At 44.6% G+C, this 57,671-nt stretch carries 51 protein-coding genes (1 of these 51 running past the window's edge); 30 read left to right on the top strand and 21 right to left on the bottom strand.

The window, feature by feature from the left end:
• The 3 genes from ACOSVQ_RS09985 to ACOSVQ_RS09975 form a co-directional block, all read right to left on the bottom strand.
• Positions 1–587: the beginning of a methyl-accepting chemotaxis protein gene (locus ACOSVQ_RS09985; RefSeq protein WP_491982427.1), read on the bottom strand. 1,060 nt of this gene lie to the left of the window's left edge; the window shows 587 of its 1,647 coding nt (coding positions 1–587); it begins with the start codon at positions 585–587; its stop codon lies off the left edge, out of view.
• A 273-nt stretch (positions 588–860) separates the two neighbouring features.
• Entirely contained in the window at positions 861–2,339 is a 1,479-nt protein-coding gene (locus ACOSVQ_RS09980; RefSeq protein WP_491982426.1) for a putative bifunctional diguanylate cyclase/phosphodiesterase, read from the bottom strand.
• A gap of 87 nt (positions 2,340–2,426) precedes the next feature.
• The gene (locus tag ACOSVQ_RS09975; protein WP_491982425.1) at positions 2,427–2,984 is read right to left on the bottom strand and encodes a YceB family lipoprotein; all 558 of its coding nucleotides are present in this window, start codon (positions 2,982–2,984) and stop codon (positions 2,427–2,429) included.
• Positions 2,985–3,263: 279 nt separating this feature from the next.
• Between ACOSVQ_RS09975 and ACOSVQ_RS09970 the strand changes: the two genes are divergently transcribed.
• A complete protein-coding gene (locus ACOSVQ_RS09970; RefSeq protein ID WP_491982424.1) occupies positions 3,264–5,255 on the top strand; it encodes a peptidase U32 family protein in 1,992 nt (663 codons plus the stop codon).
• Between the two features lie 96 nt (positions 5,256–5,351).
• Here ACOSVQ_RS09970 and ACOSVQ_RS09965 read toward each other — a convergent pair whose 3' ends face one another.
• Together ACOSVQ_RS09965 and ACOSVQ_RS09960 are read right to left on the bottom strand one after the other, a co-directional pair.
• A complete protein-coding gene (locus ACOSVQ_RS09965) occupies positions 5,352–6,272 on the bottom strand; it encodes a response regulator (RefSeq protein WP_392477707.1) in 921 nt (306 codons plus the stop codon).
• Positions 6,269–9,616: a hybrid sensor histidine kinase/response regulator gene (locus ACOSVQ_RS09960; protein WP_491982423.1), complete on the bottom strand. Its 3,348-nt coding sequence runs from the start codon at positions 9,614–9,616 to the stop codon at positions 6,269–6,271. The genes ACOSVQ_RS09965 and ACOSVQ_RS09960 overlap by 4 nt, the downstream gene beginning before the upstream one ends.
• A gap of 371 nt (positions 9,617–9,987) precedes the next feature.
• On the opposite strand from ACOSVQ_RS09960, the gene urtA reads away from it, so the two are divergent.
• From urtA to ACOSVQ_RS09865, 19 genes are all read left to right on the top strand, one after another.
• Positions 9,988–11,262 (top strand): urea ABC transporter substrate-binding protein, encoded by a 1,275-nt coding sequence (gene urtA, locus ACOSVQ_RS09955; RefSeq protein WP_102942232.1) that lies wholly within the window; start codon positions 9,988–9,990, stop codon positions 11,260–11,262.
• A gap of 156 nt (positions 11,263–11,418) precedes the next feature.
• Positions 11,419–13,077: an urea ABC transporter permease subunit UrtB gene (urtB, locus tag ACOSVQ_RS09950; RefSeq protein ID WP_491982422.1), complete on the top strand. Its 1,659-nt coding sequence runs from the start codon at positions 11,419–11,421 to the stop codon at positions 13,075–13,077.
• 2 nt (positions 13,078–13,079) lie between these two features.
• A complete protein-coding gene (gene urtC / locus ACOSVQ_RS09945) occupies positions 13,080–14,165 on the top strand; it encodes an urea ABC transporter permease subunit UrtC (protein ID WP_491982421.1) in 1,086 nt (361 codons plus the stop codon).
• A complete protein-coding gene (gene urtD / locus ACOSVQ_RS09940; RefSeq protein ID WP_102942234.1) occupies positions 14,162–15,001 on the top strand; it encodes an urea ABC transporter ATP-binding protein UrtD in 840 nt (279 codons plus the stop codon). Before urtC ends, urtD begins: the two co-directional genes overlap by 4 nt.
• Positions 14,995–15,690, top strand: a complete 696-nt coding sequence (gene urtE, locus ACOSVQ_RS09935; RefSeq protein ID WP_102942235.1) for an urea ABC transporter ATP-binding subunit UrtE — start codon at positions 14,995–14,997, stop codon at positions 15,688–15,690. Before urtD ends, urtE begins: the two co-directional genes overlap by 7 nt.
• 4 nt (positions 15,691–15,694) lie before the next feature.
• The gene (locus tag ACOSVQ_RS09930) at positions 15,695–16,555 is read left to right on the top strand and encodes an urease accessory protein UreD (protein WP_491982420.1); all 861 of its coding nucleotides are present in this window, start codon (positions 15,695–15,697) and stop codon (positions 16,553–16,555) included.
• Positions 16,556–16,581: 26 nt separating this feature from the next.
• Positions 16,582–16,884 (top strand): urease subunit gamma, encoded by a 303-nt coding sequence (gene ureA / locus ACOSVQ_RS09925; RefSeq protein WP_102942237.1) that lies wholly within the window; start codon positions 16,582–16,584, stop codon positions 16,882–16,884.
• 8 nt (positions 16,885–16,892) lie between these two features.
• A complete protein-coding gene (locus ACOSVQ_RS09920) occupies positions 16,893–17,198 on the top strand; it encodes an urease subunit beta (RefSeq protein WP_042483041.1) in 306 nt (101 codons plus the stop codon).
• Between the two features lie 22 nt (positions 17,199–17,220).
• Positions 17,221–18,927, top strand: coding sequence for an urease subunit alpha (gene ureC, locus ACOSVQ_RS09915; protein ID WP_491982419.1), 1,707 nt, complete (start codon positions 17,221–17,223; stop codon positions 18,925–18,927).
• 23 nt (positions 18,928–18,950) lie between these two features.
• On the top strand, positions 18,951–19,574 hold the full coding sequence (gene ureE, locus ACOSVQ_RS09910; RefSeq protein WP_491982418.1) for an urease accessory protein UreE: 624 nt from the start codon (positions 18,951–18,953) through the stop codon (positions 19,572–19,574).
• Positions 19,574–20,236, top strand: a complete 663-nt coding sequence (locus tag ACOSVQ_RS09905) for an urease accessory protein UreF (RefSeq protein ID WP_042483048.1) — start codon at positions 19,574–19,576, stop codon at positions 20,234–20,236. The genes ureE and ACOSVQ_RS09905 overlap by 1 nt, the downstream gene beginning before the upstream one ends.
• A gap of 2 nt (positions 20,237–20,238) precedes the next feature.
• Positions 20,239–20,883, top strand: coding sequence for an urease accessory protein UreG (ureG, locus tag ACOSVQ_RS09900; protein WP_171138583.1), 645 nt, complete (start codon positions 20,239–20,241; stop codon positions 20,881–20,883).
• 43 nt (positions 20,884–20,926) lie between these two features.
• Positions 20,927–21,472 carry a HupE/UreJ family protein gene (locus ACOSVQ_RS09895; RefSeq protein ID WP_491982417.1) on the top strand — a complete coding sequence of 182 codons (546 nt, stop codon included), beginning with the start codon at positions 20,927–20,929 and terminating at the stop codon, positions 21,470–21,472.
• A 429-nt stretch (positions 21,473–21,901) separates the two neighbouring features.
• Complete coding sequence (locus ACOSVQ_RS09890) at positions 21,902–22,894, top strand: TRAP transporter substrate-binding protein (protein ID WP_171137108.1); 993 nt, start codon at positions 21,902–21,904, stop codon at positions 22,892–22,894.
• A 58-nt stretch (positions 22,895–22,952) separates the two neighbouring features.
• Entirely contained in the window at positions 22,953–23,477 is a 525-nt protein-coding gene (locus tag ACOSVQ_RS09885) for a TRAP transporter small permease (RefSeq protein ID WP_491982416.1), read from the top strand.
• Positions 23,470–24,777: a TRAP transporter large permease gene (locus tag ACOSVQ_RS09880; RefSeq protein WP_165312637.1), complete on the top strand. Its 1,308-nt coding sequence runs from the start codon at positions 23,470–23,472 to the stop codon at positions 24,775–24,777. The genes ACOSVQ_RS09885 and ACOSVQ_RS09880 overlap by 8 nt, the downstream gene beginning before the upstream one ends.
• A 24-nt stretch (positions 24,778–24,801) precedes the next feature.
• Positions 24,802–25,944 (top strand): beta-galactosidase BglB, encoded by a 1,143-nt coding sequence (gene bglB / locus ACOSVQ_RS09875; protein WP_020328035.1) that lies wholly within the window; start codon positions 24,802–24,804, stop codon positions 25,942–25,944.
• Between the two features lie 195 nt (positions 25,945–26,139).
• The gene (locus ACOSVQ_RS09870) at positions 26,140–26,946 is read left to right on the top strand and encodes a helix-turn-helix domain-containing protein (protein WP_491982415.1); all 807 of its coding nucleotides are present in this window, start codon (positions 26,140–26,142) and stop codon (positions 26,944–26,946) included.
• Positions 26,947–27,082: 136 nt separating this feature from the next.
• Entirely contained in the window at positions 27,083–28,030 is a 948-nt protein-coding gene (locus tag ACOSVQ_RS09865) for an AEC family transporter (RefSeq protein ID WP_491982414.1), read from the top strand.
• A gap of 85 nt (positions 28,031–28,115) precedes the next feature.
• Here ACOSVQ_RS09865 and ACOSVQ_RS09860 read toward each other — a convergent pair whose 3' ends face one another.
• The 8 genes from ACOSVQ_RS09860 to napF form a co-directional block, all read right to left on the bottom strand.
• On the bottom strand, positions 28,116–31,220 hold the full coding sequence (locus ACOSVQ_RS09860; RefSeq protein ID WP_491982413.1) for an efflux RND transporter permease subunit: 3,105 nt from the start codon (positions 31,218–31,220) through the stop codon (positions 28,116–28,118).
• The gene (locus ACOSVQ_RS09855) at positions 31,217–32,509 is read right to left on the bottom strand and encodes an efflux RND transporter periplasmic adaptor subunit (RefSeq protein WP_491982412.1); all 1,293 of its coding nucleotides are present in this window, start codon (positions 32,507–32,509) and stop codon (positions 31,217–31,219) included. Before ACOSVQ_RS09855 ends, ACOSVQ_RS09860 begins: the two co-directional genes overlap by 4 nt.
• Positions 32,510–32,691: 182 nt before the next feature.
• Positions 32,692–32,826, bottom strand: coding sequence for a TIGR02808 family protein (locus ACOSVQ_RS09850; protein WP_081878682.1), 135 nt, complete (start codon positions 32,824–32,826; stop codon positions 32,692–32,694).
• A gap of 14 nt (positions 32,827–32,840) precedes the next feature.
• Complete coding sequence (locus ACOSVQ_RS09845) at positions 32,841–33,419, bottom strand: NapC/NirT family cytochrome c (protein WP_165314068.1); 579 nt, start codon at positions 33,417–33,419, stop codon at positions 32,841–32,843.
• Positions 33,420–33,445: 26 nt separating this feature from the next.
• Positions 33,446–33,907, bottom strand: a complete 462-nt coding sequence (locus tag ACOSVQ_RS09840; RefSeq protein WP_491982411.1) for a nitrate reductase cytochrome c-type subunit — start codon at positions 33,905–33,907, stop codon at positions 33,446–33,448.
• An 84-nt stretch (positions 33,908–33,991) separates the two neighbouring features.
• Positions 33,992–36,481 carry a periplasmic nitrate reductase subunit alpha gene (gene napA, locus ACOSVQ_RS09835; protein ID WP_491982410.1) on the bottom strand — a complete coding sequence of 830 codons (2,490 nt, stop codon included), beginning with the start codon at positions 36,479–36,481 and terminating at the stop codon, positions 33,992–33,994.
• The gene (locus tag ACOSVQ_RS09830; protein ID WP_102942250.1) at positions 36,478–36,783 is read right to left on the bottom strand and encodes a chaperone NapD; all 306 of its coding nucleotides are present in this window, start codon (positions 36,781–36,783) and stop codon (positions 36,478–36,480) included. The genes napA and ACOSVQ_RS09830 overlap by 4 nt, the downstream gene beginning before the upstream one ends.
• 15 nt (positions 36,784–36,798) lie before the next feature.
• Positions 36,799–37,281, bottom strand: coding sequence for a ferredoxin-type protein NapF (napF, locus tag ACOSVQ_RS09825; RefSeq protein WP_491982409.1), 483 nt, complete (start codon positions 37,279–37,281; stop codon positions 36,799–36,801).
• Between the two features lie 253 nt (positions 37,282–37,534).
• Between napF and narQ the strand changes: the two genes are divergently transcribed.
• A complete protein-coding gene (gene narQ, locus ACOSVQ_RS09820) occupies positions 37,535–39,268 on the top strand; it encodes a nitrate/nitrite two-component system sensor histidine kinase NarQ (protein ID WP_491982408.1) in 1,734 nt (577 codons plus the stop codon).
• The gene (locus tag ACOSVQ_RS09815; protein ID WP_491982407.1) at positions 39,255–39,887 is read left to right on the top strand and encodes a response regulator; all 633 of its coding nucleotides are present in this window, start codon (positions 39,255–39,257) and stop codon (positions 39,885–39,887) included. The genes narQ and ACOSVQ_RS09815 overlap by 14 nt, the downstream gene beginning before the upstream one ends.
• Before the next feature lie 163 nt (positions 39,888–40,050).
• On the opposite strand, the gene napH is transcribed toward ACOSVQ_RS09815, so the two are convergent.
• The 4 genes from napH to ACOSVQ_RS09795 all read right to left on the bottom strand — a co-directional run bounded on the left by napH (position 40,051) and on the right by ACOSVQ_RS09795 (position 44,711).
• Positions 40,051–40,896 (bottom strand): quinol dehydrogenase ferredoxin subunit NapH, encoded by an 846-nt coding sequence (napH, locus tag ACOSVQ_RS09810; protein ID WP_491982406.1) that lies wholly within the window; start codon positions 40,894–40,896, stop codon positions 40,051–40,053.
• A 10-nt stretch (positions 40,897–40,906) separates the two neighbouring features.
• The gene (gene napG, locus ACOSVQ_RS09805; RefSeq protein ID WP_491982405.1) at positions 40,907–41,668 is read right to left on the bottom strand and encodes a ferredoxin-type protein NapG; all 762 of its coding nucleotides are present in this window, start codon (positions 41,666–41,668) and stop codon (positions 40,907–40,909) included.
• A 252-nt stretch (positions 41,669–41,920) separates the two neighbouring features.
• A complete protein-coding gene (gene dcuC, locus ACOSVQ_RS09800) occupies positions 41,921–43,288 on the bottom strand; it encodes an anaerobic C4-dicarboxylate transporter DcuC (RefSeq protein WP_491982404.1) in 1,368 nt (455 codons plus the stop codon).
• A 301-nt stretch (positions 43,289–43,589) separates the two neighbouring features.
• Positions 43,590–44,711, bottom strand: coding sequence for an acyl-CoA desaturase (locus ACOSVQ_RS09795; RefSeq protein ID WP_491982403.1), 1,122 nt, complete (start codon positions 44,709–44,711; stop codon positions 43,590–43,592).
• Positions 44,712–44,875: 164 nt separating this feature from the next.
• On the opposite strand from ACOSVQ_RS09795, the gene ACOSVQ_RS09790 reads away from it, so the two are divergent.
• On the top strand, positions 44,876–45,406 hold the full coding sequence (locus tag ACOSVQ_RS09790) for a GNAT family N-acetyltransferase (RefSeq protein ID WP_491982402.1): 531 nt from the start codon (positions 44,876–44,878) through the stop codon (positions 45,404–45,406).
• A gap of 106 nt (positions 45,407–45,512) precedes the next feature.
• On the opposite strand, the gene ACOSVQ_RS09785 is transcribed toward ACOSVQ_RS09790, so the two are convergent.
• The gene (locus tag ACOSVQ_RS09785; RefSeq protein ID WP_491982401.1) at positions 45,513–47,276 is read right to left on the bottom strand and encodes a methyl-accepting chemotaxis protein; all 1,764 of its coding nucleotides are present in this window, start codon (positions 47,274–47,276) and stop codon (positions 45,513–45,515) included.
• A 141-nt stretch (positions 47,277–47,417) separates the two neighbouring features.
• Here ACOSVQ_RS09785 and ACOSVQ_RS09780 point away from each other — a divergent pair, with 141 nt between their 5' ends.
• Entirely contained in the window at positions 47,418–48,020 is a 603-nt protein-coding gene (locus tag ACOSVQ_RS09780) for a beta-phosphoglucomutase family hydrolase (protein ID WP_491982400.1), read from the top strand.
• A 119-nt stretch (positions 48,021–48,139) separates the two neighbouring features.
• Here ACOSVQ_RS09780 and bamJ read toward each other — a convergent pair whose 3' ends face one another.
• The gene (gene bamJ / locus ACOSVQ_RS09775) at positions 48,140–48,613 is read right to left on the bottom strand and encodes a BamJ family beta-barrel-assembly machinery protein (protein WP_491982399.1); all 474 of its coding nucleotides are present in this window, start codon (positions 48,611–48,613) and stop codon (positions 48,140–48,142) included.
• Positions 48,614–48,624: 11 nt separating this feature from the next.
• Positions 48,625–49,251 carry a thioredoxin domain-containing protein gene (locus ACOSVQ_RS09770; protein ID WP_491982398.1) on the bottom strand — a complete coding sequence of 209 codons (627 nt, stop codon included), beginning with the start codon at positions 49,249–49,251 and terminating at the stop codon, positions 48,625–48,627.
• A 153-nt stretch (positions 49,252–49,404) separates the two neighbouring features.
• On the opposite strand from ACOSVQ_RS09770, the gene ACOSVQ_RS09765 reads away from it, so the two are divergent.
• A complete protein-coding gene (locus ACOSVQ_RS09765; protein WP_491982397.1) occupies positions 49,405–50,019 on the top strand; it encodes an OmpA family protein in 615 nt (204 codons plus the stop codon).
• Between the two features lie 204 nt (positions 50,020–50,223).
• Entirely contained in the window at positions 50,224–51,786 is a 1,563-nt protein-coding gene (locus tag ACOSVQ_RS09760) for a methyl-accepting chemotaxis protein (RefSeq protein ID WP_491982396.1), read from the top strand.
• A gap of 58 nt (positions 51,787–51,844) precedes the next feature.
• Here ACOSVQ_RS09760 and ACOSVQ_RS09755 read toward each other — a convergent pair whose 3' ends face one another.
• A complete protein-coding gene (locus tag ACOSVQ_RS09755) occupies positions 51,845–53,779 on the bottom strand; it encodes a TonB-dependent receptor domain-containing protein (RefSeq protein ID WP_491982395.1) in 1,935 nt (644 codons plus the stop codon).
• A gap of 125 nt (positions 53,780–53,904) precedes the next feature.
• Here ACOSVQ_RS09755 and ACOSVQ_RS09750 point away from each other — a divergent pair, with 125 nt between their 5' ends.
• The 4 genes from ACOSVQ_RS09750 to ACOSVQ_RS09735 all read left to right on the top strand — a co-directional run bounded on the left by ACOSVQ_RS09750 (position 53,905) and on the right by ACOSVQ_RS09735 (position 57,635).
• Positions 53,905–54,801 carry a LysR family transcriptional regulator gene (locus tag ACOSVQ_RS09750; protein WP_491982394.1) on the top strand — a complete coding sequence of 299 codons (897 nt, stop codon included), beginning with the start codon at positions 53,905–53,907 and terminating at the stop codon, positions 54,799–54,801.
• A gap of 353 nt (positions 54,802–55,154) precedes the next feature.
• Complete coding sequence (locus ACOSVQ_RS09745; protein ID WP_491982393.1) at positions 55,155–55,889, top strand: metal ABC transporter ATP-binding protein; 735 nt, start codon at positions 55,155–55,157, stop codon at positions 55,887–55,889.
• On the top strand, positions 55,870–56,736 hold the full coding sequence (locus ACOSVQ_RS09740; protein WP_491982392.1) for a metal ABC transporter permease: 867 nt from the start codon (positions 55,870–55,872) through the stop codon (positions 56,734–56,736). Before ACOSVQ_RS09745 ends, ACOSVQ_RS09740 begins: the two co-directional genes overlap by 20 nt.
• Positions 56,737–56,756: 20 nt before the next feature.
• A complete protein-coding gene (locus tag ACOSVQ_RS09735; RefSeq protein ID WP_491982391.1) occupies positions 56,757–57,635 on the top strand; it encodes a metal ABC transporter solute-binding protein, Zn/Mn family in 879 nt (292 codons plus the stop codon).
• Positions 57,636–57,671 lie beyond the last annotated feature (36 nt).

Raw genomic sequence — 57,671 nt, 5'->3', positions numbered from 1 at the left:
GTTCTGCCTGACATATAATTTGCGTAGCTCAGTTTGTTTTGAGATTCGGCTTGTTCCAGCAAGGTTTCCAAAAGGGTATTGGCATCTTTGCGCATGGTTCCGTAGCTGACAGCGTACTTGTCTTTATAGATCTGTTGAGCCGTTGCCATATCTTCTTTGTCTAGAGCCTGAAGCAGCGGGTTGAGTTCGTTGCTGACCATTTTCTCAAAGTCATTTAATAAGCTTTGTACTTTTGCTTTTAACTCTGGGTTAACTTGCGTTTTGACGGCCAAAGTCAGCGCGTCACGCATTTGTGGAATATCTTCTTCCCGGGTCTCTTTAACTCGGGTTTTAATGCCTTTGGCATCACGCAAGTCTGTTTCCTGAAGCAGCATCATGTCGATGCCCACGCGCATTCTGGGAATACGTGAAGCAGCTTCCGCAACCGCTCGCATTGGTGCAGCCGTATTGAGGTACATTTCTTCAGTTTTACTTGCCATTGCTGACATGGCATTTAGGCTCGCCAAACCAACAAATATCAATGCTAAACAAGGGATTGCTACCGTAATAATCAATCTGCTTTTGAGCGTTAGTTTATCTATTAACATTGGATGAATACCTTCCATTTCTGTTATTGAAACGAACCATCTGAGGATCAGTCTTTTCTGGCTAAAGAGACGGTCAGCAAAACGAAGCCGACAAAAGAGATGCAACTAATAATAAAGTTTATGTAGTAATTAATAGCTTAGGCTAAAACCGAACAAGCGCTATCCACAGCATAAGAAATAAATAACGACACAATTTAGAAAGGAAAGTGCACAGGTAAACTCTCAAGCAATACTGCCTGTATGACTGAATATGGCATAGTCAACTGAATTGAGTTAGGTGAGATGTTGAATCAGCTGTTTTACGGGCATAGGTCTACCCAAGTAGTACCCTTGTGCCTGTTGGCAGCCCATTTCTTGCAGAATTTTTAGTTGGGTTTCAGTCTCAACACCTTCGGCTACAAGGTCGATACCGAAGCTGTTGGTCATCGCAATAATTGCGCTGATGATAGTTCTCGAACGATCATCGTTTTCTACTTCTGCGATGAAACTGCGGTCAATTTTAATCTCATCGACCGTAAGATCTTTTAACATCGCCAGTGAGGTATAGCCAGTGCCGAAATCATCTATAGAAATAGCAATCCCGCTTTTTTGTAGAGATGAGATAACTGCAACACTGCTATTTAGATTGTCTAACGTAGCGGTTTCTGTGATTTCGATACTGACGTATGGCGAGATGACATCATGCTCTTTTATGAAGCGAACCAGCTCTTGCATTTCATTTGCATCATTGAATTCTGCCGCTGAAACGTTGACAGCAATACTGTGGATTTTGTTACCTAGCAAGCCAGTTGTTCTTAACTCCTGAGATACTTTGTTTATCACCAGCTTCGAGATAGCGCCTGTTAAACCATAGCTTTCCGCTAGTGGAATAAACACATCAGGTGCAATAAAGCCTTTGGTTGGGTGATTCCAGCGTACTAACACTTCAACGCCATTTACGATAAGCGTTTTCAAGTCGTATTTCGGTTGATACACCACAGTTAGCCCGTCGTGGTCGATAGCATTTCTTAAGTCCAACATCATTTGTCGGCGCTGCATCGCTTTCTCGGTTAAGGCCTTGTCGTGGTATTGGATCGCGTTTTTCTTCTCTTTTGCCACTGCGAGTGCTTCGGTTGCAGATACCATCAACTCTTTCGCAGTACTGCCATCTTGTGGGTAGATAGCGATGCTGATGCAGCAGGTTGATTCAATTCCGTAGTCTTTTGCAAGACGGTTGTACAAACCTTGGATGTCTTGCATGTGATCATCCATGTCGTATTCATTGGTAATTTTGGCGAAGCTGGCAAACTGATCCGCATGTAAGCGCGAGGCGAACGAGCCGGGCAATAAAGCGTCGTTAAGGACTTGAGCTAAGTCTCGTAGAAAGGCATCGGCTTTTTCAAAGCCAATTGCATCGTTGATTCGTTTGAAATCATCGATATCAAGGTAACCAAGAATGAGCTGCTCATTCGGTTTTAGCTGTCTGATAGTGAGATTAAGGGTTCGGACAAACATCGTCATACTGTGTAAGCCGGTGAGGCTGTCCATGTCGTTGGCTTTTTCCAACGCATTGTTGCCCTTTAACACCATGGCAAGCAGCAAGCCCGCAGTAATGATAACGAACGTTAAGCCTTTGTATGTCTGAGCAACGGCTTGTACTTGAGGGTTAGGAAGTAGGGTTTCTACAGCAAGATCGGAGAAAAGGATCCACAGCGTAGCAAACAAGGCATACAAAACGGCAACCTTTGCAGCTGAAGTGACATTCCTAGTCATATTCCTTCCCTCTAGTTCGTTTACAGACAGCTCGTTTATAGACAGTAACGAAACCTGCCTAGCACACCATGAACGTGTATGTTTTGTCTAGTCAAATAGTTCAATTACTAACTTATTGTCTTTAATGACAAGGTTTGGCTCCGCCGATTTCAATAGTGCCTGTTCCACTTTGCTGCTGTCCAGCTTGTAGACCGGATACTGTGATAGTGCTGTGCCTATCATAGACACTGCTGGTTTAAGCAGCTGCTTAATTTCAGGAGTTAGTAATTGGCTTTCCTCATCGAAGCGATCGAGCCGCAGCGATTTTAAAAATATCTCACCTGTCTCTTTGTCGTATTGCGGGACGGCGCTGAACTCCAGATCAAGTTCGAGTTTCTTCTCTGGCTGGTTCCAGATTTGCACTTTGGCTGTGGTGTTTGCTAGCACAGACACTCGGTCTGCATCGGCGCGCCCTATGTTTACGTCCAAATCGTGAATTGAAACTAAAGCATGCATGATGTTTTCAACACCAACGGATTGTTCAAAACTGACGTTATCATGCAGATATTTGGTCATGTCTTGTTCGGTTACGCTATAACTGGCACAGCCAGCAAAGGTGAGGGCTGCAAACGGAAGGAGAAGAGATTTCAAGGCTTTTTTTATCATGGCTCGGGCTCTTTTACATGCACAGTATGGAAAGCTATAAGGACATCATAACGAATCACTTTGCAGAACAATATGGGCGTTTTCTGATTCTGCATCATATTGTTTTTGCACTCATTAGAGCAAAGTCTCGATCATCGATGGTGTCAAGCTGGCGGGGTAAATAATCCTTACTTCTAAGCTTGTTTGACAAACTTCATCGACAACTGAGCTACATCAAGGGTTATGTGATCAATGCCGCTATAATTCCAAGCTCTGTTTGATGTGAGAGAGTAGCGCAGTTTGGGTTTTACAAAAGATCAGTTTGAATTACTTGCCCCCGGTGGTGATTTAGATTCAATCAAAGCAGCCATAGCAGCGGGTGCTGATGCCGTCTACTGTGGTTTGGACCGATTTAATGCACGTAATCGCGCAACCAACATTACGCTTGATGTGCTCGATGGCGTGGTTGAGCTCGCTCATAAGAACCATTGCAAAATTTTTCTCACACTTAACATTGTGGTGTTAGAGAGTGAAATCCCTTCGCTCATCCGATTGTTAAAGCAACTGTGCGATACCGATGTTGATGGTGTTATCGTTCAGGATCTCGGGCTTGCTTACCTTATCAAACACCATTTCCCTCAGTTGGACATGCACGCATCTACTCAGATGAATACCCACAACGACGGGCAAATTAAACTGCTGAGTAAACTCGGCGCTAGCCGCGTTAATTTATCTCGTGAGTTGAATATCGATGAGATAGCGCATTTGGCTCAATATGGTCGCGCGCACAATGTGTCGATGGAAGTGTTCGTTCACGGCTCTTACTGTATCGGTTTCTCCGGTTTGTGTTATTTCAGCTCGGAACTGAACGGAGCATCAGGAAACCGTGGGCGTTGTAGCCAACCTTGTCGCGATCAGTACCAAACGACTTCAACGGGGAATAATTATCCGCTGAATCTAAAAGACAACTCTGCTTACCAAGATATGGACGCGTTAGCCAAGGCGGGTGTCTATTCACTGAAAGTGGAAGGGCGAATTAAAAAATCCCACTACGTGTACACGGTTGTCGATAACTGGCGGAAGCAAATTGACCATTACTGCCAAACAGATGAAGCGCTAACAGATATGTCTGAGCTTTATACCGTCTTTAACCGCGACTTTACCAATGGTTATCTTAAAGGTGATATCCATCGAGGCATGTACATCGATAATCCGCGCAATTTTGCAGCCAAACACTTTGATATACAGTCCAAGAGTGATGGTGGCTTGCAAGCGAGAAAATTCGTCTATGATCGCAACACGGACATTATTCGCAAAGTGGATGCGATTACTCAGTCGATGCCAGTTACGTTTAACGCTAAACGAAGCCTAAAGGGAAGTGGTGAAAGCATTGATATCCCTTTGCCAAAATTTGAAGCTAGCGTACAACTAAACCGTGCACCGAAACTGTCCGTGTTGATCGACAACCTTGATGATGTATCACTTACTGAAACAAACAGCGATGTTGAGTTTTTCTATCTCATTCCAGATGCGCTGGCTCTTCAATATGACGAAGTGGTGGAAGTGTTTAGTCACTATCCAAGTCTCATTCCGTATTTCCCAGCTATTTTGATTGGTGAGCATTATCAAGCCGCATGCTCTTTACTTGAACACATCCAACCGAAATGCTTAGTCACTAACAATCTAGGTGTGGCTGAAATCGCACAAAGCATGGGATTACCTTGGGTGGCAGGGCCTCAACTTAACATCACTAACTCGCTGTCGTTGCAGTGTGTTGATCAAGAGTTGAAAGGTCATGGTGCGTTTGTCTCCAATGAGCTGAGCGCTAAGCAGATGAAGCGATTAGTCAGACCGGAAGGCTTTAGATTGTTTTACAGCCTCTATCATCCGATTCATTTGATGACCAGCAGACAGTGCCTACTTATTCAAAGCATTGGTTGCAAGAAGCAAAGAATGAACAAAGGCTGCATGAAACGATGTGAGAAAAGCGCATCAATCATCAGCCTAAAAGGGCAATCTCATGTTATTCACAAACAGCGAGGCAATCACAATTGCCTGTTTGGCAATGAGAACTTCCTAAACTTAGATTTGCTGACTGATGTACCGAATGTGTTCACCGACATCATGATTGACCTGCGTGACATCCCCACTCATACCCAGTTGTCCGTGAGCAAATCAGAACTTATTCGCCTGTTTAAACAAGCTTTAACTGGTGAAGAGGGTGCACAGCAAACATTGCGAACCCACATAAGTGGCACAACCAACAGGCAGTATCTCAAAGGTCTGAACTAGAACAAGTTAGCTAGAACGAGTTAGCTAGAACGAGTTAGAAAGCAAAAGGGCAAACTTATTTCAGTTTGCCCTTTGTTTTGCTAATTCAGTGATTGGCTAAGACTTCTCCAACACTCGTATTGACATACTGACTGCGGAAGTACGGTTATCGACTTCTAGCTTCTTATAAATCTGCTCAAGATGTTTGTTTACCGTGCGCGGGCTCATATCGAGTATCTGCGCAATCTCCCAGTTTGTTTTGCCGAAAGAGAGCCAATAGAGAACCTGAGATTCGCGTTTGGTGATGTTAAACACTTCGCGCAGATCATCCTCAGTTCCTGCTTGCTTCGGAACATTGACGCGAATCAGAACATGCGTGTTGCTGTCATTGCCTGCAAAAGTGGCTTCGAGTGGGGAGTCAAACTGGGTAATGGTTAACGGCGCAGCGGTGTCACCGCTGTTAAGCCATTTAGCAATATCTGTTTGGATTTGTGACCACGTGTGAGCAATGTCCTGCGTGCTGTCTGAGCGGCGGCTAATGTCACATAACAGCTCCTGAGCATGGGGTGTTGCCCACTCTAAATCGCCACTTTTGGAGACACAGAATATAAACTGCCCAGCGTAATCCAACGCGGCTTGCGCAGATTTAGCCATGCGTGCGTTGTGGCTGTGAACTCGAATACGGGCAAGCACTTCCGCAGGCACCACGGGTTTCGTGATGTAATCAACACCGCCCGCTTCAAAGCCTTTGATGACGTGCTTAGAGTCATTTAAACCGGTCATAAAAATGATAGGAATGGCTGGCAAGCGTTCCTTCAGTTTTAAACAGGTATCAAACCCGTCCAATACGGGCATGACGGCATCCAGTAAGATGACGTCTGGTTGTATCTTTTCCACTATCGAAAGCGCCTGATGACCGTCCAGAGCAACCAGAACAGTCAGTCCTGCATCATTGAGAGTTGCGTTCAGCATTCCCAATGATTCTGGTGAGTCATCGACCACTAACACTATGATGTTTTTCGCTGAGAAACCGTTCATGAATCTATTAATCCATTAATATGTTCGACGATGTTCGCGAAGCGACAATGGTGCGCTTCTTCTCGCATGGTATTGATAAATTTAGTGCCTTGATGCCCGTTATTTTCTAGCTGGTCGAGCAGGTCACTGAATGCAGACATAAAGCCTATCTCTGCATAACTTTTAAGTTTAGAAAGCTCTTTGCTATTTGGATAAAAATCAGGAGTTTCACGGTGACTTTTTTCTTCCTCTTCCTGATAAATCCAATCAATACCCAATAATTGACTGAGCTTACCAAGCAATAGCGGAAGAGAAACCGGCTTGGTCAGATACCCATTGTGGTAGCTGTGAAGCTGATTATTGGTTTCCAACTCCTGAATATTGGCAGAGAGCATAAGGATAGGTTGATAGTAATGCTTTTGACGCAGTTTTATCGCCAGCTGCCACCCATTCACTTGCGGCATAAAAATATCCAGCATGAAAAGGTCGATGGCTCTGCTTGCCGCGAGTTCTAAGGCAGCTTCCGCAGAGTTGGCTTGCAGGACATTAAAACCGAGTGGGCTTAGGATGTTGCTGATCAGTATGCGTTGGTCATCAATATCATCCACTACCAAAATGGTTTTCTTAGCGCCTTTATAGCCTGTCACATCAAGATTGGTCAGTTCTGGTTCATTGAGATAGTCATTTACCTCGGAAAGCATCATTTTCAGAGTAAAGGTACTGCCTTTGCCTTTTTCACTGATACATTCAATTTCACCACCCATCAAATCTGCCAATGCATTGGAGATAGTGAGACCTAACCCTGTGCCACTAATGTGCTTAGTAGTATCTGACTGAATACGTTCAAATGGGCGGAAAATCAGTTGTTGTTCGTCTTGTGAAATACCAATCCCCGTGTCTTCAACGCTAAAACGTGCCACCTGGTTTCGATATGTGACGGAGAAGTGTACATGCCCAGCTTCGGTGTATTTCACCGCATTATTGAGCATATTGATCAGGATCTGTCTTAGCCTCTGTTTATCGGCGGTGATAAAAATTGGCAGATGGCTGGCAACACTGTACTGGAAGGTAAGATTCTTTTGCTCCGCCTGCATACGAAACATTTCTACCAGTTGTTGCAGTAAAGAATGAAGATTAAAGGCGTCCCGATGCAGCTCTAGTCGTCCTGCTTCTATTTTTGAAATCTCCAACAGACTTTCCAGTAAATCACCAAGATGTTTACCATTTCGCTCCAATGTTTCTGCATATTGGCGCTTTTTCGGACTCAACTCTTTATCGTTACTGAGTAACTGGGCATACCCTAGCAACACATTAAGTGGTGTTCTCAGTTCATGACTTAGCCCCGCTAAATAGCGACTTTTCGCATCGTTAGCGTTTTCTGCTTTTTTCTTTGCCCGTTCAAGTTCGAGCGAGGTTTTTTCGTGCGCGGTAATCTCATCAGAAAGCAAGTTGGTGTGAGCCTGAAGCTCTTTCATTGCAAGGCTGCTGCTGCTTCTAGCTAATACAAATAGCCAGCTAATAATACCGATTGGGATCAGCAACAGAGCGAACGCTTTAAACAGACTGATAGAGAGCGCGTTCATCTTGGTCGGATCTAGGCTTGGCACCTGACTGTATGCCAGAGCCAAAATTGCACCTATGGATAAACTCATTAATCCCATTACCATGACAAATTGGCTGATAGAAGAGGAGAGTTTGTTTATCCAACTCAAAGGCAAATAAGGCTCTAAGGTGTGTTTGACTTGAGCATGGAAGGTCGCTTGCGGACGGCACTTATCATGGCAGCGAACATCAAGTGAGCAACAAAGCGAACAAATATGCCCTTGATAAGCGGGGCACATCGCCATGTCTTCTTCTTCAAAAGTGTGTTGGCAAACCACACACTCGTGCTCTTGATGTCCTTGGTGAACAATGATTTCATCGTTAACTAAGTAGTAGCGACTGCGTGTCGCGAGTGCAATTAATGGCGCTGTGATAAACGGCAATATGAACGATAGGTATGAGGCGAAGGCTTTGATCACATCATTAAACAGACCAAAGTGAGCCGCGAATCCAAACAAGGAGGCAAGGATCATTGAACCTAAGCCAACAGGGTTGATGTCATAGAGCTTAGAGCGTTTAAATTCGATGTGTTTTGGGCTAAGGCCGAGTGGTTTGTTGATGGCTAAATCGGCGACAATAGTACCAATCCAAGAAAGCACCAAAACCGAATAGATTTGCAGCGTTTGTTCGATGAGCTGATAGACACCAAGCTCCATCAAGAGCAGAGCAATCAGTACGTTGAAGATCATCCATACCACTCGACCGGGGTGGTGATGAGTTAAACGTGAGAAGAAATTCGACCAAGCCAGAGAGCCCGCATAGGCATTGGCAACGTTAATTTTCAGCTGGGAAATGATGACAAACAAACCCGCGCAGATAAGGGCAAGTTTGGTATTGTCCGTCATGTAACCAAACACATTCACATACATATGAGCTGGGTCACCAGCCAGATCTGGCGCAATACCGTGGCTGATAGCGAGCCACGCCAAGAAACTGCCTAAGGCAATTTTCAACGCGCCAAACAACATCCAACCGGGCCCACCAATCAGCATCGCTGCCCACCAACGCAGTTTAGTGGAAGGGGTCTGTGCGGGCAGAAAGCGCAGAAAATCGACCTGTTCACCAATTTGCGCCACAACCGAAAGCAGTACTGCCGATGCAGCGCCAAACAACATCCAGTCGAACTCAGGGCTGTGTCCAACTAAACCACCGTAGGAGAGCCATTGGTCAATTTGACTGTCTGGGTGAGTAAAAACGAAGAACAGGGGAATGAGCTGCATCGCAAGCCAAAGCGGCTGCGACCACATCTGAAACCGTCCGATATTGGAAATACCCAAAGCAACCAGAGGAATCACAATCACCGCGCTGATGATGTATCCCCAAAACAGTGGAATACCAAACAACAGTTCTATTGCCATCGACATAATGGCGGCTTCGAGGGCAAAAAAGATAAAGGTGAACGAAGCGTAGATGAGCGACACTATGGTTGAGCCAATATAGCCAAACCCCGCACCTCGACTGAGAAGATCCGCATCAACACCGTATTTGGCGGCGTAGTAACAGATAGGTATGCCACTTAGAACGACCACCAGAGAAACACCGACTATCGCCCAAAGTGAGTTGATAACGCCGTAGTTTAGGGTGATGGTTCCGCCGATGGCTTCAAGCACCAGAAACGAAACAATACCTAAAGCGGTATTGGCTATCCAGCTTGCTGACCATTTCCTTGCGCGTTTTGCAGTAAAACGCAGCGCAAAATCTTCCAGTAATTCGTTGCCGACGAGGGTGTTATAACGCCTGCGCGTTATTGGGACTTTCTGCATCTCATTGTCTCTTCATCCTTAAAGTTCTTACCTGCACTCCTTGCAAGTATCGAATTTTCGCAGTGTATTGCTTAGCTAACCTTACCTTCGAATGAAGTTTTTATCCTCCATTTTAGAGCGAAAGTAATTAGTTTTTTAAGCTATCGGTTTCTTGGGGTATGGCTTTCTTTATATCCTGCACGCGCGAGTATAGCCCGATTTTACTCATTGCTATATGCGTAGTTTAACGTAGTTAAAGTGCGCAATATGCGCATACCCCTAACTCTTTATCTCACTGATACTTTTCCGGAGCTTGTTCCTGATGTCGCGATTTTGAGCCTGCATCTGGGGGCGTAAGTTTGAACCATTTATTAATCAAGGGAAGATGAAAAATGAAACGGAAATTCCTCTCCACGGCAGTACTGGCGGCGTCACTACTCAGTGCACATGCACTAGCAGCAGACACGATTAAAGTCGGTGTGTTGCACTCATTGTCAGGCACTATGGCAATCAGTGAAACCACACTGAAAGATACAATGTTGATGCTGATTGAAGAGCAAAACAAAAAGGGTGGTTTGCTTGGTAAAAAGCTAGAGCCTGTGGTTGTTGACCCAGCGTCTAACTGGCCTCTATTTGCAGAAAAAGCGCGCGAATTGATTTCAAAAGACAAAGTTTCAGCAGTATTCGGTTGCTGGACTTCAGTATCTCGTAAATCTGTACTGCCAGTATTTGAAGAGTTGAACAGCATTCTGTTCTACCCAGTTCAGTATGAAGGTGAAGAGTCTTCGAAAAACGTGTTCTACACAGGCGCTGCGCCAAACCAACAGGCAATTCCAGCAGTTGATTACTTGATGGATCAAGGTGTGAAACGTTGGGTTCTTGCAGGTACGGACTATGTTTACCCACGTACTACCAACAAAATCCTTGAAGCCTATTTGAAAGACAAGGGTGTGGCAGCTTCTGACATCATGATCAACTACACGCCTTTCGGTCACTCAGATTGGCAGTCTATCGTATCTGATATTAAGAAATTTGGCTCAGCGGGTAAGAAAACCGCAGTGGTTTCTACCGTCAATGGCGACGCAAACGTACCTTTCTACAAAGAGTTGGGTAACCAAGGCGTAACAGCAGACCAAATTCCAGTGGTGGCATTCTCTGTGGGTGAAGAAGAACTTTCAGGTATGGATACTGCTCCACTTGTCGGTCACTTAGCAGCGTGGAACTACTTCGAAAGCGTGGATTCACAAGCGAACGAAGAGTTCATCGAAGCGTGGCACAAGTTTACTAAAGACGACAAACGCACCACGAACGACCCAATGGAAGCAACTTACATCGGTTTCAACATGTGGGTGAAAGCGGTTGAAGCGGCAGGCACAACAGATCCAACAGCCGTGCAAAATGCGCTCATTGGTACGTCTGTTCCTAACCTTTCAGGCGGTTACTCAACCATGATGCCTAACCACCACATCACTAAACCTGTTCTGATTGGCGAAATCCAAGATGACGGTCAGTTCCAAACTGTTTGGGAAACGGCTGGTTTGGTTGCGGGTGATGCATGGTCTGATTTCTTACCGGGTTCTAAAGACCTGATTTCAGATTGGCGCGCACCACTTAGCTGCGGTAACTACAACGTTAAAACAGGTAAATGTTCTGGTCAGAACTTCTAATTCGTAACACAGACCTTCCTGCTGTTTTACGACATTAGCCTGACGAACAGGCGTAACGAAATAAGTGGGTGCGAAAGCCCCACTTATCCTCTGCTTGATAAAGCAAGAAATGGATTTTAGAGGCTGGGCAAATTGCCGAGTCAGAAAGGGTTACTCATGGTCTTAATTAAGCGAATGTATTCCTTAGTACGCGATACCAAACGAATAGCTCTGGTGTGGTTGCTTGGGGTGACAGCCTTATGTGTGACTTCTGTGGCGCAAGCCGAGACAAGTGCTTCATTCGATGAAGGCTTACAAGCGATTTCGACACTCAAATTCAATCAAATCGAATCGGGTGTGGATAGCATTCTTCAAAGTGGCGACGAGCGAGCGGCTGACGTATTGAGTCTGCTACTGAATGGCGATTTATATGTTGAGAAATCAAGCTCAACATTGGTGGTCATTAAAGCCAAAGAGGGCAGTGACTTTACCATTCAGCCGCTTCTTTCGACCAATGATAGCGATATGTCGACAGTTAATTCCCGATCGATTAAAAAAATCGGTATCAACAACAGTTTGCGCGGCAAATTAAAATCGGCAATAGCCGCGTTAAGCATCTCTCATCCTAATCCGGACAAGCGTATTGATGCGATTAACCAGTTAATGGGTTCGATGGATGAAGAGAGTTATCAACTCCTCAAAGATCACTTAGCGAAAGAGTCAGATGCCAAAGTGAAAGACTTAGGGTCAACGGCGCTGGCTATCTATGATTTGAAAAACAGCAGCGATGACACTGTCCTTGCTCAAGCGATTGATACCCTCAAACCTAGCTACCAACCAACGGCTCGCAATGCGCTTAATCAGTTTATTAGTGAGAACCCTGAGAGTGCACTCATTGGTGCTGCGCGTATCGCGTTAAGCAGCATTGAACAACGTGAGAAAGTGGCGGACATGACGCAAACCCTGTTTTTCGGTTTAAGTCTTGGTTCTGTATTAGTGCTGGCGGCGATTGGTCTTGCGATTACCTTTGGCGTTATGGGCGTCATCAACATGGCACACGGCGAACTCATCATGTTGGGCGCGTACACCACTTATGTGGTTCAAACCTTAATGCCTGAACACATCGGTTTATCTGTATTTATCTCTATCCCTTTAGCGTTTGTGGTGTCTGCCGTTGCTGGTGTACTGATTGAACGTTGCGTGATTCGCTTTTTGTATGGTCGACCATTAGAAACACTGTTAGCAACATTCGGTATCAGCCTGATCCTGCAACAAGCGGTTCGCACAGTTTTCTCTCCGCTAAACCGATCGGTTTCAACACCGGATTCTATGCAAGGTGTGATTGAGATAAACCCTCTGCTTAGCCTGACATTAAACCGTTTATACATCATTGTTTTCTGTTTGATTGTGTTTGCACTTTTGTACCTGATTTTGAACTACACCCGTTTAGGTATTGAGGTTCGTGCTGTTTCGCAAAACCGCAGTATGGCACGTGCGATGGGTGTTCGCTCTGAATGGGTGGATGCCATGACCTTCGGTTTAGGTTCGGGCATTGCAGGCATTGCGGGCGTTGCGTTAAGTCAGCTAACCAACGTAGGACCGAACTTAGGTCAGGCTTACATTATCGACTCTTTCATGGTGGTGGTATTCGGTGGTGTGGGCAACTTGTGGGGAACGCTGGTCGCGGGCATGTCACTAGGCGTGGCAAACAAAGTTCTTGAACCTTGGGCTGGCGCCGTTCTGGCGAAAATCCTAGTGCTGGTATTCATCATTCTATTTATTCAGAAAAAGCCCCGAGGATTATTCCCTCAGAAAGGGCGTTCTGCGGAGGGATAATCATGGTGTATCAACCGAAGTTATTTGATCGCTCTACCATGACATTTCTATTGGTTTTGGCAGTGGCTCTGTGTGTGATTCCGGTGTTGAACATGCTGGTGGGTTCAGGAAGTGCACTGCATATTTCAACCTATACCGTCACTCTAATGGGCAAGTACCTTACCTATGCATTACTCGCTGTTGCTGTGGATTTGGTGTGGGGTTATTTGGGCATTCTGAGCTTAGGTCATGCGGCATTCTTTGCTTTGGGTGGCTATGCAATGGGTATGTATCTGATGCGTCAGATCGGAGAGCGTGGCATTTATGGTAACCCTGAACTGCCAGACTTTATGGTGTTCCTAAACTGGAAAGAGCTGCCTTGGTTCTGGCACGGTTTCGACCAGTTCTGGTTTGCAGCTTTAATGATCGTTCTCGCACCTGGTTTACTTGCGTTTGTCTTTGGTTGGTTGGCGTTTCGCTCTCGCGTAACAGGTGTATATCTATCAATCATCACTCAAGCGCTGACTTATGCATTAATGCTGGCATTTTTCCGCAACGAAATGGGCTTTGGTGGCAACAACGGTCTAACCGATTTCAAAGATCTATTGGGCTTTGATTTACAGGCTAACTCAACGCGAATCACGCTGTTTATCTTATCGGGTGTCGCACTTGGTCTTGGTTATCTGGCGTGTCGTTTTATTGTGGTGAGCCGTTTAGGGCGCGTAGCAATGGCTGTGCGCGATGCGGAATCTCGTACCCGCTTCACGGGTTACAAAGTGGAATACATCAAGTTAGCGATATTTTGTTTTTCTGCTGTGTTAGCAGGCATTGCCGGTGCTTTGTATGTACCGCAAGTGGGTATCATCAACCCTTCTGAATTTTCTCCTTTGAACTCGATTGAGCTGGTGGTTTGGGTCGCATTGGGTGGTCGTGCAACTCTGTATGGCGCGGTGGTTGGTGCATTAGCGGTCAACTATGCAAAAACCTATTTAACCGCTGCGCTACCAGAGGTATGGCTGTTTAGCCTTGGCGCTATGTTTGTGTTAGTGACGCTGTTCCTGCCAAAAGGTGTGGTTGGGCTTATCAAAACCAAGGAGGCAAACGCATGAGCTTGAGAGATTTTGCAAGGTCAATGACTGACCGTGAACATGTTTACGATTTCCTTGTGCCGAAAGTAAATCCGATGCTGACCGTTGGTCATGGCTGCTTGCTTTACCTTGAAGGATTGACCGTCAGTTTTGATGGTTTCAAAGCGATAAACGATCTCAATTTGTACATCAATGAAGGGGAGCTGCGCTGCATTATCGGCCCTAATGGCGCGGGCAAAACCACCATGATGGACATTATTACTGGCAAAACTCGCCCAGACAGTGGCAGTGCGTGGTTTGGACAGAATATTGATCTGCTTGAACTGAGCGAACCGGAAATCGCCCAAGCGGGAATCGGTCGTAAATTCCAAAAACCAACGGTATTTGAAAACCAAACCGTGTTTAACAACCTTGAATTGGCGATGGCTGGAGCGAAAACCGTTCGTTCCACCTTGTTTGCCAAACTGAGTTCTTCAGACATTGATTACATCGATTATGTGCTGAAACAAATTGGTTTAGAGCCTCAACGCTTTTTACTCGCTGGTGCTCTGTCTCACGGACAAAAACAGTGGTTAGAGATTGGCATGCTGCTGATGCAAAACCCGAAACTGTTGCTGGTGGATGAGCCTGTGGCGGGAATGACGCATCAGGAAATGGACAGAACCGGTGAGCTACTCACCAGTCTTGCTGGCGAACGCACCATTGTGTTGGTTGAACACGACATGGATTTTGTTCGCTCGATTGCCAAAAACGTTACGGTTCTTCATCAAGGCTCTGTACTTGCCGAAGGCACCATGGATCAGGTGCAAAGCAACCCCAAAGTGGTTGAAGTCTATTTGGGAGAAGAAGCATGTTAACGGTGAAAGGATTAAACCAGTTTTACGGACAAAGCCATACGCTGTGGGACTTAGACCTTAATGTTGAAGAGGGTAAATGCACCTGCCTGATGGGACGCAACGGAGTGGGCAAAACCACGTTATTACAATGTGTGATGGGGTTGCTCGCGACACAAAGTGGTCAAATTGAATATCTTGGGCAGGACATTGCTGGATTATCAGCGGAAAAACGTGCGCCTTTGGGTATCGGTTATGTCCCTCAAGGTCGCCAAATATTCCCTTTGCTCACGGTGGAGGAAAACCTGCGTATCGGTTTACCTGTGCGTGGCGATAAGAGCAAAAATGTACCGGATTTTATTTATGAGCTTTTCCCTGTGCTCAAAGAGATGCTGCATCGTCGTGGCGGCGACCTTTCAGGTGGTCAGCAGCAGCAACTTGCGATTGGTCGCGCACTGGTCATTAACCCAAAATTGCTGATTCTGGATGAGCCGACTGAGGGTATACAACCTAACGTAGTGGCTGAGATTGGCGATATCATCCGCCGTCTAAATCAGGAAATTGGTCTGACAGTATTGCTAGTCGAACAGAAGCTGCCTTTTGCCAGAAAAGTGGCTGACCGATTCTGCATTCTTGATCGTGGGCGCCAAGTGGCGGCAGGTGAGATGACAGAACTCAATGATGCACTGGTCAAAGAATATCTAACGGTGTAGCACTATGAATCTTATGTCTAAGTTCGATCTCATTAGTCAAACCGAGCGCCACTGGCCAGCGTTTCTCTCGCTGGGTTTTGATTTTGATGGCGAGAAGACTCGAATGCACCAAATGGCGTTTCAAGGGCCACTGCGTGTACAGCGTCCATTCTACCCAGAGCAGGAGGTTTGCCATGTTTATTTGCTGCATCCGCCGGGTGGGTTGGTTTCTGGCGATGACTTAAGCATTCAGGTGGAATGTGCGCAAGACAGCCACGCGCTGATCACCACACCTTCTGCGGGAAAAATCTATCGAGCTGACAGCCAAGGCGGCGCACAGCGTCAGCAGGTTCATATTGATGTGCACAGTGCTCGTTGTGAATGGATGCCTATGGAAACCATCGTGTTTGACGGTGCGCACGGCAAACTTTCTACACGAGTGAACTTGTATGGCGAGGCGAAATTCGTCGGCATTGACGTGTTCTGTTTAGGTCGGCCGAAAAGTCATCTGCCATTTGTTAGCGGCAGTGTTGAACAGCGTTTGGCGGTCTATTTGGAAGATAAGCCGATTCTGCTTGAGCGCCAATTTCTGTCTGCGGACGATCCGCTTCTCACCGCAATGAGTGGTTTCAACCATCATCTGGTTTCTGGAACTTTGGTGGTGTTTGGTATTGATGATGCAGATTCTGCGGTTACTGCATTAAGACATTCCCTAGATTCAAAACAAACCACACTGAGCGTTACCCATCGCCTAGGGGTAATAGTGGTTCGCTATTTGGGCGATTGCAGTGAACAGGCACAACAACAATTACGTGGATGTTGGCAACTTCTGCGACCGCTATTGATGGGCATCGATCCATGTCCACCAAGGATTTGGAACACCTGATTTAAACCATTTTTCAGAGGGACGATATGGAATTATCACCAAGAGACAAGGATAAACTGCTGCTGTTTACTGCGGCGTTATTGGCTGAGCGCCGATTGGCTAAAGGTATCAAGCTCAACTATCCAGAAGCCAGTGCTTATATCTCCGCAGCCATTATGGAAGGAGCGCGAGAAGGTAAAACTGTGGCTCAGTTAATGAGTGAAGGACGTACTTTATTAAGCAAAAGCGAAGTTATGGATGGCATTGCAGAGCTTTTAGAAGAAGTGCAGGTTGAAGCCACCTTTCCTGACGGGACTAAACTGGTCACCGTTCATAACCCGATTCAGTAGGAGGCGTTATGAAGCCTGGAGAATACCAACTGCAATCTGCACCCATTGAACTCAACGCGGGGCGTAAAACCTTGAGTATTTCAGTGGTGAATCACGGTGATCGACCTGTGCAGGTAGGCAGCCATTATCATTTTTTTGAAACCAACCCAGCACTCGATTTTGAGCGTGAGAAAACCAAAGGAATGCGTTTGAACATTGCTGCGGGAACGGCTGTTCGTTTTGAACCGGGACAAACTCGCAACGTAGAACTGGTTGAGTTAGATGGCGCGAGAGAAGTGTACGGTTTCCGCGCAGAAGTGATGGGTAAGGTCTGATTTCAAGGAATAGGAAATAAAAATGGCAGAGATATCTAGGGCTGCGTATGCCGATATGTACGGGCCAACAACCGGTGACAAAGTTCGTTTAGCGGACACTGAGCTGTGGATTCAGGTTGAAAAAGATTTTACGACTTATGGCGACGAAGTGAAATTCGGCGGCGGTAAGGTGATTCGCGATGGCATGGGACAAGGTCAGAAATGCCGCGACGAAGTGGTGGACTGCGTGATCACTAATGCTCTGATCCTTGATCACTGGGGCATTGTTAAAGCCGATATCGGCATTAAAGATGGCAAGATCCACGCAATCGGCAAAGCGGGTAACTCAGATATTCAGCCGAACGTGACTATTCATATCGGTGCCAGCACAGAAGTGATTGCTGGCGAAGGTCATATTGTGACAGCAGGTGCGATTGACGCGCACATTCACTTTATCTGTCCGCAGCAAATCGAAGAAGCGCTGATGTCAGGCACAACGACTATGTTGGGCGGTGGGACAGGTCCTGCAACGGGGACTAACGCCACTACCTGTACACCGGGCGCTTGGAACCTCGCTCAGATGCTGCGCAGTACAGACTTAATGCCGATGAACTTTGGCTTCCTTGGTAAAGGTAACGCCAGTTTGCCGCAAGCGTTAGAAGAACAACTTGAAGCGGGTGCGTGTGGCTTAAAACTGCATGAAGACTGGGGAACGACACCGGCTTCGATTGATAACTGCTTGGCAGTGGCTGAAAAGTACGACGTTCAGGTCGCTATTCATACCGACACATTAAATGAATCGGGCTTTGTGGAAGATACCCTTGCGGCATTCAAAGGTCGTACGATTCACACCTACCATACGGAAGGTGCTGGTGGTGGTCATGCTCCGGATATTATCGTCGCTTGTGGTCAGCCGAATGTGCTTCCATCTTCGACCAACCCGACTCGTCCTTACACAGTAAACACAGTGGATGAACACCTCGACATGTTGATGGTGTGCCACCACCTTGATCCCAATATTCCTGAAGATGTGGCGTTTGCTGATTCTCGTATCCGTAAAGAGACTATTGCGGCAGAAGATATTCTGCATGACTTAGGCGCTTTTTCGATGATTGCTTCTGACTCACAGGCAATGGGGCGAGTGGGTGAGGTGATTTGTCGTACTTGGCAAACCGCTCACAAGATGAAAGTGCAGCGCGGCTTACTGCCAGAAGATGAAGAGCGTCAGGCGGATAACTTCCGCGCCAAGCGTTACATCGCCAAATACACCATTAACCCAGCTATCGCGCATGGCATCTCTCATGTTGTGGGTTCGCTTGAAGTGGGTAAGTTGGCGGATATCGTACTTTGGAAACCGGCTTTCTTTGGCGTTAAACCAGCGTTAATCATTAAAGGCGGTTTTATTGCTGCTGCACCAATGGGAGATGCGAACGCATCCATTCCAACACCTCAACCTGTGCATTATCGCTATATGTTCGGCGGATTTGGCACTGCGGGCGCTGCAACGTCAGTAACTTTCACCAGCAAAGCGGCAATGGAGAACGGCTTGCAGCAAACGCTAGGACTGAAACGTGAGTTAGCTGCGTGTTTTAACAGTCGTAACGTAACCAAGAACGACATGATTCATAACGACTACATGCCGGTGATCAGTGTCGATCCGCAAACCTATGAAGTGAAAGCGGATGGACAGCTGTTAACTTGCGACCCAGCAACGGAACTGCCTCTGGCACAGCGTTATTCGTTGTTCTGAGAAACCGAACTAAGGAGAGTTGTATGTTGAAAGTTGTAGGACGTTCCGACCATTTCCATGGAGCAGTGTTGGATAAGGTGATTTTGCCATTTGCACTGCGTCAGAAAGGTCGATTCAGAACAATGAGTCAATCTGGTTTGGATGTAGGTGTGTTTTTACCGCGTGGAGATGTGCTTAAACACGGTGACTATCTGCACACCGAGTGTGGACAAGTATTGATTGTGGTTGCGGAAAAAGAAGCCGTTGTGACAGCGAAAACCGATGATTGGGAAACCTTTGCTAAGGCGTGTTACCACATGGGTAACCGTCATGTGCCTATGGCGATAGGTCAGTGTTGGCTGCGATTCCAACCCGACCATGTACTGCAAGAAATGGTAGAAATGATGGGGCTGGTCTGTGAAGCCCAATTGGCAGAATTCACGCCAGAAAATGGCGCTTATCATGGCAGTGGTAAAGGTCATCATCACGGGCATGAGCATGACCATTCACATGACCAATATTCACATGATCATCAGTCGCACGATCACGACCACGGTCATTCTCATGGACATAGCGATTCACATGGACACAGCCATTCTCATGGTCATTCCCATAATCATTTGCACACTGAATCGCACAACAAAAGCCATGGGGAGCACCATCACTAATGCAGATTTCAGCGTTGTTATCTTTGCTGCATTTAAGTAGCCCGAGTCTGCCAATAGGTGCGTTTGCCTATAGCCAAGGCTTGGAAGGTGCGGTGGAACTGCAATGGGTGAAGGATGAAGCGAGCTTAAAGGCATGGCTGTCGCCGCTGTTGAGAAGCGGGCAGGCAAATTTGGAACTACCGCTATTAAAGCGCTTTTATCAGGCATGGCAACTCAACGATGTAAACCAAATCGAATATTGGCAGCAGGTGTTACTGGCTAACCGTGAAACCGCAGAGCTGGTGATGGAGGAGCAGAAACTTGGGCAAACTCTTCATCGGTTATTGGCCAGTTTAAACGTTGAGCTAGACAGTAAAGCGCGCAGCATGAGTTACCTGCCTCTATACGCCAAAGCTTGTGTGCACTTTAACGTGCCACTCGAAGTCGCAGCGACGGGGTGGCTCTGGTCTTGGCTAGAAAATCAGGTCACGGTGGCGTGCAAAACCGTTCCGCTAGGACAGACCTCTGCGCAGAAAGTATTAATCGAAATGATGCCCGTAATTGAACAGGCGATCGAAACAGGTTTATCCGTCAGTGACGACAACATCGGACTGACATTACCCAATTTTGCCATGGTGAGTGCATGGCATGAGACTCAATATTCAAGATTATTTAGGAGTTAAATATGAGCACACAATGTTTACGAGTAGGCGTCGGTGGCCCGGTAGGCTCCGGTAAAACAGCGTTGTTACGTCAGTTATGTTCGGCAATGCGTGAACACTACAATCTTGCGGTGGTAACGAATGATATTTACACCAAGGAAGATGCTGAATTTCTGATGCGTCATGAGGCGCTGGATATTGACCGCATTATGGGGGTTGAAACCGGTGGTTGTCCCCATACTGCAATTCGCGAAGATGCTTCTATGAATCTCGCTGCTATCGATGAGTTGCAACATCGCCATCCGGGCTTGGAGTTGGTATTGGTAGAAAGTGGCGGTGACAACTTGAGCGCGACCTTCAGCCCAGAACTCTCTGATTTGACGCTGTACGTGATTGACGTTTGTGCGGGCGACAAAATTCCACGTAAAGGTGGGCCGGGCATCACTAAATCAGATCTTCTGATTATCAACAAAACCGATCTCGCGCCGATGGTTAACGCATCACTTGAAGTAATGGACCGAGATGCGAAGAAAATGCGCGGAGATAAACCGTTTGTTTTTACTAACTTAATTCGTGGTGACGGTTTGAAAACAGTCATCGATTTTATCGTTCAGCAAGGCATGTTAGCCGAGCGTGACGTGAATGTCGTCGTAACTGAACAGATCTAATAGAGCCGTATTAACGGGCTGTTGTAAGAAAAGGAAATTTTAAATGAAACTATCTCTTAGCAAAATCATCTCTGCCGCCGCTCCGCTGGCTGCAAGTTCACCAAGCTTTGCTCACACTGGGCACGCAATGCACGCGAGTTTCTCTGAAGGATTTTTGCACCCGTTAACGGGCATTGATCATCTTGCTGCGCTGGTCTTGATTGGTTTTTTTGCGGCAAGCTATAGCTACAAAAAATCGGCGCAAATTATTGCTTGTTTTGCTGCCGCGTTAATGGCCGGATTCTTTGTTGGCGTTGAATGGTCGAATGCATCAATGGTGGAATCGCTGGTTGCTGGCTCTTTGATTGCGTTGCCTGTTGCTTTGTATTCCTACCGTAAAACAGGGGCAATTAAGTGGCTTTCTATGATCAGTATTGCAGCGTTCAGCGCTTGTCATGGCTTAGTACAAGGCGCAGAAGCGATTGGCGCAGTGAGCGAATTTTGCCTTGGTTCACTGGCGGCAAGCGTAATGGTGATGGTTGGCGTTAATGTAATGGTTAAAGCTATCCGCAATGCTGTTGCTCAGCTCAATACTGCAAAGCAGCAGTAAGTAAAGAATAACCGTAAATAAAAACAACAATGTAAGTTGGTGCACTTTTAAGTGCTAATACCGTAGTTGAAAGGGAGCTTTAGGCTCCCTTTGTTTTTCTTCGTTTTTACGCTTCCTTTGTTTATATCCACCGTAATAAATAGTGAGCATGTGGCACGAAATTGCTGATGTTCTCTAGATAAACCCGCTTAACTATTGCCTGTCGTACCGATTCTCAAATTGATAAACCACCCGACTTAAATAAAAACCAAAAGTGTGACCCTTCACCTTGAGGGTATGACGAATTAGACGGTCAAAAATTAAAGGTGGCGAAATTTCAAAGGTGGCTCTTTTTTGAAAGCGCCATGATAGACCCAACAAATAACAACGCTGCCAAACAGTGTTATCGATAAACCAATAACAAGCATAACAATCAATTTGGAGGATATTATGTCCCGACTCTACAACCCGATTACTAAAGCGCTGCTCGCTTCTGCTATGTTGCTACCATTCGGTGCACACGCTGCAACCGTGCTAAAAATGGCATACGCAGACAACAGTCAGCCTGTAAAAGATGCACTTCAGTACATCGGTGAAGCAGTGGCTAAAAAAACTAATGGTGAAGTAACGATTCAATACTTCCCTGATAGTCAACTAGGTGGCGAACGCGAGTTGGTTGAAATGACTCAAGTTGGCGCAATCGATATGACTAAAGTCTCTTCTGGTCTACTTGAGAGCTTCTCTCCACTTTACGGTGTTTTCTCACTACCTTACCTTTTCGAAAACCAAGACAGCTTCTACCGCGTGATGGATAACAAAGACATCATGAAAACGGTATACCAATCAACAGAAGCTCAAGGTTTTGCTGGTGTGGGTTGGTACGATTCAGGTGCGCGTAGCTTCTACATGAGCAAAGGCCCTGTGAAAACTCTTGCTGACCTTAAAGGTAAGAAAATCCGTGTAATGCAGAGCGAAACGTCGATTGAAACTATGAAGCTTTTAGGTGCTTCTCCAATCGCAATGAGCCAAGCAGAAGTGTATACCTCACTTCAACAAGGCATTCTTGATGGTGCAGAAAACAATGAATTCGCTATCACTATCGCGCGTCACGGTGAAGTCGCGAAATTCTACAGCTACGACATGCACACTCGCATTCCAGACGTAGTGATCATGAGTAACGTAACTAAGAGCAAGCTAACACCAGATCAACTAACCGCACTTCAAGAAGCAATCGATGAGTCAATCGAACTTGAGAAGAAACTATGGAAAGAAGAGATGGTTAAGACTCAAGAGCTAGCGAAGAAAGAGTTCGGTGTTGAGTTCTTTGATATCGACCAAGCACCGTTCAAAGCTGCAGTTCAACCAATTTATGAAAAGCTGAAAGGCAAACCTCAAGTGTACGCACTGTATGAGCAAATCAATAAAGTTGAACAAGCAAAATAGTAGTAACAAAGGATAGAAGCCCTCGGGCTTCTATCTCGATTGATTGGTCGAGGTTCCCATGAAAATTATAAGAAAGTGGCTTGATAGAACCATTGAAGTGTTTGCCTGCGCGGTAACGACGATGATGGTATTGGTGGCTTGCTGGCAGGTAATTAGCCGCTATGTTTTTAACGACCCGAGTACCTTCTCTGAAGAGCTACTTCGATTTTCGTTAGTATGGTTGTCTGTGATTGGCTTGGCTTATGTAGCCGGTAAATCAGAACACATCGCCCTCACACTGTTCTTAGATAAGTTTCCTAAAAACTTAGTGAAATACTGGAATATGTTAATCCAGGTCGTATTCATCCTTTTTGCCATCTACATCATGATCATTGGTGGCTGGAAGGTTTCAAGCAACGCCATGATGCAAGTTTCCCCAGTTCTACAACTGTCCATGGGCAAGGTTTACTACGCACTGCCTCTGTCAGGCGTGCTCATTATTGTCTACAGCGTAATGAACATCGTTGATCTGTTTAAAGCGCAACCGGTTAAAGCCAGTGACAACGAGAAAGGTTCTTTAGTAGGAGATAAACAGTATGACTGATCCAATTACTGCTGCCAGTATCATGATCGGGGTGTTCGTACTTTTACTGGTGTTAGGTACCCCAATTGGTTTGTGTATCGTTATCGCATCAGGCGCAACAGTCATGTTGGTGCTGCCATTTGACATTGCGATGTTCACAACCGCTCAGAAAATGTTTTCAAGTTTAGATAGCTTTGCACTGCTTGCTGTACCGTTTTTCGTTCTCTCAGGTGTGATAATGAATAATGGTGGCATAGCGACCCGTTTGGTGAACTTCGCCAAGCTGTTTACTGGACGAATTCCAGGCTCACTTTCTTACACTAACATCGCGGGCAATATGCTTTTCGGCGCGGTTTCGGGTTCTGCGATAGCAGCGTCGACCTCTATCGGCGGCGTGATGATCCCAATGAGTGCGAAAGAAGGTTACAACCGCAGTTTCGCTTCCGCGGTAAACATTGCATCGGCACCGACGGGTATGTTGATTCCACCAACGACGGCATTCATTCTTTATGCGCTGGCGAGTGGCGGTACATCCATTGCGGCACTGTTTGCTGGTGGTTTGGTCGCGGGTAGCTTGTGGGGCGTAGGCTGTATGGTTATTACCTACATCGTCGCTAAGCGTAACAACTACACCAACTTCTTTACGCTGCAAAAAGGCATGGCGTTAAAAGTGACTCGCGAAGCTCTGCCAAGTTTGCTACTGGTAGTGATTATCGTGGGCGGTATCGTTAAAGGTATTTTCACGGCGATTGAAGCATCAGCCATTGCGGTTGTGTACACCGCGTACTTGACGCTTATTCTCTACAAAACAATCTCAGTACGTGACATGCCAAAAATCATCATTCAGACATTTGTTATGACTGGTGTGATTATGTTCCTACTGGCAACGTCATCAGCTATGTCATTTGCGATGTCGATGACAGGTATTCCAGCGGCACTGAGCAAGTTGATTCTTGGTATATCTGATAGCCCTGCCGTCATTATGTTAGTTATCACGCTGTTTATCTTGATTGTTGGTGCCTTCATGGATATCGGCCCTGCAATTCTGATTTTTACTCCAATTCTTCTACCTATCGTTCAGAAAATTGGTGTGGACCCAGTACACTTCGGCATCTTAATCGTATTCAACTTAGCGATTGGTACGATAACTCCACCTGTAGGCAGTGGTCTTTACGTGGGGGCGAGTGTAGGGCAAGTGAAGGTGGAAGATGTGATTAAACCGCTGATTCCGTTCTATATCGCTATTATTTTTGTATTGTTATTAATTACTTATATCCCAGAACTGACTTTATTTTTACCAAGACTACTTGGTGTTATGTAATCGAATTTAAGGACTCTTATTATTATGAAAATCTTTCCTGTAAAACATAGCGCTTTGCTTCGTCGCGTAGAACGCACACACCCACGCAACGTTGTGGTCGATAAAATTGAAAGCCTAATCAATAACCTCATCAACATTCACGATGAAACCGGTGAGTTCCTTCTTCACCTTGATGATGGTCGTACTATCGATACTAAAGGCTGGGCTGGCTGGGAATGGACGCACGGTATTGGCCTTTACGGTATGTACAAGTACTACCAACAAACCAATGATCAGAGTGTAGTTAACATCATTGATGAGTGGTTTGAAGACCGTTTCTCTGAAGAGCAAGCAACTAAAAACGTGAACACGGTATGTCCGTTTTTAACGTTGGCTTACCGCTATGAAGAAACTAAAGACCAATCTCTAGTTCCTTACTTAGAAACATGGGCTGATTACGTAATGTACCAAATGCCAAAAACTAAGAGCGGCGGTATTCAGCACATTGTTTATAACAGCGAAAACCACGAGCAAATGTGGGATGACACACTGATGATGAGTGTGATGCCGCTAACTAAGATTGGTTTGTTGTTGAACCGCCCTGAATACATTGAAGAAGCGAAATACCAGTTCCTAACGCACATTCAATACTTAACAGATCGCGAAACAGGTGCATGGTTCCATGGTTGGACATTCGATGGTAACCACAACTTTGCGAACGCTCGTTGGGCTCGCGGTAACAGCTGGGTAACGATTGTTATTCCTGATTTCCTTGAGCTTTTAGATCTACCAGAGCACGATGCATTCCGTCGTCACTTGGTTCACATCCTAGAGCGTCAAATTGAGGTCCTTGCGAAATACCAACAAGCTAACGGCTTGTGGTGCACACTGTTGGATGATGAATCTTCATATGTTGAAGCATCCGCAACCGCTGGTTTCGCATACGGCATTTTGAAAGCGGTACGTAAGCGCTATATCGATCCAAAATACGCAGAAATGGCTTACAAAGCAGTGGATGCGTTAATCACTGATTACATCAATGAATCCGGCGAGCTAGTGAATGTTTCGTTCGGTACTGCGATGGGGCAGGACTTGGATTACTACCGTACAATTCCATTGACATCAATGCCTTATGGTCAGTCTATGGCAATTCTATGTTTGTCTGAATACCTACGTACCTATTTATAATTTAGGTATTAATTCCCCCCGTTTAATTTGGTAGTGAAAGTTTGCCCCATTGTTCTAATGGGGCTTTTTTAATGTGTGACTTATCCCACACTTGTGTCGGGGTGATTGCACCGAAATCACACATTTTATATCTGTCCATTGCACTACTATGGGTGTGATCGCAATATGAACTTGGTGTTCAGTGGAGGTAAAACGATGTTTCAACTTAGTGGCGAAGAGTTTTTCAAACACTCTGATTCTGCAGTCTGTACTGAGACCCGCGCACCTCAACCTGATTTTCCTGAACACTCCCATGATTTTCACGAATTGATCATTGTGACTAAGGGAGCAGGGCAGCATATCCTGAATGATACGCCGACCAACTTGGCGCAAAACTACATTTGCTACATCACACCTAGCGATCGTCATATGTATGAGCAGGTAGAGAACCTGCATCTAACCAATATTCTTTTTAAGAAAAATCGTCTCTCATACAGTCCGATTTTGAAGAACTTCTTGCCGAACGAAACTTCCGATTCGAAGAGCTGGTTTATCACTAACCAGACCATGTCCAAAGTTGAGCAAATATTGCAGCAATTGGATCACGAGTCTCGCTCGAATTCGGTGGAATCGCGTCTGATGATGGAAGTGTTGTTTCAACATCTAGTGGTTGAAATTTCCCGTGGGCGTTTGACGTCGCAATCCAATGATGTGAACGACAATATCATTCTTAAAGTTATTGACTGGTTGCAAAGAAACTACAGCGAAGATGTCTGTATCAACGAGATTTCGGACAAATTTAAGATCTCTTCTCGTTCATTGAGCCGAAAAATAAAGCAAGTGACCAATCTGTCCTTTAACAACTATGTGCACCGTGTGCGCATTAATAATGCGATGGATTTGCTCCAAAGCACGGACAAGTCGATCACTGACATTGCGTTTGAAGTAGGCTACAAAGACAGTAACTATTTCAGCACTAAATTCAAACGATTTACCAAAAAGACACCATCGCAGTACCGCTAAATCTGATTACCTTTGTTGCCCATTACATATGAATGAAAAGTTTTAAATATAAAATAACTGATCAAAAGCATTGTAATGGCGGAGTTAAGTTGAGATAACTTAACCAGTCTATACATCGGATGTAAGGTCTATCTTCGTGAACCCATTTGTCTTTACTTTCAGCATTATCATCAGTGGTTTTGTGCTGGGATTGTTTTTTCAACGCTATCTTAAACAGCGCTCCTCTCTTGTCAGTTTGGTATTAACCAAAATAGCGCTGATGGCGTTGATTCCATTTAGTGTATTTGTCTCTTTATGGCAGCTCAGCAACATTCGCACTGAGTTGCTATACCTACCTTTGATTGGTGCTGCCGTTATTGGTGCGGGTACATTGGTGGGGATTCTTGTTGCAAGAAAGAATAACTTAACACCGGTACAAACTGGTGCGCTTGTGCCTGTTACTGCGCTGTATAACATTGGCGCTCTGGGTAACCTTGTTCTCTTTATTACCTTCGGTGAAAACGGTGTCGCTATGATGGCGCTGTTTAAACTGTTCGAAGAGTTGACCTATTTCGGTTTAGTGTTCCCATACGCAAAATCCAAATCGCAAGATGAAGCCCTTAAATCTACGCAGAATAAACAGGTGTGGAAAGATCCTATCTTCCTTATTGCAATGTCTGCGATTTCGTTAGGTTTATTGCTCAATGTTTCAGGCGTTCCTCGACCAGAATTTCTTTTATCTGTAAGTCATTGGACGATCCCTGTAGGTACATTTTTGCTGATTGCCTCAGTGGGTTTAACTTTCAATTTGAAAGGCGGTAAGCGTTGGCAAAAAGTGGCATTGACTGCGACGATTGCCCGCTCAGCGGTTGCGGTGGTTTTAGTTTCAATTTTACTTTCACTGTTCAACCTATGGGGAATTGAAGACCATTTGGTTGCGAAAGTGTGTTTGATTTTGGCAGTGATGCCCACAGCATTTATGGGCACCTTACCCGCAGTACTTTATGATTTGGACAAAGAAGTAGCAAACACCAGTTGGATCACCAGTTACTTTATATCCATGATACTGACGCCAATCATGCTCGTTTTTCTAAGCACGATTTAGTTTTCTAGGTTTTTCAAAGAACATAAAGTTTTCCAAAGTACCTTTATGTTTTTCAAAGAACTAAAAACTTTTCCAGAGCACGCTATTACGCGTGCTCTGCGTTTTCTAATGCTAAGTCACTGCCACAAAGTTTGGGGTTAATGTCATTCAAAATGAGCAGCACACAAGAGACTACTACGGCAGCAAGTAATGTGGCACTCACCAGACCAAAGGCAATGCTGGCAATCAGCGGTATTAAGAATTGCGCCTGAGTACTGGTTTCCGTCAGCAAAGGCAATAAGCCAGCAAAGGTAGTGAGTGAGGTGATCACAATGGCTCTGAATCGGTCATGGATGGCTAGCTTACATGCTTGGCGTAGCTCCTGACCTTCTGCCACTTTGTCTTTCACGAAGGTGACCAACAATATATTGTCGTTGACCACAATCCCCGCGAGAGTGGCAAAACCAACCAGACTTGGGATAGTGAGATCAATGCCTAAACCTAAGTGTCCCCATACGACGCCAATCCAAGCCATTGGAATGGCAAGCAGCACTGCAAACGGCTGAACAAAGCTTTTAAACAGAAAGACCAAGATCAAATAGACGCCAATAATGCCGAGAGCAAAATAGGTGAGTAGCGATGAGCCTGTGTCTGCACTCTCTTTATCTTGTCCTTGAGAAGCGAAACTGACTTCTGGGTATTTCTGCGCCATTTTAGGCACAAAGTCTTTATAAAACTGCAGCATGATTTCGCGTGCGTTGGCGACTTGGGTGTTGATATTGCCTTGAACTGTAGCCGTCGGAATACCATTGACCAAGTTAAGCCGCGAGAAGGCCTTAGTCTGAGTTAAATCAGCGACAGCCATCAATGGGATCAGCTTGCCATTATTGGCGGTAATAAGCAGATCATTCAGTTCTTCTATGGTTGCTTGATGAAGAAAATCACTTTGACGAACCCGTATATCAACGATTTCTCCGTCTTGGAACACAGTAAGGTCATTGTTGCCTTTCACGGCATTTCTCAGCGTTTGAGCTACTTGTGCGGCTGTCACACCTAGCACGCCCGCTTGATCTTTGAGCGCGACTTGGATGTCATCTCGTCCATATCGCAAATCGGAAGAAAGATTGAATACACCGTCGAACTGTTTGAGCCATTTCATCAAAGCTAAATTCACGGCATAGAGTTCTTGTGGGTCGTTTCCCTGAACTCGGATATCAATTCCAATACCCGCAACGCCCCGTTCTTTGTCTGTAAACTTGAGTGCGATGACATCTGCGGTTGGGCCAACTTTGCTTTTCCAACTTTGAATAAGGTCTTTGATGCTTTCTTGACGAAACTGAGCGGGAAGCAAGTCCGCACTTACCGTAGCCATATGCGGACCAGAATCAAAGGCATCAATATTGGTGTTATACATAACCGTAATACTGTTGACCAATGGCTCACCAAACTTCTCTTGATACTCTGTATCCATCTCTTTTAGGGCGTTTTCAACTTTGCTGACGACACTTTCTGTTTGTGATAACAAGCTACCTTGGTCAAGCAATATTCTTGCTTGAAGCGTATCACTTTCAAGGGTTGGCATGGCTTTGAACTTGAGCAGACCGGCAGGGAAGGTGGCGGTGGTCGCTGCGACGATAAACAGCAAAATACCAATACTCAAATAAGGTGCGCGCATTGCGATCACGGAAAGGGGAACAAAGCCTTTGTCGCGAACGAACTCAAACCCAGCGGTTATTTTATTGCGAATGGCATTGCTGTTAGAGATATCAGGATGATGAGCCAGATGAGAAGGCAGAATAAACATCGCTTCGAATAGGCTCACTATAAGCGTCATCATCAGAACAATCGGGATATAACGGAGTATGTCACCGAGGTTACCAGTTAAAAACATCAATGGACCGACTACCATGATTGTGGTTGCGAAAGAGGCAATCACACCCGGCAGCACTTGTTTGGTACCTTCTATTGCAGCTTGAATCGCAGGAAGCCCCGCTTCACGTTTCGCCGCTATGTTTTCAGCAATGATCAATGAGTCATCCATTAATATACCGATGGCTACAATCAGACCAACCATGGTCATCATGTTGATGGTATAACTGAGTATCAGCATGATAAACAGTGTGCCGAGAAAAGAGACGGGAAGACCGACTGTTACCCAGAAGCTAAAGCGGATATTGAAGAATGCCCATAACGCTAAGAACGCAAGGATCAAACCTTGAACACCGTTGCTGCCTAGAATACGCAGACGTTCTTTAATATTGACGCTCACATCTTGTGTAATGGTGAGTTCAACACCTTGTGGAGCCAATGCGCGTTCTTTGTCGATAAGACGCTCAACAACTTCACGCACTTTAAGCGTATCCTGATTTTGGTTCTTGGAGATTTGCAGCAACGCCGCTCTTTGTCCGTTAAACAGAATCTTATCTTCTTCAAGGGCAAACTTTTGCTCTATGGTTGCGATGTCTCTTAAACGCAGTTGAGTGGTGCTGTTAATCATCAAAGCACCGATGTCGTCGACATGTTTAGCAAGTTGGTCAAAACGGATGCTTGATTCAGACAGATCACTTCTCATTGTGCCTGCTGGAATGCTGACGTTCTCTTGCTGGATTCGGTTTGCCAAATCAGAGATGCTCAAGCCGTATTGCTGTAAAGTTTCACTCGCAATGGAGACTTCAATTTCCTGAGCCGAAAACCCACTGATAGTCACTTGTGCGATATCTGGGTTCGCTTTCAAGTTCTGCTTAATCTTGTTCGCGTACCAGTAGAGATCTTGATCAGACATGGGGCCGGTAATCGCGACGCTAACGACGGAAGCGACACGGTCAAGTTTAGTCACGGTTGGGCGCTCTGCGCGATCGGGGAAATCACTAATCGCATTGACCTGTTGCTGAACTTCGCTGGTGAGAATATCGATATTCTCATTACGGTTAATTTCCACATTTCCGATGGCGACATTTTCTCGCGCATCACAAGTAAATTCGTGAATGCCGTTTATTTTATCTAGCGCGTCCTGAAGAGGGATACATATTTCATCCGCCACTTCTTTGGGTGATGCGCCCGGATAGCTCACCTTCACTTCGATATTGGTGGTTGGCGCTAAAGGAAACGTGTCTTTTTGCATTTTAGGTAGGGCATAAATCCCTACTAACAGAATCGCAATCATCAAAACGTTGGCAGCCGTTTTGTGCTGAGCAAAATAGGCGATCATCATTCACCTCCTGCTGCTTGCTGGCTAACCCACTGAACCATGGCTTTATCTGGCTGCGCTTTGAGTTTCATGCCTTCTACCGCTGGTTGTAGCTGACTTACCACCACCATGTCTCCTTCGCTGACGCCAGATTTCAAAACTGCTATTTGACCCTGAGTAAAATCGATTTCAACAGGTTGAATCGCGAGCTGGTTGTCTTTAACCACATAGACATTACCGCTATGAATCGCATTAATAGGCACAATAAGCTGATTTTCCATTTGCGGTGCTTTTAGCGTGACTTTGACAAAGGTATCGCGAATCAAAGGCGGCTTTTTGCCCGGCTGCGCTTGTTGATAAGGCTCGTCAACACGAATAATCAGTGTTTGGCTTTGAGTTTGGGCGTCGACCAAACCGCCGCTTCGGTCAACCAGCCCTTGCCAGTTAACTTGTTTATCTCCTGTGGTAAGAGTGACGGTAGCTTGCAAATCGCTATGAAGAGAATTGTCGAAACTCTCTGCCTGAGTTGCGCGACGTAATGGTCTCATTTTGCCAATCGAATACTGGGCAAGCACTTCGACTGCTTCCATTCCATCTGACTGGAGTAGGGCTTGACCTTTATTTACATACTCTTCGACATCAATATTGGTTGCGGTAATTCGAATATCGTAAGGGGCTTTGACTTCGGTATGACTAAGATCGCGCATCGCAATCTCTAGCTCCGCATTCAAGACTTCTTGCTCTGCAACCGTGATTGCTTGTTCATTTTTCAGATTTTGTAGTAGCTGCTGTTTACTGAGCAGATCGCGTTTGGCTTTGTCTTTTTCAGTTTGAGAAAGATGACCGGTTTTGGCTAAGCGTTCGCTACGTTCATACTCTTCTTTTTGCAGTTTGTAATCTTGCTCGGCAATCGAATAGCTCACGCCTATGGTTTGATATTTAAGTTTGGAGACATCTAACTCTGCATTGAGTTTGGTGATGGCAAGTTGATAGGCAGAGTCGTCAAGCTTTAGCAACGGCTCTCCTTTAGCAACGAAAGCCCCATTTTTAAAGTTGTCTGACACCCAGATCACTCGACCTTCTACTTCTGCCTGAGCTTGCCACTCTTGAGCTGGCTGGGTATAGCCATAGCCTATGGCGCTAGGTTGAATGGCGAGAGGTTTGACCTTCATCACTCGTACAACTTTTGAACCGCCCGCTTGTTCGGTTTTTGGTGGTTCAGCTTTCATACTAGGTGCGACTAAGAGAACAATACCACCCAACACGAGAGGGGGAACAATAAGTAATCGTTGAATCCAACTGTAGTTTGCCATAGTCACTATCCCTGAACTTTATTTATATAAGTAAAAACTAATGTAAAACAAAGGAAATAAATTGGCGCTTGCTCCCAATTCATTGCATATCGTTAATTTAGCTTTAACTAAAATAAAAAATCCGGCGCTAGGCACCGGATTTGGGTAAAGTTAAGTAAACAATCGTCAGCAATAACTTACGCTTACGATTCTTTATCTTTGGTCAGTGACAGTATGCCAATGGAAACGGCAGCAACACCAACAAATCCACCGAGGATAATGACTGGCATTGCGCTGTAACCAAGGACATGCCAGATAATGGATTCAAGTGTACTCATTTCTCTGCTCCTTGTTATTGCCAGCCTTCTACGCCGTGCATATCTGGTAGGTTATGTGCGATACCTTTGTGGCAGTCAACACAGGTTTTTTCACCAGACGCTAGGGCAGTAGAGTGTTGTTGAACACTACGTTCACTTTGCTCTGAGAAATCCATAAATTCAAACTGGTGACAGTTACGACATTCAAGTGAGTCGTTCTTTTTCATCCTTGCCCATTCACGCTCTGCTAAGTGCGCGCGGCGTTCTCTGAATTTCTCTGGAGTATCGATAGTTTTCGTTACGTAATGCGCAAACAGCTCTTTGGATGCCTGAACTTTACGAACGATTTTATCCGTCCATTCGTGTGGTACGTGACAGTCAGAACAAATTGCACGCACGCCTGAACGGTTAGAGTAGTGAACCGTTTCTTGGATTTCCGCAACGATAGGAGCGTGACAACCAGAACAGAACTCTTCTGTGTTGGTCATTTCCATACCCGTGTTAAATGCGCCCCAAAATAGCAAGCCACCAGAAAAACCCAAGAATAAGACAACGCCAGCCGCAGCTTTGCTTGGCCTTGTTAACTTACTCCAAAACGCTTTAAGTAGTTTCATAAATCGCCTCTTATTGTGTGGTTTGCTTAGCGAAGTGATTCAACACGCTTAAAGTCATTTTCAACCAAAGGTTGAGCGTCCGCTTGAGGTACGTGACATTGCAAACAGAAGTAACGACGAGGTGACACGTCAGCAAGTACAGCGTCTTCACGGTTTAGGAAGTGCGTTACACTAATTTTTGTTGCGCCCATATCTTTGGCGTTTTTCCAGCTGTGGCAAGACAAACACTTATTCGCATCTTTGGTCACTTCGTAGTTACGAATTGAGTGTGGGATTAATGGTGGCTGATAAACATAATCCGTTTCCAAAGATTGTTCGCGAGGAATTTTCTTCATTTCATCAGCGTTTCGTGTTTCTTCAAGAAGACTAGAACCGCGTAGAGATTCCAAGCCACCTGTGCCGCCTGGAAGATCCAGCTCAGCTTGCGCAAAGACGAGTCCCGATAAAACAGCACCAACCGATAACAGTGCAACCAGTAATTTTTTCATATTACATTCTCCGCCTAATGGCTAAATTCTTTAATGAGGCTGCCCGAGGGATGACATGGGGCAGCCTTTACATTCATCTTATACTTATGCCACTTTCGTGATTTTAACTGGACATTTCTTGAAGTCCGTTTGTTTTGAAAGTGGGTCGGTAGCATCTAGGATCAACTTGTTGATCAGAATGCGAGCATCAAAGAATGGTACGAATACCAAGCCTTTTGGCGGCTTGTTACGACCACGAGTCTCAACACGAGCACGAACTTCACCACGTGTGTTAGAAATCAGGATTTCATCACCACGGCGTAGGCCACGAGCCACAGCATCTTCGTGATGCATGAAACACACAGCATCAGGGAAAGACTTGTAAAGTTCAGGTACACGACGAGTCATAGTACCGGTATGCCAGTGCTCAAGAACACGGCCTGTACATAGCCATAAATCGTGTTCTGCATCTGGTGCCTCTGGTGGCGCTTCGTATGGTGCAGAGATAATCCAAGCTTTACCGTCTGGTTTACCGTAGAAGTCCCAGCCAGAGCCTTTCTTCGCATATGGATCTGAACCTTCTTTGTAACGCCATTGTGTCTCTTTACCGTCAACGAATGGCCAGCGTAGACCACGAGTTTGATGGTACATATCGTACGGCGCTAAGTCGTGGCCATGACCGCGACCAAACGTTGCGTATTCTTCGAAAATACCTTTTTGTACGTAGAAGCCAAAGTGGTGGGCATCGTCGTTCATTTCACGAGCTTCGCTGACTGGGAACTTGTCGATTTGACCGTTTTTGAACAGTACGTCGAACATAGTTTTACCACGGTACTCAGGCATTTTGGCTAGCAGTTCTTCTGGCCACACTTCTTCCATCGTGAAGCGTTTAGAGAACTCCATAACTTGCCATAAGTCAGACTTCGCTTCGCCCACTGTGCCTACTTGTTGATACCACGCTTGAGTACGACGCTCCGCGTTACCGTAAGCACCTTCTTTTTCAACCCACATTGCGGTTGGAAGAATCAGGTCAGCCGCTTGCGCTGTTACTGTTGGGTATGGGTCAGAAACGACGATGAAGTTTTCTGGGTTGCGGTAACCCGGTAAACGTTCGCCGTTGATGTTTGGACCCGCTTGCATGTTGTTATTACATTGAACCCAGTAACAGTTCAGTACGCCGTCATTCAACATACGGTCTTGAAGAACCGCGTGGAAACCAGGTTTTGGCGGAATTGTACCTTCAGGTAGTTTCCAAACTTTTTCTGCGATTTCACGGTGTTTAGGGTTTGCAACCACCATGTCTGCTGGCAGACGGTGAGCAAAGGTACCTACTTCACGTGCAGTACCACACGCTGAAGGTTGACCTGTTAGCGAGAATGGGCTGTTACCCGGAGTCGCAATTTTACCGGTCAATAGGTGGATGTTGTAGACAAGGTTGTTCATCCACACACCACGAGTATGTTGGTTCATACCCATAGTCCAAAGTGACATCACTTTGGTGTTAGGATCCGCGTATTGTTTCGCAAGCGTAATCAGTTTCTCTTCACTCACGCCTGAAATTTCAGCCGCTTTCGCAGCGGTGTATGGTGCAACGGACTTCTTGTACTCTTCAAACGAAATGCTGCTCATTGAACCGTCGTTCGGGTTCTTCGCTTTTTTCTGTAGAGGGTGATCGTCACGTAGACCGTAGCCGATATCTGTCACTGCTTGTTTGAAGTTAGTGTGCTTGTTAACAAAGTCCCAGTTCACTGCATCGTTTTGAATGATGTAGTTAGCAATGAAGTTGGCAATCGCTAGGTCAGTGTTTGGTTTGAAAATGTATCCGTGATCAGCCAGCTCAAAAGAACGGTGGTAGTAAGTAGAGAGAACGTTTACTTTAACGTGTTGTTGGCTCAAGCGACGGTCAGTCAGACGGCTCCATAGAATAGGGTGCATTTCTGCCATGTTCGAACCCCAAAGAACGAACGCATCCGCATGCTCTAAGTCGTCATAACAACCCATTGGTTCATCAATACCAAATGCACGCATGAAGCCCACAACGGCAGACGCCATACAGTGACGCGCGTTCGGGTCGATGTTGTTTGAACGGAAGCCAGCTTTCATCATTTTTGCTGCTGCGTAACCTTCCATAACAGTCCATTGACCAGAACCAAACATACCGATGCTTGTTGGGCCTTTCTTGGCAAGAGATGCTTTCCACTTCTCCGCCATGATGTCGAATGCTTGATCCCAAGATACCGGAGTGAAGTCGCCGTCTTTAGCGTATTCGCCATTGCGCATACGAAGAAGAGGTTGAGTCAGGCGGTCTTTACCGTACATGATTTTAGAAAGGAAGTAGCCTTTGATGCAGTTTAGGCCTTTGTTTACCGGAGCTTCAGGGTCACCCTGTGTAGCCACGATACGACCATTCTGCGTACCCACTAAAACTGAGCAGCCAGTACCACAGAAACGACAAGGCGCTTTGTCCCAGGTAATTTTGGTTTGATCTGTGCTAGCAATCAGATTTGCAGCAGAAGCTGGTAAAGTCACACCAGCGATAGCTGCAGCTGATGCTGCCGCGTTTGCTTTCACAAACGCTCGTCTTGTCATTTTCATACTTCATCCTCTGTTTGGGATTGTTGAATTCCAGTGTCTTCGTCCAACTGCTCTAAATCGGTTTCGATTTGGTGATAAACCAAAACAGTGCTGAGCACGTTAGTTAAATTGTTGATGGCATCGATAGTGTCAGTAATAAAACCTTGATTCTCAGTTTCGAGAACAACCACAATTTTGCCTTCAGGGCTAGAACCGAAGACTTCTGCATTGTCGAATTCTTCGATTTGAGCCGTTATTGATTCAACATGCTGTGGAAGCACATGAACCACCAAACTTGAAATGTGCACTTCATTCAGTGACATACATTACTCTCATTCTTATATTGTATTGCTCACATGGATAGATGCTGTTGGGCACACCGAAACACATGCGCCACAACCACTGCAGTCATCGATATTGATAACTGGTTGTGCAACTTTATTAAGTTGCAACTTAAACTGAATCGCCATTGTGTCGCATGTCTCACCACAGCTACGACATTCAACATTCTGATAAGCCAAACAATTTTGTCTGATATCAGCTTTAATCTGCCAAGGTGAACTGGACTGCGGAAGGAAGATAGGTTCAGGGCAAACATCGGCACATTGATAGCAAAATGTGCATTCGCCTCGGCCAAAATCGACGGTTGGAAAACCTCCATCACCATTGATGATGACATTGGTTTCGCATGCGGAAACACATTTGCCGCAACGTGTGCAATCGTCGGTAAAAGTGCCTGCTGATTTAAGCCACGGCATTATTATTGCTGTGTCTTCAACAGTTTTACGCGAGAACAATCGACGTCTGGCTAAATCGACCACTACAATCACCTTATTATTTGTAAGCGATAGATAAAGTGTAGCTCAGGGTTAATAAGCTACAAATTTCACTTATCCATATGAAAATTGTAGTTTTCAGGCTATTTTCTTAAATACCTATAAGGGGGTAATTGGGGGTATCCGTTGTTTTAGATCAATTATTTCCAGAGAGAGTGATCACATATTGTTAGTGTTTGACTGTGGTTCTAAAAATCCAAAAAGGCGACAGACGTCAAAATGAAGGAAATACACAAGTTTGGTTAAGAGAGTTGAAAGGTCGCTGATTGGCACCATTGCCAAAGCAATGTTTTGTATTGTTATGTTGTCTTTCGCAACAATTGGCTTTGCTATCATAACGTTAGCTTCGTCCCTGAACGATGCTGAAGCGGTCAACGTGTCTGGCTCAATGCGTATGCAGAGTTACCGATTGGCGCACGATATTCAGAGTTCATCCATCGACTATGTTCGTCACATAGAGAGTTTCGAACATTCATTGTTTTCGCCGTCTATGCAGGCTTTAAAGAGTTGGACTGTTCCTGCAGACATTCAGAAAGATTACAACGACATCATTATCCGTTGGCAGCAGCTTAAAGATTTGCTGCAAAGTGACCAACGTGCTGAATATCTTGATCTTGTTGCTGGTTTTGTAAGCCAAATTGATGTGTTTGTTTACAAACTTCAACAGTTCTCAGAAGGTAAGTTAATCAAGCTTGCTTGGGTTGGGGGATTAGGCCTCGGTGGGGTATTTCTGGTCTCGGCATTCGTCATCATTTACACCCGCAGAGAAGTCGTTGGCCCGCTACGTAACTTGGTGGTTGCCAGTGAACAGGTGCAAAACCGCTCCTTTGATGTGCAGCTGAAAGTGACTAGTCGCAATGAAATGGCGATATTGACTCGCACTTTCAATGATATGGCTAATGATTTGGGCAAGCTGTATCACGGTCTAGAAAATGCAGTTAATGAGAAAACCCACAAGCTTCAACACGCTAACCAATCATTACAGGTATTGTACGAGTCGTCTCAGCAGCTCACTGCTTCTCGTATCAGCCAAGAGAATTTTCAGGCGTTACTGAAACAAATCGTTAGTGTGGAAGGAATTGACGCTGTTCGCTTAGAAATAGATGAAGAAGCGGGTAAAGGAATTGTTTTAACAGAGGGTTACTGCGACAACGATTGCAATAATGATTGCCATGAGCAGCCTCTGATGGTTGATGGACAACCACTTGGAAGATTGTACTGGCGAGCGGGACTGCCCTGTCCCGACAAAGCACTGATTGATAGTTTTGTGCAAATGCTGTCGCGAGCCGTGTATTTTAATAAAGCGCAAAAGCAGGCTGAACAACTGCTTTTAATGGAAGAGCGAGCCACGATTGCGCGAGAGTTGCATGATTCACTAGCTCAGTCACTTTCTTACCTAAAGATTCAGGTATCGCTGCTTAAACGAGTAATGACTAAGCTTGAGCAGACACCACAAAGCGAAAAAACGGCAGATATTATTAAAGATATCGATGATGGATTATCGGGTGCCTACACTCAATTAAGAGAGTTACTGACTACGTTCCGATTAACTATCAAAGAGGGTAATTTCGGACGCGCCTTAATTGAGATGATTAATCAGCTAAAAGAACATACCAGTGCTTCGATTGAACTGACCAATAATCTCTCATCATTGGATTTGGACGCACATCAACAGGTGCACCTCATGCAGTTGATTCGAGAGGCGGTTATCAATGCCATTAAGCATGCCGATGCGACGAAAATTATTGTTGAATGTAATGAAGTCGATGGCGATGTCATTGTCGTTGTAGAAGATAACGGTGTGGGTTTTGAAGAACACGATGCAAAACTCAACCACTATGGTTTAAGCATTATGCAAGAGCGAGCAGCTCGCTTACACGGAGAATTGGCAGTGAACTCTTCTCTGAATTCTGGTTGCAGAATAACTTTGAAATTTAAACAGTCTAAGGACATTAACGTTGACGAAGATTAGAGTAATGTTGGTGGATGACCACCCGCTAATGCGTAGAGGCATTAATCAGTTACTGAGCCTAGAAGATGAATTTGATGTCATTGCTGAAGCGAGTAACGGCACTGAAGCTGTGGCACTAGCCCATGAAGATGAGCCGGATTTAATTCTGCTCGATTTGAATATGAAGGGCATGTCGGGTTTGGATACGCTTCAAGCGCTTCGCACCGATGGATGCAGTTCAACTATCGTAATTTTGACGGTTTCAGATAGCGCAGCTGACATTGAAGCGTTAGTGAAAGCTGGGGCGGATGGTTACTTGTTAAAAGATACTGAGCCAGATGAACTGATTGAGCTTCTAAAGCAGGCCTCTTTAGGTGAGAAGGCATACAGCAGCGTGGTGGCTAAATATCTTCGTGAACGTGAACAACACTCTGATGTGTTCGATGCGTTGACTGAACGTGAATCGCAGATACTTGGTGAAGTGGCAAAGGGGTATCGCAACAAACAAATTGCCGATCATTTGTTTATTTCTGAGGCGACCGTGAAAGTGCATATGAAGAGCTTGCTGAAGAAACTGCGTGTTCCTTCTCGTACCGCTGCGACTGTGCTTTATCTAGAGCGCTACGGTGAACTTAGATAAGCATCGCATATAAAATACAGAGTGCAGATTAAAACGAGCAGATATAAAAAAGAGGCCATTAAGCCTCTTTTTTATTGTTCGCATTTCACTATTTATTGCTCGCATTACGCTACCGACGTATACGGCAGTGATTGTTTAACAACATCAAGTACTGTCGCCGCTACTACTGTTTGGTATAGCGAGTTTTAAACTCGAAGACCTTTTCTGAACAGACGTCGATACAGCGACCACAACTGATGCAGTCTTGTGCCATGATGCGAGTGTCTCCATCTTTTAAAGGCTCTCTCAGTACTTGCGGTTCAGGGCAGACGTTAAAGCAGTCCATGCATTTGGTGCAGGAGTTTCGGTCTGTGGCCGTAACACGCATAATGCTCTGTTTGCCGATAATGCCGTAAGTCGCTCCCAATGGGCACAAATGACCACACCAACCGTGTTCGACCAATAACAAGTCCAGTAAGAACACGAGTACGATCAGAACCCAACCCGCACCCATGCCGAATACCAGTCCACGGTGTAGTGCTGAAACAGGATCAATCCACACCCATAGAGCGCTACCAGAAATCGCGCTACCAATAAGTAGCACAGGGATCAGCCAATAACGCATGCTTTTCGGCCAAGCGTAACTTGCTTTAACATTCAGTTTCCTGCGCAGCCATGCGGCTAAATCTGTCACCATATTCAAAGGACAAACCCATGCACAGAAAGCTCGAGGTGCAACAATCGCGTAAACCGCTACTACGATGAGTGCTCCTAAAATCGCCGTAAATTCGGGTAAATGCCCTGCGGCTATAGTCTGTAGTAGCAAGAGTGGATCGGTAAACGGAATGACATCAAACAGAGTACTAGAAGAAAGATTTCCTTTAAAAACCCCCCACGTTGGGCCTGCCATAAATAGCGCAATAATCGTGAGCTGAGAAAGTCTTCTGAGGATTAGGAAGCGATGTGCTTTCCACCAACCTAAGTTTTGTATTGCCGCTTTACCGGCGTCTTTAGCCAAATGCTTAGCCATCATCCACCTCCTAAAGCTGGTTGCCGTTAAATGGTTTAAGTGGAACGCCACCGTGCTCTTCGGTATCGATACGCACTTGAGAATGCTCTTCCCATCCTAAGCGGTAATGTTTACCTAGCTGACCTTGTGCCAGTTCAGTCGGAACCACTTTTATTGCTGCTGCATCTAACACGCACGCTTCTTCACATTTACCGCAACCCGTGCAGTAATCAGCGTGAACGGTAGGAATGAATTTAGCGTGAAAACCGGTTCTTTCATTACGTATGGTTTCAAGGGTGATGGCTTTGTCGATAGCAGGGCAGATCCGATAGCAGACATCACAACGTAAGCCCTGAAAATTCAGGCAATTCTTTTGGTCGATTAGTACAGCGGTACCCATTCTAGCGTCATCGATGTCGGTTAATGCTGGATCTAACGCGCCGCTTGGGCATGCTTTTACGCAAGGTATGTCTTCACACATCTCACAAGGTATTTGTCTGGCGGTGAAATAAGGTGTGCCCGCAGCAACAGGGGAGAGCAGCGATGCAAGTTTCAATGTATCGTACGGACAAGCTTGCACACACAAGCCGCAACGGACACATGCTTTCTCAAAGTCGTTGCCGGGTAAAGCGCCTGGGGGACGAATAGGTACGCCAGAGGTTTCTCTCGCTTGGCTTTGCAGAGACTGTAAACCAAGAAGTGACGCTGCAGCTCCCACACCAATGGCAGTTCTAGAAGCATCTCTTAGGAACCGGCGGCGGCTTTCGGATATTTTTGGAGACGAAGTTTTCATACGCCAACCTTGCATAACATTAGCTACTAAAATTATAACCACATTATCCGTAGGTATAAGAAATAGTCGCTACCTCCAAAGTAGTGTACGAACACTCCGTTGATTCAAGTCAAATGAATGGGGTATTGGCTACTAGGAAAGAGTAAAAAAGAGAAGCGAGCAGAAAAAACAAAAAGGCCAGCAATTGCTGACCTTTGTTTTACTTTATTAAAATAACGAACTTGCCCAAATAGCAAACTTGCTGAAACAGTGTTAAGCCATCATAGGAACAAGAATAGTAGTGCCGATGATTACGGTGATTAAGCCTGTCATTACTGGTAAGAATGTACGTTTAACCACTTCAAATGGGCTTAGATGCGCCATACCAGACGTAGCAACAATTACCCCTGAAACCGGAGAAATAGTACGACCAAGGTTTGATGCTTGTAGCATTGGGATGATCAAGAACGCAGGGTTAAGACCCAGTTTTGCCGCCAATGAAGGTGCTAACTCTACGAATGCGTAGAACGGTGCGTTACCAGAGCCTGTTGCGATTGCAGCAGCAACGGTCAGGATGGTTAGGATAAGCATTAGAGCAACGCCACCTGCACCTGCTGTTTCTGCTAGGTGAAGTAGGTTATCAATCGCACCGATCGACATCAGACCTTGAGCAAATACGCCTGCAGCGACTAATAGCATTACCACGCCTTTAAAAGCTTCAGCCATACCGTCATAACACACTTCGAGGTCTTCTAGTGCTTCTTTACCGTTAAACTTACGAGAAACGTAATGAACCAGAGCACCTACAAAGATAGAAGCCACAACGATGGTATAGATATCTAGAGATAAGCCTTCAATAGTCTTACCGTTGAACAGGAATACACCAATGATTGGAAGGAAAGGCAGAATTGAGTAGTAAGCTGGAGCGTTAACTTCAATTTCAGACACATCAACACGTTCCATTGGAGTGTTGTCTTTCTTATCAAGGTACATGTTCCAGAAGTATGCGGTAATCGCCATCACGATGATTGCACAGATAGAGACTGGAAGAACCGTTTGAACAGCGAAAACATCTAAGCTCAAACCTGATTTTTCAGCCGCGATAACCACGTCGCCAGACGTTGGCGATAAGATGATAGCCGCAGGAGAGGCACACACAGCTGCCGCCGCTGGGCGAGAAATACCCATAGCTGTCATCATTGGGAATAGCGTTGCCATTAATAGAACGCCTAAGCCAGTTGCAGAGCTAACGGCTAGAGACATCAAACATGCAACGATATAAGCAGAAACAAGCAGAATGTATGGTGATTTAATGAAAGAGAGTGGTTTAGAAAACTGTTTCACCACAACGTTGTTCGCACCGATGTGAGTCATATAAGACGCAAAACCACACAAAAGCATGATTTGCATACCTAAGCCGCCGCCTCGGTTTTGCAGCATGTATTTCACGTATTCCAAAGAATCAGTGAACATGTTGCCTGTAGAAGCAACGCTTTTAGGTAAAACGGTATGACCGATAATACCGGTTAGTATTAGTAGCACAAGACCGCCAGTGAGTAGCACGCCAGCTGCTTTGTAGCCTTTTACGATTAGGTATCCAACAGCAATCGTAACAACTAACCCGATGAGAAGTTCAAGCATAGTAGTCTCCAATCTATGAGAGTGATGCGAGTAAAGATAAATACATATGTTGCAAAGTGTTACGGGAATTTACTGGAAACTTCTCTGTAGCACGAGTTCAACTTGCACTTTGCATGATCTAAAGCAATAAAAATACAACTATCATTTGTAGGGTATTGTGCTTCTGATAATTAATATCTCCGAATAATATTAAGCAATTGACTCATTAGTTAATATTATTGTTCGAACAAGATTTTCTAATAATAGAAGAGAGAAAAAGAAAAGTGGCGCTAATGCGCCACTTTTTTAAAAGAGAAGGGATTTAAGCGTATTGTGAGACAATTCTGTCCCAACGGTTTCTTTTTTCTTGGAAATCGAGCTTAACTTGATCATATCGAATCTTGAGCAATGAGCGTTCGTACTTCTTAATCGCCAGATTCTTCTTACTTTCGAGAAGCTGTTTCTTAATGTCGTAGTAGTTATGCAGCTCACTGATGAATGCATCAAATTCCTGCTGGAAGTTGTTCATCAATACCACATGGTTTGGCAACGATAAGATACGGTCTTGCACATATACTAGCGCCATTTGTGCGCGAGCTTTCTCTATTTTAAGTGACGGAGCTTTACGCAGTTTCTTCGTCAGACCAATCCAAGAACAAGCTTTGATAAGCCATTTTGTTGGGTCGTACTGCCACCAATAAATACCGTTACGGTAGTCGTTTTCAAAGATGTGGTGGTAGTTGTGGTAGCCCTCACCAAAAGTGAAGAACGCTAACAGCCCATTGTCACGTGCAGTGTTCTTGTTGGTGTAGGGTTGTGAACCCCAGATATGTGCCAACGAGTTAATGAAGAATGTTGTGTGATGGTTTAAAACCAAACGCACCGCGCCAATCATTAATAACATACCGAAGATATCGTCGTAGATAATGCCCAGAAGAAGCGGTACTCCAAGATTCATAATTAAAGCGAGTTGCACATAGTAGCGATGTTGCCACATTACAATCGCATCTTTTTGCAAATCTCGGCAGTTACTGTAGTCGTGGTAAATCGCTTGATTGTAATGACGAAGCATCCAACCGATGTGTGAGTACCAGAAACCTTTTTTAGCTGAGTAAGGGTCTTTGTCATTCTGGTCGACAAACTTGTGGTGAACGCGGTGATCCGAAGACCAGTGCAGAGCACTATTTTGCAACGCAAAAGCACCGCCCAGAGCGCATAGTAAACGCACGAGCCAGTGTGCTTCAAATGTCTTATGAGACCACAGACGGTGATAGCCCATAGTGATCGACAAGTTACAGAATGAGAAACATACGATCAGCCAAACCCAGTGCTCAGCACCAAAGCCAAAATGCCAACCATAAAACGGTGTAACCACCGCTGCTAAAATAAAACTGAGTGAAAAAATAACGACATTTAGCCATATAAGTGGCGGCTTAGTTGTCATGATAAAGTCCTTTGGGCTTACAGTTGTGCGCTAGATTATCAGCGAACAACTGTAAGTCAAATATCTTTAGCAAAATTGTGACTAGGATGTTTTGCTTTTCCATCCTAATTGAATAGTATGAATGCGTACTAGAAATCCTTACAGGAAGTTATAAGGACTATTAAATGGAAATTAGAATAGCGGAATATAGCGATTTTGAAGCAATCGCAGCTCTTCATGTACGCAGTTGGAAAACGCATTACCAAGGTTTACTTCAACAAGATTATCTCGATAACGACGCGTTACCGGATAGGCTTGTGATTTGGCAAACACGCCTTACCAACCCACCTTTCAATCAACATATCTTATTGCTGGAAGAAAATGGCAAGTTGTTGGGTTTCATCTGTGCGTTTGGTAATCACGATTTTGAACGTGGCAGTATCATCGAGTCGCTGCACATTGACCCTGAATATCGTGGTCGCGGATTAGGTAAAATGCTGATCCGTGAAATGGCCGAGTGGATTGATCATTACTTCCCAGACAATGGGGTATACCTAGAAGTCTTGCAACAAAATCGACAAGCAATCGATTTTTACGACCATATCGGTGGCGAGCATCAGGTTGAACAATTATGGAAAGCGCCTTGTGGCAGTGAAGTTCCAGAATTTGTTTATGCTTGGAAAACACCTAAGTTGATGCTGGCATCTATCGAATAGAATTCGGTGTTTGGATAGTCTAGTTACAACAAAAGCCCAGCAATAGCTGGGCTTTGTTAGTTCTTAGGATGTTCGTTAATCGTTACTATAAACGCTTAAAACACACTTATCGTTTCGTTGTAAATTCCGAAACCGCGTTGTCCATCTCTTTCGCTTGCTGAGACACCATATCAACTTCAGACATCACTTGTTGAGCGGAGCGCATATTGTCTTCAGAAATCGAGTTCAGTTCTGTAATCGATTCACTGACTTGGTTCATTACAATGCCTTGTTCTTCAATTGCAGAAGCAATACGCTCTGAGTTCGCCTGAATGTTGCTCATGTCAGACAGAATAAGGCTTAGGCTCTCATCCAATTGGCGTGAATCAATAAGCGTCTCTTGGCTTTGAACGTTGCATTGTTCAATATCTTTCACCACTTGGCTCATCTGAGATTGAATAGCGGCAACAACCTTAGTTATCTCTTCTGTTGATTGATGCGTTCTTGTTGCCAGTGAGCGAACTTCATCGGCAACCACAGCAAAGCCACGACCTTGTTCACCTGCACGTGCTGCTTCGATAGCTGCGTTTAAGGCGAGTAGGTTGGTCTGTTCTGCGATACCTTGAATAATGTTTACCGTACCACCGATTTTCTCAACGTGATTGTTCAGGGAAGCAATGGAGTTCTGGCTTGAATCTAAGGTTTTAGAAAGCTGTTCAATGTTGTTCACTGTAGATTCTACAACCTGACGCCCGTTTTCAGCATTGTGAGAAGCTTGTTGTACACCTTCTACCGCGACACTGGTGCTCTCAGATATTTCACTGATGGCTGATACCATCTCCTGAACAGAAGTCGCCATCATTGATGTATGTTCTGCTTGAGCGTTGAAGTGGCGCAACACATCTTCAAGTTCATTGTGCATTGCCGCTGTACTTGCTGATAGTCGGTTTGATTTTTCCTGAGAACCTGAAATCAACGACTCAAACTTATCTAACAGTCTATTGAAGTAGTGGCTAACAGAAGCGAGTTCATCTTTACCAGTAATATCTGAGCGTAAGCCAATGTTGTTGGTATCTGAGATATTGTGAATCACAGTCAACATGCGGTTTACGCGAACGTTGATAGTGCGGCTGATTTGGAAAATAAGCGCCACAATGACGATAATCACAAACACAGTGATGCCGTTTTCAATCATGTCGATTTCAGCCCGACGATTTTCAACTGCTTTTGTCAGTGTTTCAGAAAAAGTTTTAAATTGTTCTTCAACATTGTGCGAAAGGTTACGGGTATTTCCCAGCAAGCCTTCATTGTATTTGAGCCCGATTATTTGCTCTTGTTGAGTGACCGCTTTTGCAGCGGCAATCAACTCGGACATTGATGCTATTTCACCTTCTGGCATGATTGCACCTGCGAGCACGTTTTTATCAAAGTGAGTCAGTTCAAGCTGTCCCTCTTTGTCGGCACTGTTGAAGGCTTTATTGAAAAGTGAATAATAGTTTTTGAAAAGACCAGACTCTTTATCTAGCCCCAACTGAACATAAGCTGAGACCAGATCTTCGAAACCTTTTTTATAAGAAAGCAGATCATTACGCAGATCGGCTGAGGAGCCGAGCTTATTCGAAGAGAGAATAGGAGATAGCTCAGATTCCAGTGTCAGGAATAGTTCACTGTTCTTTTTAAAGGTATCAAGGTAACTTGTGCTACTACGTAGCAAAAAGTCTTTTTCGTTGCGGCGTAAGTTAAGTAATCGAATTTCTAGCTTGTCGACTAAAGTGATGGCGTGAGTTAATTCTCTAGTGGTACTAGAAAAATAGTTAGAACTTACCAAAAGGGTAATGATGCCCAAGACAGCAATAACACCTAATGAATACAGTTTTTGTTTAATATTCATATGCTTACCTTGCGTATAAATGGTTATAAATATTTTTGTTATTATCGTCGTGAGTGCAGGGGCGAACTGACCCCTATAAGTTAGTGTCGGCTAATATATGCATTACAATTATTAAAGTTTTATGACAGGAGCTTTGGTCGGATGACTATTGATGTTGAAAAGTACAAGGGTTTGATTTTTGATATGGATGGCACACTTATCGATACGATGCCTGCCCATGTTGATGCTTGGCGTGTGACAGCTGAGAAATTTGGCTTCCCATTTGATGGTAAATGGCTACAAAGCATGGGCGGAATGCCGAGTATTAAGATCGCTGTTGAGGTTAGCAAAGCATACGGTATTGAGCTCGATCCTAAAGAAGTTTCGGATTACAAAATGCGTGTTTTTAGTCAAAACGATGAAAGTGGTGAGCTGATTACAGATACTGCGGAATTGTTAGAAGCTAACATCGGTAAGAAAAAGCTGGCGGTCGGTACAGGCAGTCAGCGTGTAAGCGCTATTAAACTACTAACGCGTGTGAATATGTTGGATAAGCTAGATGCCTTAGTAACCGCGACAGACGTTGAAAATCACAAGCCACATCCTCAAACGTTTCTCACTGCATGTGAATTGATGGGGCTTGAGCCTACTGAATGTGTTGTATTTGAAGACACTGAACTGGGTAAACAAGCAGCGCATGCTGGTGGTATGGATTGCATTATGGTCACTGAGCAAGGTTTGCAGTTTTTCCCATTTAAAGCCTAGCTAGTATTGCATTATTCAAAAGAAAAAGAGCCGCTATCTAAATCTAGAAGCGACTCTTTTTTATCTCTATCTAATGTGACGAATGGAGTGTGACAACCGGACGTCTTCATAGAGTGTGATTAGTTAATGGCAATTAACTCAACGTCAAAAATCAGTGTGGCTGACGGTGGGATTGGGCCTGTGCCGCTTTTGCCATAACCAAGATTTGCTGGAATGAAAAGGCGCATTTTTTGCCCTTCAACCATTAGCTGAACACCTTCTTGCCAACCTTTGATCACTTGATTCAAACCGAAAGTAATTGGCTCATTGCGTTGGTAAGAACTGTCGAAAACAGTACCATCCAGCAGTTTGCCTTCGTAATGTACAGTAACTTTGCTGTTCGCTTTTGGATGAACAGTGCCAGTACCTTCAGCAAGTACTAAGTATTGCAAGCCACTTTCAGTAGTATGAACATCTGGTTTGGAACCGTTCTCAGTTAGGAATGCCTGACCTGCAGCAAGTTGTTCTTCACCGGCTTTATGGTTTGTCCAAGTGCGGTACACAAAAAAAGCCGCAAGTACAAAAATGACAATAGGAAAAACGATTTTATACATGGTTATGTTTCTTATGGTTGAGTTAATAAGTAGCTGATGGTTTTAGCAATGCCTTCAACGTCTTTGTGACCGCTGGTGATAACTTGGTATTTACCTTTTACGATAAAGGTTGGAACCGCATTAATTTCGCCATCATGAGAAGCTTTGTCTGCGATTTGAATCATACCAAGAACCTGCTTTTGCTGATCTTGGGTCAAATGATAAGGAGTCGCTAAATTTCTGTCTGTAAATGCTTTTTCAATCGCAGCTTGACGCTCAGTTAGAGTAGCACCTTCCGCCATTTGAACGGCCGCAAATAGCTCTTCCATCATTGCTACATCGGGAATTCCATCCAGTTGCATTACCGCTGTGTAGTAAATCATGGCACCGATTTTAGCGCCTTCGTTAAACGTTACGTGCAGCTTACCAAAATGCTCATTGGTTAGATTTTCAAGCTCAGGAATGATGCTTTCCATTTTGCGGCAATGACCACAAGTAAGTGAAAAGACCTCTGTGACAGGTGCTAAGCGATAAGTGGAAAGATTCGCTGGCAATAGCTGATATTGTTCACCTTCAACTGGCGTTGAATTGTCGCTGCAACCAGCAACAAGAAATACCAATGTAAACAGACTTATAAAGCCTGCGAGCAATTTTTTCATATGAGAGTCGCCTTTAAAAAACACTGAGTTAGATTCTAACGGCTTAACGATGTGACGCAAACCACGGATAAACAATTTGTTATCAAATTTCTATAAAGTTTTATAAATGGTGCCGATAAATGTATGTAGTTAGATTGAAGGGTGATGTATTCGATGAAATTTTTGGTTTTCCCTCTGATGCTGATATTAGCAGGTTGTGGTTCATTGCAGACTGACCGCATGTTCAGCAACAACTTATTAGATGCTGCACCGAAAGGCGAAACAGATGTTCGAAATCCTGATTGGGTTACTCCATCTCGTAATGCCACTTCCGGTGTGCGCGGCCCATTGGGTCAGGTTCGTACCAGTAGCTATGAAGCATTACAACAATTCTTGTTACACAACGGTGTAGATTACGAAGTGTTGCCAGGCAACCATGTAATGGTTCGTTTAAAAGACTCTGTTCAATTCGAAACGGGTTCTTCAAAAGTATCTCAAGAGTCATACCACTGGTTGTCAATGATGAGTGATTTCCTCTCACAACAACATGGTATCGATGTAGTGATTGATGGTCACACAGACAACATCGGCCAACCAATGTTTAATGATTCACTGTCAGTGAAGCGCGCAGATATGGTGAAGACAACACTGATTAAAAATAGAGTATCAAAAGAAGCGATCTACACACGCGGTTATGGAGAGTACATTCCGGCATGTACCAATCGCACCACAGAAGGTCGAGCATGTAACCGTAGAGTTGAATTATTATTCATCGTTTCAAATAATTAACTGCTCAATTATTCATCGAATAAATCGCTTTGCATCTCTAAAAAATCCCAGCTCCCGCTGGGATTTTTATCTAATATCCGCAGTGTTTCAGCGGAAATTGATAGCTATCTCAGTTATAGAATAAAATACGATAATAATTTTGAAACATTGGTAACGTTTGTGTAAATTTTTGCACAAATTATTACTTATAAGAAATCGAGAAGTATGTCAGTTCATCAAGTTGCCTCAGATCTGGAGGTTCCAGTCGGAAAGACAGATCAGCTAGTTTCTACCACAGATCTAAAGGGCGTAATTACTTACTGTAATGAAACCTTCTGTCGAATTGCAGGGGTTGCAGAAAGTGAGTTATTAGGGCAGAACCATAATATTGTTCGCCACCCTGACATGCCTAAAGCGGCTTTTGCAGATATGTGGAGTCACCTTAAGAAAGGACATCCTTGGCGCGGAATCGTTAAAAACCGTACTAAAACTAATGGTCATTACTGGGTTGATGCTTACGTAACGCCTATCTATGAAAATGGTAAATTGGCGGGATATCAGTCAGTACGAGTACAACCCAAGCGTGAACGTGTTGAAACGGCGAGCAAAGCATATCAGGCGTTGTGTAAAGCTGAGAGAGGTGGAAAAAGTTTATCTATCAAACTGCCATCTTCAGTTCGTTACGCAATCTTAGCGGGTTCGTTGTCTGCGCCTTCATTAGCTTATCTTGCTTCTGCGACTAGCGCGGTTCAGCTAATTTCAGGCTTACTGCCCGTTGCAGCGCTTGGTTTGTTTTTTAGAAACGAGTTGATTGAAACACCTCGTCAGATCAACCGACTTAAAAACAAATACGACAGTATTAGCCGCCTCATCTATTCCGGTAATAGTGAGTTCTCCTATGCGGATTATCACCTACGCATGTACTCGGCACGTATCCGTACTGTTTTAGGTCGAATGGTTGATTCTGCTAAACCGCTTTACGAAACCTCTGAGCAATTGAATCAAACATGTGTTGAAGTTAATCAGGCGTTAGAACAACAAAATATTGATATTCAGAGCGTTATGAAAGCAACGGATTCAGTGGAATCCGCAGCGGATGCCGTGTCTAGCAGTACTAATGAAGCGTATGCTTTACTCGATCAAGCACAGAATCAATGTTTGAAAACGAAGCAAACCATTCAACAAACGCACAGTGATCTCGTGGCGCTAGCTGAACAAGCTGAGCGGGCAACAGGTACAACTCATCAGTTGAATGAGCAGGCCCATATTGTGAGTAAGTTGATGGAAGAGATCGACGGAATCGCAGCTCAAACGAATTTGCTTGCACTTAATGCTGCAATCGAAGCGGCGAGAGCGGGAGAGCAAGGTCGAGGTTTCTCTGTTGTTGCTGACGAAGTTCGCGCACTATCGGGCAGAACACAAAACGCGACCCACCAGATCCAGAGCAGCCTGTCGACGATGTTAGAAACCATTGAATCGTGGCAGCAGGAAATTCAAGAAAGCCAAACACAAACACAAGCGTGTGGGTTAGTTGCTGAAGAAACGGGAAATCGACTCTATGAAGTAGAGCGTATGCTTTCTGATATGCAAACCTTAGTCGGTGACATGGCGAAATCAGCGGATGCTCAGCGTGGTTTGACTCAAGAGGTTAACCACCACATTCACTCCATCGCTTCTGCCGCGACGCAAAATGTTGCAGCAACGAATATGGTGAGTGAGCATAGCCGTGAAATGAAAGAGCAGGTTGATAACTTCATTACCCTTGCTGCTCGTTTCGAAGAAAAATAAGCAATAGAAAAAATAAAAACGGAGACTTTAAGTCTCCGTTTTTTTATCAGTGGGATAATTAGAAGTTCACATCTAGGCCAAGCCAATAGCGACGCCCATCCTCAACATACCCATATTCTTCGTAACTGATATCAGCATCCAGCAAGTTGTAGATCGCACCTTTCAACCTTGCATTTTGTGTAAGTTGGTAGGTCACACCCGCATCAACAAAAGTATATGAAGGTGCTGTGTCTGTATCTCTGAAACTTGAAGGATCAGATTCCTTTCCACGATAAGTAACTTTGGCCCAAGTGTTCATTAGCTTAGTCGTTTGCCAATCCAATTGAGTTGAGAACAAGTGTTTTGGTAATTGAGTGAGAGGTTCACCTTCCATATCACCGGTAAGCTGCTTTGAAAAAGTGTACGTATAGCTTGCCATCCACTTCCAGTTTTCACCTATTGGTGTATCTACTGACGCTTCTACGCCACGAGTTACCGCTTCATCAACGTTGGTATAGAGCCGAGGAGCATTACCTTGTACGCTGTTATCTCCAGTACATACAGATGCCGAACATTCGATGCTAGTGATCTTATCTTTAAAATCATTGTTGAAAAGACCAAGAGAGGCTTGGAGGCCAAAATCTGCGTTATATATTAGGTTAAGCTCTTGGCTAACCATGGTTTCAGGACGCAGCTCAGAGTTACCATATAAGTTGCCACTTCGGCTTATTTGTACCCAATCATCACTTGTCTGACGCAGTAAAGGAGCTTTAAAGCCAGTAGACACACCGCCTTTTAACGTCCATTGTGGCGTCATACTCCATACTCCGTACAAACGCGGACTGAAGTGAGAACCATAATTTTCATTCACATCAAGTCGGCCGCCGGCTGTAATACTAAAACTATCTAAAGCTCGCCACTCATCTTCAATGAATATTGCCCCCTGACTATTACTTAACTCGGTAATAGAGCCACCTGTGTTGCTTGTTTCATCATTCAGTTTTGAATATTCACCTTGAACACCAAGACTCAACGTATTGATTTCGAAAGGCATGACTAATGTCGATTTAGCAGTAGTGTTTTCTAACGACATCTCACGGGTACGGTTGTCATTACGCTCGTATTGAATATAACTGTCTGATTGACCTAAGTTGCTCCAGCGACCTAAATGACTGACGGAGAATGACGTTCTGTCGTATTGATTCAATTCGTCATCATCACCTTCTGCAACGGTTAAGCCTTCCGTTCCGCTACGTTCTTGTTTTGTCGTTTCAACAGTGAAGGAGAGCTCTTGTTGTTCGCTAAGTTGATAAATTAACTTCGAGCCTATCGAGCGAAGGATTTTGTTTTGGTAGCCATTTTCAATATTGTCTTCATCACGTTGAACATTTTGACCATAAACTTGTAAAGAGAGTGAGTCGGTCAAAGGTCCTGCAACAAAGAAGTTAGCGTTTTGTTCATCTCCAGAATTGCGATCTTCTTGGAGTACAGTGCTGATCTGGACATTACCGGTCCATTCAAAGTTGGATTTTTTGGTAATAATGTTGATTACGCCGCCCATAGCGTCGGAGCCGTAGAGCGTTGACATTGGTCCTCGAATAATTTCGATGCGCTCTATCGCTTCCAACGGTGGCAGCCACGCAGCTTCGATGCCCGGGCCATCACTATTCGGACGAGTTTCACGAGAAGATAAACGGCGTCCATCAACTAACATCAAGGTGTATTGTGAACCTAAACCACGAATGCTGATGTCTTTGCTATCCCCACCACCTGTAACAACGACACCTGGTACGCTCGTTAAAGCGTCAGTTACGTCACGATAATATTTTGATGAGAGCTGTTCTTGAGTGATGAGCGTTACGCTAGCTGGCGCATCGGTTTGAACTTGTTCGTAACCAGCGGCTGTAACGACCATAGTTTCGTTTACTTGTGTAGCTGTATCTGCGTAAGCGAATGGAACGCAGAGAAGGGCTGTACCACTAAAAAAAATAGCCTGACGTTTTAGTGTAGACATCGTTTACCTCTATTGTGATAATAATTATCATTTGTAGGTGGTAATTATTCATATTCGCGTTTTTTAAGATAGAGAGATATGTGGAACGCTTTGTCTCGAATATGGAACTTTTGTGAGGTATATAAATGCATGATTTGACGTCAATAAGAGCGTTTGACGCCTTGCAAGAACATAAAAGTTTAACGGCGGCGGCCAAAGCACTTAATCAACCCAAATCAACAGTGAGCAGGCGTTTAGCTCAGTTGGAAGCAGATATAGGTCAAGCTTTAACGGTTAGAGAAGGGAATCGGCTAACATTAACGAAAGCTGGACAGGTTTTTGCTGGTTACAGCAAACAGATGTTGGAACTTGTTGATGAAAGTTACGATGCTATCCAAGGGCTCAACAATAAAGTATCTGGAGAACTGACCATTATTTGCCATCCGGCTTTTATGCGCGGTTGGTTGAGCAATATTTTGAACATTTTTCTTAGCGAAAACCCCAAAATAAAGGTGCGTCTAAACAGTGACTTTCTTTCAAATGAATCGACTCCGGATTTGGTTATTTGGTTAGGAGAGTATCCAGAGCTAGAGTGGCGAAAACAAACTTTAGGTCATTGGCGTTATGGGGTTTACGCGTCGCCAGATTATCTACAAAATTTCGATGCAATAAAACATCCTGAAGATCTGATAGAGCACCCTTGGATTGATTTTGGCTCTACCCGTAAAAGTGGACTCACCATTTCAAATTCAGGTAACGAAACCTATTATCTAGATCCTATGAAGAGCAGACTAGAGTGCGATAACTTAGCCTTACAGATTGATTCTATTGCTAATGGGCATGGGGTAGGACTATTGCCGGAGTCTGTTGCGCTGGGCTATGAGAAACATCATCCAAACAAGATTATCGATTGTTTACCGGATTGGAGAACTGGAACGACTGAAATCAACTATTACGTTCAAAGAGGGCTAGTACCCAGACGGTTATTGGCACTTTTAGATAAAGTTGAAATCAGCGTTCCGGAATCATGGCGTGTCGATTAGACAGTTAATTAAAACAACTCAAATAACTTGATTATGTGGCCACACTTGTTGGCCATTGTTTGATTCTTTTACATTCCATCTCCCATTCATCAAAGATCTCCAGAACTTATCTATAACCATTTTTTGCGCAATGTTAAGTGTAAAAAAATGTTTCTAATCACCAAAATGTTATGTTATAACATTTCCATTGTTTGATGTTGCTGTGTTCTAGTTGCTATGAAATTTCCTGTCAGAGCCAAAGACTCTCTTTCTTTAAGCCATCTGTTATTGATGTCAGGTGCGATGCGTATCGGGTTTACATTGGGTTTGTTAGCCATTCTATGGTGTGCAATTTATTGGGCGGTGCAATTGCCATGATTGAACTCAATAATCTTGTTGTCGGATATAAGAACCAAGCGGTTACAGCTCCTATAACGGGAAGATTTGAAGCTGGTAGTCTGACTGCAATTAAAGGTGCAAATGGCGCAGGAAAATCAACGTTATTAAAAACACTCAGCGGCATGTTAACGCCAATATCTGGAGAGCTCGTCTATCTCTCCGGCGCTTGTCACAAGCAGTGTTCATTACCTCAGCGTGCAGAAGTGGATAGTGAATATCCCATTAACGTATATGAAGTTGTAGCTATGGGATGCTGGCCTCGGAAAGGGGTCATGCGCTCACTAACTTGCAATGATAGGAAACGAATCTCTGAAGCGCTCGCGTTAGTGGGGCTAACGGATTATATGCGAGCGAGTATCGGATTGCTTTCAGGTGGTCAGTTCCAACGGATGTTGTTTGCTCGAATGCTGGTACAAGATGAACCCGTAATGCTGATGGATGAGCCTTTTACAGGAATTGATGAACATACTAGACGGGTTTTGCTAGAGCTTATTGTAGCGCTAAATCGTGATGGAAAAACCATCATTGCAGTTCTACATGATATGGATATCGTCAGGCAGTACTTCCCAACCCTTTTATTGTTAGGCCAAGAGTCGGTGTTATGGGGCAAGACGAGTGATCTGTTAAGTAGAGAGCTTGAGTACCGAGGCAACGCACATCTATTACAAGCTAAACAGGAAGAGAGAAATCGTGACGTTGCATATATTTGATGCCTTTACTGAGTTTGGCTTTATGCGCCGCTCGCTCGTAGCTTGTATCGCACTTTCATTAAGCCTTGCTCCGTTAGGTGTGTTTCTACTTTTACGCAGAATGAGCCTTATTGGGGATGCTCTATCTCATGCCGTATTGCCTGGGGTAGCTATAGGGTATTTATTGTCGGGAATGTCGTTGATTGTGATGGGGTTGGGTGGATTTATTGTTGGGCTCTTTATCGCAATGTCATCGGCGTGGATAAGTAAGCGAACAAGATTGTCAGAAGATTCAACCTTTGCAGGACTGTATTTAGGTTCACTCGCACTCGGTGTCACTTTAGTTTCGTTAGGTAGTAGCGGTGTTGATTTGCTGCATTTGCTGTTTGGTTCATTACTTGCCGTAGATTCAGATTCATTGATATTCATCGGTGCTATCTGCAGTTTTACAGTGTTCGTATTGGCATTGTTATACAGAGGCATTGTCTTTGAGTCATTTGACGCTGTTTTTTTTATGTATAGCTCAAAGCGTTTTCCTTCGTTAATGCACGCTCTGTTTATGGGATTAGTCGTCCTAAATTTAGTAGCTGGGTTTCAGATATTGGGCACTCTGATGACTGTCGGGCTGATGATGTTACCTGCAATTTCTGCTCGCTGTTGGACAAACAAGTTAACGGTAATGTTGGGTCTGGCTGTATCCATTGGTTTAGCCAGTTCTGTCATAGGACTGACTTGGTCATGGTACCAATCTATACCAGCGGGTCCTGCCATTGTTCTCACCGCCACATCTATTTTTATCGTTTCTGTATTTTTCGGATTCCAGAAAGGTATTTTTTCTCAAGTAAAGAGCATTCAGTGTTCACACTAAACATATATTAAGGGAGTTTTATGAAAATTTGGCACATCGCTGGATATTCAATTTTGTTTGCTACCAGCGCGCCTGTTATGGCGAAAACAGTTGATACAGTTGCAAGTTTTTCCGTATTAGCAGACATCGTTAAACAGGTGGGAGGGGATCACGTTAATGTCACAACATTAGTTGGACCCGATGGTGACCCTCATACTTTCCAACCTAGTCCAAAAGAAAGTGTGGTAATTAATAAAGCTGAAGTTGTTTTTACCAGCGGTTTAGGTCTTGAAGGATGGATGGACCGATTGGTTACAGCGTCCGGTTATAAAGGCGAAGTGATTGTCGCTTCCGATGGGGTTTCAAGCCGTATTATGCAGGAAGATAGTGAAGAAGTTACCGATCCACATGCTTGGAATAGTGCGGCAAACGGCGCTATTTACGCTCGTAATGTTATGAATGCTTTGGTTGCAGTTTCTCCTGAAGACGCAGAGTACTTTAAAAAACAAGGTAATGCGTATATTGAACAGTTAAATAAGCTCGACGCTTGGGCTAAAGATGAGTTTAGTGGTATTGAGAAGTCACAGAGAAAAGTTCTGACAAGCCATGATGCTTTTGGCTATTTTGGCGCTCAGTACGGTGTGGAATTCTTATCACCTCAAGGTATTTCTACCGAATCTGAAGCAAGTGCGAAAGAGGTTGCTGAGTTAATCCAACAAATTAAAGATCAAGGCGTTCATGCATACTTTATTGAAAATCAGACCGATCCACGTCTGGTTGAGCAAATCGCTTCTGCAACAGGGGCGAAAAATGGTGGCGAGCTATACCCTGAAGCGTTGACGGAAAATGGCGGTGATGCAGATACTTACGTTGATGCATTTAAACATAATGTCAAAGTAATGATTCGCAGCATGAAATAGGTAAAAAAATCCCCGCAAGCTAGCGGGGATTTTTCA

The organism is Vibrio sp. HM8-C (assembly GCF_058630515.1).
Note: the sequence above shows the minus strand (reverse complement) of the source record. Positions and strands in the feature narration are given on the sequence as shown.

What these genes read in the sequence shown, in the direction of transcription:
- urtC (WP_491982421.1), top strand. Translation starts at nt 13,080, where the DNA reads ATGGTGTATCAACCGAAGTTATTTGATCGCTCTACCATGACATTTCTA.
- ACOSVQ_RS09765 (WP_491982397.1), top strand. Translation starts at nt 49,405, where the DNA reads ATGAAATTTTTGGTTTTCCCTCTGATGCTGATATTAGCAGGTTGTGGT.
- urtA (WP_102942232.1), top strand. Translation starts at nt 9,988, where the DNA reads ATGAAACGGAAATTCCTCTCCACGGCAGTACTGGCGGCGTCACTACTC.
- ACOSVQ_RS09750 (WP_491982394.1), top strand. Translation starts at nt 53,905, where the DNA reads ATGCATGATTTGACGTCAATAAGAGCGTTTGACGCCTTGCAAGAACAT.
- ACOSVQ_RS09735 (WP_491982391.1), top strand. Translation starts at nt 56,757, where the DNA reads ATGAAAATTTGGCACATCGCTGGATATTCAATTTTGTTTGCTACCAGC.
- ureA (WP_102942237.1), top strand. Translation starts at nt 16,582, where the DNA reads ATGGAATTATCACCAAGAGACAAGGATAAACTGCTGCTGTTTACTGCG.
- ACOSVQ_RS09755 (WP_491982395.1), bottom strand. Translation starts at nt 53,779, where the DNA reads ATGTCTACACTAAAACGTCAGGCTATTTTTTTTAGTGGTACAGCCCTT.
- ACOSVQ_RS09850 (WP_081878682.1), bottom strand. Translation starts at nt 32,826, where the DNA reads ATGAGTACACTTGAATCCATTATCTGGCATGTCCTTGGTTACAGCGCA.
- ACOSVQ_RS09855 (WP_491982412.1), bottom strand. Translation starts at nt 32,509, where the DNA reads ATGGCAAACTACAGTTGGATTCAACGATTACTTATTGTTCCCCCTCTC.
- ACOSVQ_RS09760 (WP_491982396.1), top strand. Translation starts at nt 50,224, where the DNA reads ATGTCAGTTCATCAAGTTGCCTCAGATCTGGAGGTTCCAGTCGGAAAG.
- ACOSVQ_RS09870 (WP_491982415.1), top strand. Translation starts at nt 26,140, where the DNA reads ATGTTTCAACTTAGTGGCGAAGAGTTTTTCAAACACTCTGATTCTGCA.
- ACOSVQ_RS09780 (WP_491982400.1), top strand. Translation starts at nt 47,418, where the DNA reads ATGACTATTGATGTTGAAAAGTACAAGGGTTTGATTTTTGATATGGAT.
- napA (WP_491982410.1), bottom strand. Translation starts at nt 36,481, where the DNA reads ATGAAAATGACAAGACGAGCGTTTGTGAAAGCAAACGCGGCAGCATCA.
- ureG (WP_171138583.1), top strand. Translation starts at nt 20,239, where the DNA reads ATGAGCACACAATGTTTACGAGTAGGCGTCGGTGGCCCGGTAGGCTCC.
- napH (WP_491982406.1), bottom strand. Translation starts at nt 40,896, where the DNA reads ATGGCTAAGCATTTGGCTAAAGACGCCGGTAAAGCGGCAATACAAAAC.
- ACOSVQ_RS09845 (WP_165314068.1), bottom strand. Translation starts at nt 33,419, where the DNA reads ATGAAACTACTTAAAGCGTTTTGGAGTAAGTTAACAAGGCCAAGCAAA.
- bglB (WP_020328035.1), top strand. Translation starts at nt 24,802, where the DNA reads ATGAAAATCTTTCCTGTAAAACATAGCGCTTTGCTTCGTCGCGTAGAA.
- ACOSVQ_RS09960 (WP_491982423.1), bottom strand. Translation starts at nt 9,616, where the DNA reads ATGCAGAAAGTCCCAATAACGCGCAGGCGTTATAACACCCTCGTCGGC.
- ACOSVQ_RS09885 (WP_491982416.1), top strand. Translation starts at nt 22,953, where the DNA reads ATGAAAATTATAAGAAAGTGGCTTGATAGAACCATTGAAGTGTTTGCC.
- ACOSVQ_RS09830 (WP_102942250.1), bottom strand. Translation starts at nt 36,783, where the DNA reads ATGTCACTGAATGAAGTGCACATTTCAAGTTTGGTGGTTCATGTGCTT.
- dcuC (WP_491982404.1), bottom strand. Translation starts at nt 43,288, where the DNA reads ATGCTTGAACTTCTCATCGGGTTAGTTGTTACGATTGCTGTTGGATAC.
- napG (WP_491982405.1), bottom strand. Translation starts at nt 41,668, where the DNA reads ATGAAAACTTCGTCTCCAAAAATATCCGAAAGCCGCCGCCGGTTCCTA.
- ACOSVQ_RS09975 (WP_491982425.1), bottom strand. Translation starts at nt 2,984, where the DNA reads ATGATAAAAAAAGCCTTGAAATCTCTTCTCCTTCCGTTTGCAGCCCTC.
- urtE (WP_102942235.1), top strand. Translation starts at nt 14,995, where the DNA reads ATGTTAACGGTGAAAGGATTAAACCAGTTTTACGGACAAAGCCATACG.
- ACOSVQ_RS09790 (WP_491982402.1), top strand. Translation starts at nt 44,876, where the DNA reads ATGGAAATTAGAATAGCGGAATATAGCGATTTTGAAGCAATCGCAGCT.
- urtD (WP_102942234.1), top strand. Translation starts at nt 14,162, where the DNA reads ATGAGCTTGAGAGATTTTGCAAGGTCAATGACTGACCGTGAACATGTT.
- ACOSVQ_RS09745 (WP_491982393.1), top strand. Translation starts at nt 55,155, where the DNA reads ATGATTGAACTCAATAATCTTGTTGTCGGATATAAGAACCAAGCGGTT.
- ACOSVQ_RS09880 (WP_165312637.1), top strand. Translation starts at nt 23,470, where the DNA reads ATGACTGATCCAATTACTGCTGCCAGTATCATGATCGGGGTGTTCGTA.
- ACOSVQ_RS09895 (WP_491982417.1), top strand. Translation starts at nt 20,927, where the DNA reads ATGAAACTATCTCTTAGCAAAATCATCTCTGCCGCCGCTCCGCTGGCT.
- ACOSVQ_RS09770 (WP_491982398.1), bottom strand. Translation starts at nt 49,251, where the DNA reads ATGAAAAAATTGCTCGCAGGCTTTATAAGTCTGTTTACATTGGTATTT.
- ACOSVQ_RS09785 (WP_491982401.1), bottom strand. Translation starts at nt 47,276, where the DNA reads ATGAATATTAAACAAAAACTGTATTCATTAGGTGTTATTGCTGTCTTG.
- ureE (WP_491982418.1), top strand. Translation starts at nt 18,951, where the DNA reads ATGTTGAAAGTTGTAGGACGTTCCGACCATTTCCATGGAGCAGTGTTG.
- ACOSVQ_RS09890 (WP_171137108.1), top strand. Translation starts at nt 21,902, where the DNA reads ATGTCCCGACTCTACAACCCGATTACTAAAGCGCTGCTCGCTTCTGCT.
- ACOSVQ_RS09980 (WP_491982426.1), bottom strand. Translation starts at nt 2,339, where the DNA reads ATGACTAGGAATGTCACTTCAGCTGCAAAGGTTGCCGTTTTGTATGCC.
- ACOSVQ_RS09920 (WP_042483041.1), top strand. Translation starts at nt 16,893, where the DNA reads ATGAAGCCTGGAGAATACCAACTGCAATCTGCACCCATTGAACTCAAC.
- ACOSVQ_RS09965 (WP_392477707.1), bottom strand. Translation starts at nt 6,272, where the DNA reads ATGAACGGTTTCTCAGCGAAAAACATCATAGTGTTAGTGGTCGATGAC.
- ureC (WP_491982419.1), top strand. Translation starts at nt 17,221, where the DNA reads ATGGCAGAGATATCTAGGGCTGCGTATGCCGATATGTACGGGCCAACA.
- ACOSVQ_RS09905 (WP_042483048.1), top strand. Translation starts at nt 19,574, where the DNA reads ATGCAGATTTCAGCGTTGTTATCTTTGCTGCATTTAAGTAGCCCGAGT.
- ACOSVQ_RS09860 (WP_491982413.1), bottom strand. Translation starts at nt 31,220, where the DNA reads ATGATGATCGCCTATTTTGCTCAGCACAAAACGGCTGCCAACGTTTTG.
- urtB (WP_491982422.1), top strand. Translation starts at nt 11,419, where the DNA reads ATGGTCTTAATTAAGCGAATGTATTCCTTAGTACGCGATACCAAACGA.
- ACOSVQ_RS09840 (WP_491982411.1), bottom strand. Translation starts at nt 33,907, where the DNA reads ATGAAAAAATTACTGGTTGCACTGTTATCGGTTGGTGCTGTTTTATCG.
- ACOSVQ_RS09930 (WP_491982420.1), top strand. Translation starts at nt 15,695, where the DNA reads ATGAATCTTATGTCTAAGTTCGATCTCATTAGTCAAACCGAGCGCCAC.
- bamJ (WP_491982399.1), bottom strand. Translation starts at nt 48,613, where the DNA reads ATGTATAAAATCGTTTTTCCTATTGTCATTTTTGTACTTGCGGCTTTT.
- ACOSVQ_RS09795 (WP_491982403.1), bottom strand. Translation starts at nt 44,711, where the DNA reads ATGACAACTAAGCCGCCACTTATATGGCTAAATGTCGTTATTTTTTCA.